The organism is Neobacillus niacini (assembly GCF_048572935.1).
GTDB lineage: Bacteria > Bacillota > Bacilli > Bacillales > Cytobacillaceae > Neobacillus > Neobacillus niacini.
The window spans coordinates 922,672-980,342 of record NZ_CP183883.1; the positions used below are offsets into that span (position 1 = coordinate 922,672).

Genomic DNA, 57,671 nt, shown 5'->3' on the forward strand with positions numbered 1-57,671 from the left:
GTAATCACGGATAAAATTGTCGGTGTTAGTGCACAAAATGAAAAAGGCCTAAAAATTAAGGAAATTGGCGATTTATTGAATGAAGACCGTGTAAGTGTAGCCGTTGCTGAAGGAAACAAAGAGCTTGCTGATCAAATCAACGAAGCCCTCCAATCTATGATTGATGATGGTACGTATGAAAAAATCAGTATGAAATGGTTTAATACAAACATTATGGAAAAGTAAGATTGAAAAAAATACTTTCGTGTAAGCACCTAATGTGGGTGCTTGCGCTTTTTTAAAGAAGGAGGTACACATTGTGGTTTTTATTGAAAATATCATGAGTATTTTTAGTGAACATGGAATTGCTTTTTTGAAAGCTTCTTGGATGACCATCTCCATAACGGCAATCTCGCTATTATTTGCGATGGTGATTGGCTTAATTTTCGCGGGCTTTAAGATTTCCTCTAGTAAAATACTAAATTGGATTGCGGATATCTACATTGGTATTATTCGTGGAACGCCTCTCATTGTTCAAATTATGTTCCTTTATTATGGACTTGCCAATATCGTGAACCTAGACAGCTTCACGGCAGGAGCTCTGGCATTAGGTGTTCATACTGGAGCTTACATTGCTGAAATTTTTAGAGGAGCTGTGCAATCCATTGACCGTGGACAGATGGAAGCGGCTAGGTCACTCGGAATGCCCTACTCTCTCGCGATGAGGAGAATTATTTTCCCGCAAGCTTTCAAAAGAGCAATTCCATCTTTAGCAAATCAGTTTATTATTGGCTTAAAAGATTCTTCCCTTGTTGCCTATATTGCCGTAACAGATCTATATAACACAGCTCTTAGTGTCCAAGGTGAAAACTATATGCCTTTTGAAACGTATTTTGTTGTAGGGGTCTATTATTTGATTATCGTCCTAATTTTCACATGGGTTGCGAATCGTATTGAAAAGAAAATGGATGTCAGCAAACCTAAGGAGGGCGTAATTGCATGATTGAAATTAGCAATCTTTCAAAATCCTTTGGGAAGCTTGAAGTATTAAAAAATATAAACTTAAGTGTACATGAGAAAGAAGTAGTTGTTCTAATCGGTGCAAGTGGCTCTGGTAAAAGTACGCTGCTTCGCTGCCTGAATTTTTTAGAAGTGGCAGAGCGCGGTGACATTATCATCGATTCTGAAAACATAGACCTGGCAAAAACAAACTTAAATAAAGTTAGAGAAAAGGTAGGAATGGTGTTTCAGCATTTCAATCTTTTCCCTCATAAAACCGTACTAGAAAATATTATCGAAGCACCGATTTTTGTCAGAAAAGAGACAAAGGATGCAGCAAGTTCAAAAGCAATGGCTCTTCTTAAAAAAGTTGGCTTAGAGGATAAAGCGAATTACTATCCTGAACAATTATCGGGCGGACAAAAACAGCGGGTAGCAATTGCGAGAGCATTAGCAATGGAACCAAAAGTAATGCTATTTGATGAGCCGACTTCAGCATTGGATCCTGAGCTTGTTGGTGAAGTGCTGCAGGTAATGAAGGATCTGGCACGTGACGGGATGACGATGGTGATTGTCACACATGAAATGGGATTTGCGAAAGAAGTGGCGGACAGAGTCATTATGCTTGCAGACGGAAATATTATTGAAGAAGGACATCCCAATGATATCTTTGCCAATCCCATACATGAACGTACGAAAAGGTTTTTAAACCAAATATTATAGAATGTAACAAAACCTGCCTTTGGAGTATGCAAGGCAGGTTTTTTATCTTTTTATTTAATAGGAAATTCCTATTTTAAGTCCACAAGAATAAAAGTTTCGTCATCGCTCTTAAAATCTACGTTTTTTTCATTATTTAGACACTGTAAAATTTCCTGTTTCAATTGATATAAAGGTAATGAGACTGTTCTCCTTACTAATGGAGCTAAATAGTTTGAAATAAGGGGATCAACACCATCTGTGTAAAGGAGCAGTCTGCCTCCCTTTTTATATGTAAAGGTATTTGTTTTAAATACAACACCCTCAAATGTTCCAAGCGGCGGGGCTGTAGAAGACAATTCATATTGTGTTCCATTAGGATCCTGCCATATAGCAGGAGGATGGCCTGCATTTACATAATCAATTTTTTGTCTTTCTGTATCGATTAATAAATAGATAGCGGTAGAATAATGCCTAGCCTCCTCATTGTTATGAAACAATTTGTGAAGGTGGCTATCCAATTCTCTCATTACAAGATCAACAGGAACTCCTGCTGAAATTAGTCTTTGAAACAGAGAATGAAGAGTCATTGTGATTAAAGCGGAAGAAATTCCATGGCCCATCACATCAAGCAAAATGATTCCATAGCGATATTGGTCAATTTGATAAATCCCGTAGATATCACCTGATAATTCACCAGAGGCATTATAGAATACTTCCATTTGAACCTTATAATTGTTAATCGGATCGGTTAATGATGTTTCTTGAATGATTCTAGCCAGCTCTAACTCTTTCTGTGTTTCTATTTTATAGTTTTGATTTTGTTGGTTCAGTTCAAGTAATTCTTGTTTTTGGATTTCCAGCTTCTTAAGGGTAGTCTCTAATTCAGTGATCGCTTTATGCTTTGCTTTTAACGCTTCTTCGGTTTCCTTTTTTGCTAAAAGCAATTCACTTTCAAACTCGTTTCTTTTACGCATTGGTATAATAATACATTCCAATACTGTTCTCTCATTTACTTTCCTTAGCAGAGCGTTGATAAGAACGGGAATTTCTTCTCCGTTACCGGCCTCGAGTGAAATATACATTTCCTCTACCCGTTGTTCAAGTTTAATAAGCGGGAAAAAGTAAAACTGTGAAAACAGACGGGCTGGGACAGTGAGGATAGAATTGACATGTTGTCCTATTAAGGAATCATGGCTGTAATTGAGTATCTTGAGAAAAGTTTGATTCATTTCTAAAATAAAACCATCTTCTGACAGGGTGAGAAATCCACAAGGTGCATGATTCAACTGTTCGTCCATTAAAGAGGAACTCCTCTACCCACTGGGCTGCCTTCTACAGATACAGAGGCTTCGATCAGATATTGGGTGATTAGGTGAATAGTCTCCTCGGGATGACTCATATGCGGGCAATGTCCAGTTGCCTCCATTATTTTTAACATACTATTAGGAAGTTGACGATGAATATACTCTCCTACTGCTAATGGAGCAATAATATCATTTGAACACTGTAAAATAAGTGCTGGTACTGTTACCTTTTTTAAATCGGCGCGGTTATCGGCAAAAAAAGCAGCCTCTGCAAATTCCCGTGCAATAATAGGGTCAGTGGTACAAAATCGTTCTTCCAGTTGAAGTTTAACCTCTGGCAGCTCAGGATTATTGGTTACCACCTGAGAAAAAACATTTGCCCAACCTATGTAATTTTTCTCCATCATATCAATTAAGCCTAAAAGTTCCTCTTTTTCAAAGCCGCCGTAGTAATTCGGAGGATCATTTAGGTAGCATGGAGAAGGGCCGATCATAACGAGATGAGAAAAGTACTCAGGATGACTCAATGATGCCAGCATACCAATCATGCTCCCAACAGAGTGGCCAACAAATACGGTGTCTTTTAAATCTAAGGCTGTGCAAACATCAAGTACATCTTGTGCGTAGCCAAGGAGACTACTATATCTTTTCGAATCATACGCATGTATGTCTGAACGACCCAAACCTACGTAATCAAATAAAATGACTTGGTAATCTTTTTCAAAAGCTTCGGCAACTGACTTCCAAACAGTTTGGTCACAGCCAAAGCCAGGGGCAAAAATGATTGATTGTTTACCTTTGCCTTTAATCTTCACATTATTCCGAAATATAATGTCCTGATCCATCCTGATGCTCCTTTCTATTATTATATCTATCTATCATATCACTTATATCCAAAAAATGGGGTTTTCTCTAATAGTACTTAAGACCTCACTTTAAAAAAGTGTTATATTGAACTATCTTCATCATAAGTAAATGAGGTATTTAGGAAGATACAAATAAAAAAACCTCAATTAGATTAGTCACGGTGAACCGTACTAAAAATAAATGAGGTTTATTTGATTCTTTTTCATCCCTTGTTTAGCAAAGGACGTTCTTGCAAGTATAGCGCTAAATCCGGACAGTTGCCTTCAAGTATTTCCGTCACAATAATCTTAGCCAACATTTGACTGTAAACCGTCCCATTATCGCCAAAGGCAAATAGAAAATAGCAATTAGGATATTCTTTATATTGACCAATAATCGGAATGCCGTCCGATGTACCTCCATAAAATGCAGATACGTAATAATCAGGCTGTACTTTAATAGTGGGAAACATTTTATTAAATTCTTCAATCAGTTTATTCTTCTTGTGAATCAGTTTACTATCACGGTCTTCAGGATAGGTAGTATTCTCATCAAGTCCGCCTATGATAATCCGGTTATCTCTGGTTGTACGCATGAATAAATAGGGACGAGCGGTTTCCCAAATGAGAGTTCTGTTATACCATTCAGAGAAATCTTCGACTGGATTGGTGGTCACCGTATAGGTACTGACAAAGGAGGCTTTTTTCTCCTTTTTGATGTCCATTCCTTCATAACCTGCTGCAAAAATGATATAACGGGCTTGTATAGAACATCCAGTCTTTGTAGAAACAATCATCCTTCCTAGTTCTTCATCATAATGGTGACCGTTCATTTCAGTATTTTCAAATATAGTGATTCCTCTTTGTGCTGCGTAATCCAATAGTGCATGGGTGAATCTGAACGGGTTAATTTCTGCATCATTGTATGAGTAAATAGCGGCATCCCTGCTAAACGGATATTTTCCTTCAATCTCTTCCTTTGTTAAAAAGGTAAGTTCACCGTTCTGCTGTTTTAAAAATTCATATTCCTTTTTTAGACTTTCAACGTCTTCTGGACAGCTGGCGGAATATAGGGTATCCCTCCTGTTGAATTCACAATCAATATTGACATTTTTTGAGGCTGTTTCTATTTCATTAATGGCTTCCTTTAGTAATTGTAAATGCCTTTTTATGTAATCTGCTCCAAAGGTGTTGATCAAATCTGTAAACATCTTTTCACCAGAGTATTGAATGAGAGCTGTATTCGTACTGGTACTGCCGCTTCCAATTCTTGACTTTTCAATTAGAACCACATCTAAATTAGAATTAGCAAGATAATATGCGCACTGTGCCCCGGAGCTTCCACCCCCAATAATTAATACATCACAAGATAAATCCTCATCCAAAGAGGAGTAGGATGGAGGATCAGGAAAAGTAGTGGGCCAATAATAGGTTCCAGATTGTAAATTCATTTATATCCCCCTGTTAAAAAGTATAATGATAATATATCCAACCTTATTTTATGCATGCAAAAAGCGGCATTTAGATTGGTCACTATATACATTTTTAAACAAGGAGGCTCTGTGTATTCGAATGAAAACAGTACAGGATTAAATTAGGTGGTAAAACTTTGGAAGGTTCCCCAATTTTCTTGCCTTGCCAACTGGGGATAAACGGACAGAAAGTTAATGATGATGGGTGCTTGATCTAAATGAGGATAGGTGTTGAATAGAAATCGATCGCCGTATCTTATAGCGGTTAATGCAAGTGGTAATTCACGTCTAAATATTTCATTGCGTTTTGCTGAGACAGATGGAGTAAATTGTCCTTGATCTACGTGTAAATAAACATAAAAACACAAAAAACTCCCGTGACTTTTCCATTCGCCTAAAACTTCATCTCTCATAGAGTTAATTTTTTCCCAAGCATACTTCATTCCGATATTTAAAAATAGTTGTCCAGTTATATCAGAATGAGTGAGTGTATAGCGCCTTGGGATGAATGGTTCCGTATAAGAAACTCCGTCCACGTATTCCACAGATAGTTTTTCAGGATAAAAAGTACTCAAGTAATCAACCCCCATTTTTATCACGATATTGGAAACTGACCGTTTGTAAATTTCTTATATATCTTAATAAAGGCAGCTCCACGACAGATCAGAGCTACCTCATTATTAATTTTCTCATGTTATTCCTTATCATTAAGGTATATTCTAGATTTTCCCCTCGTATACCATATGTTGTACCCTCGTATGATTCTCTAATGCTGTTGAAAGAACGCCATCTGTCATTTTATAAACTTTGTCACAATAGTCGACAAGCCGAATATCGTGAGTCACGACAATGGTCGTTGTTTTTTTCTGCTTCGTTACTTTTTTCAATAGTTCCATCACTTCATAGGCACGGTCTGAATCAAGGGAGGCTGTGGGCTCATCTGCCAAAATAATCGAGGGATTGCTATACAGAGCTTTAGCTATAGCTACGCGCTGGCGTTCTCCCCCGGATAAGTCGGAGGGATATTTCATAAGTAAGTCTGCAATCCCTAAGTCCTCGTATAGTTGATTTCGCTCCACTTTTGACATATTACCTTTTTTTACTTTATCTAATAGTTTCAGTTGATTGGCCACTGAGAGGAAAGGGATTAGGTTCGAAGCTTGTAATACAAATCCAATTTCTCTGAGCCGGATTTGGGAGCGTGCTTTTTCATTTAAAGTGGTTAGATTCTCCCCGTTAATGATAACATCACCTGAGGTGGGTGATAATAATCCCCCTACAATCGTGAGAAAGGTACTTTTTCCAGATCCCGATGGACCAATAATGGCAATCAATTCCCCTCGGTTGGCAAGAAAATCTGTTTCCTTTAAGGCTTCCACCTTCTTATGGCCGCTTCCAAAACTCTTCTTTACTTGATGTAACTCTAACACTGCCATGGTTTATCCTCCTATCGCTTTCAGTGGATCAATTCGAACAATTGTCAGGACTGAGAAAAAGGCACCAGCAGTTGCAACAGCCATTAGTATGAATCCATAAAGCACCATCACGGTCACATCAAAGGAAACAGGAACAGCTGCTGGTAAAAAAGCTCCTGAAACAAGTGCGAAGGCGAATCCTAACACTGTCCCAATGCACGCTAAAATAAAGGTTTGTGCCACAACAGACCAAGATAAATAATAACTGGAAATACCTTGGGCCTTCATCACGCCGAACATGCTGATCTTCTGCACAGTCAATACATACAAGAAAATAGCTACAATGATGGATGAAATTCCAAAGAGGAAATAAATCATGAAATTTAGAGTAAGTTTCTGTTCGGTATAACCGGGTAAATTTTGAATAAATTTTTCAATTTCAATGGAGGTTAGTTCATCATTTTGAGTGAGATTTGAGAGAGAATCATTTTGAACAACAATTCCATTGATTTGATCTTTATTCTGTTTTGCTGCGTCACCAAATTTAACTTGGTGAAAGGTTGCTAGGTTAGTATATAGTACAGGTGCAGCGTTAAATCGAGCTTGGCCGGTAAAACCGACAATCGTTAAAAGCTGGTCACTGGAGGACAAGGATAATTCATCACCTAGTTTGAATCCCTCTTCTTTAAGTGAATCGTCCGCAATAACCTCATTTGCTTTCTTAAAATCCCTTCCTTCTGTCACATCAGGCATTAGAAACTCTTCTCTGTTAATACCAAAGAGAGAGATGTTTTGCTTGGAGTCCCCATTGCTGGCAATCACGTTTAACTGACCGATGACAGCTGTTTCATCTGCTTTAATGTCGTTTAGTTGATCGATTGACATGAATGATTGATACAAGCTTTTATCTGACTCCTCGGTAAGGATAATAGCGGTTGCATTCCATTTGTCAACCGCTTCTCTATTCAAATTGGCGAGACCAGTTGCAAGCCCAGAGAGAAAGAACACTAGATAAGAAACAAGCATTAAAATTCCTGTAATTAAGGTGAAACGAAGTTTATTTTTTTTAATTTCCTGCCATGCTAAAAACACTATGTCACTCCCTTTCGAATGTAAGATATTAAATGTTTACTTGATTATTAATGCATTTAACCTGATTTGTTGATTGTTTGTATAATGTTATATAATAAACATTATGCAAATATTGATGGTTTTAATCAAACATAATGTTATTTGTACAACGTTTATACTGATAACATTGTACCAACTACAGGTATTCGTTATACTAATGATGTCTATGAGGTTGTGGAGAAGGTAGTAAGGGGATGAATTAAATGTTTCAATCCGATGAAAATGGATTATTTGCCATTCATCAAGTTGCAGATATAACCGGCTTATCGAAACAAGTGATTCGAAAATGGGAAGAACGTTATGGGATTATTCAGCCAAAGAGAATGGATAATGGTTATAGAATATATAGTCAACAGGATGTTAAAACGCTTTTAAAAATGAAATTACTCTCAGAACAAGGCCACTCACTTAAACAAGCTGCATTACTAGTAAAAGAGGTTAGGGAAGAGCCTGAAATTCTGCTACAAAAAGAAAAATCCCCTAACTATGAGCAGTGGAATGAATATGTCTTTCAGCTTCTTGAAAAAGGCATGCACTGTGATGAAATAGAATTAAATTTTATCTTAAAACAAGCCTATCATCATCTAGGGTTAGAGCGCTTTTTAACCGATATTGTTATTCCCTTTTTAAAAGAGGTAGGGAAAAAGTGGGAGAATCACGAGTGGGATGAATATCAGGAATCTGTATCGAGCTTGGTGGTAAGAGATTTCTTAGTCCAAATTCGACGGAATTATCAATATCGGGAACAAGCCCCATTCGTTCTGGGGGCATGTCTGCCATATGAACATCATGAAGTACCGCTGCACTTAATCTTATTACGTTTCATGATGAAAGGATGGAAAACCCAGTTGATGGGGCCTTCCCCTGCTCCAGGAGCGATAGAATCCTTGGTATGTAAATTAAAGCCAGATGTGGTTTTGTTGTCCGTTACAACTTCTATACCATTTGAAACGGATCCTCAACTGCTGCAGAGATTAGATCAATTTGCTGAAAAGCAAATGGACGTGGCCTTCTACCTTGGCGGTCAAGGGGCAGCTGCCTATCTCTCCGATTATAAACCACGGGCCATTCGTGTAACCAATTCCGTTGAAGACATTTTAAATAGTAATAACTAAGGCTATGATAGTAATAAATGGATAAATTCGGGGTGAGAAAATGCCTGAACATATCGAAGTAATATTAAGGTCCATTACTTCTTTCAGTTTATTACTAATTGGAGCAAGGATATTAGGTAAACAAACGATATCACAAATGACCATGTTTGATTTTGTGGCATCCATTTCGTTAGGCGCCATTTCAGCAAATTTAGCCTTTAATACTTCTGTTAAGGTGCATCATACGATTATTGCTTTTACGATATATGTAGCAATTATTTTTTTAATGGCAATTATCTCATTAAAAAACAGAAAAGGGAGAAAATTTCTAGCTGGAGATCCTACAATTGTAATTCAGAATGGAAAAGTATTAGAAGGTAACATGAATAAAATGCGTTATACACTGGATTATTTAAATCAACAACTAAGGGAAAAAGATGTTTTTAACATCGAAGAGGTACTCTTTGCAATCGTTGAGACGAATGGGATGTTAACGGTATTAAAAAAGCCGCAATTTAGAAATGTAACTAGACAGGACTTAATGATAGCCGTAACGCAAGAGCAGAGACTGCCTATTGAACTTATTATGGATGGAGAAATAATAAAAGAAAATCTAGAACAAAATAATCTATCGTATTCATGGCTAGAATCGGAGCTAAAAAAGCGTAATTTAACAAAACAAGAGGTTGTTTATGCAGTAATGGCTGCCAATGGGAATATGTATGTTGATACGTTTAAAGATCATATCCATTCCCCCATTGATACTGAATAATTCATTGGCTTACACGGTAGAAAAGCCCCCAAAATGTTGGGAGCTTTTCACATCATCTTAATACTTTAAACGCCTCTGCAACTTTCCGTGCAAAGTTTAATGGCGGTTCAACAGATTGAAAGTGAATATAAAGAATGTTTGGTTTTGTGTAAAGCCAATGATTATGAATGGCACTAATGAATATACCATTTCTAACTAGTATATTTATAAATCCCGGAATTTCCTCCTCGAGTACGACTGTTTCCCCAAGGTTAAGCGCGTTACCTTCGTAATCCAAGGACTCAAATGATACTTCTGCGTGAAGTTCACTTCGACTTGGACGACCTTGAATGGTAACATCTAGATTACGCTCAATTTCTACCGAGCAAACGCCATTTTTAACTTTTGGTTTTTTGTTTAGGATTTGGCCAAATTGCTGGCAAAGTGTATGGACATTATTCATAAAAAAAAATCCCCTTTATTACAATTTATCTAATTTATGCTTTGGCAAAAATTTAGTAACTTGTATGGTATGGGGATTTTTTTATCGTTTAGTAAGAGGGAACCACCCCTAAAAGTGCTAAAAATATAAACCAATCAAATTTGAAATAGCCACACAACGAACGGTCCTAAAAAGGAGCCAATAATTGCGCATAAGGTCATGGTTACAGAACTCATAGAAAAGGCAAGTTCGCCATATTCAGCAGCTTTTGAAGTTCCTATGGCATGTGAGGCACTTCCAAGCCCAATTCCTCTCCCAATGGGGCTATGCACCTGTGTGAATTTAAAGATCATGGGCGCTGCCATGACGCCAAATATGCCGGCAATCATTACGCTGATTACAGCTATTGAGGCGTTTCCTCCCAATCCTCTAGCCACTTCAATTGCAACAGGCGTTGTAATGGATTTAGGGATAATGGAAAGAACTAACGGGTGGGACATTCCAAATATCTTAGCTAAGATGCTGACACTCATCATCCCAGTGATAGCTCCGATCAAAACCCCGCCCAATATCGGAAACAAATGAGTCATTAAAAAGTGACGTTGTTTATACAAAGGATAAGCAAGTGCCACAACGGCCGGTTCCAAAAGAGAGTTAATCCAATGTCCTCCAATCATATAGCTTTTATAAGGAATATCAAGCACTACGAGGATGATGACAATCAGGACGGTAGCGGTTAAAACCGGAATGAAAAATGAATATGAGAAACGGTTGTATAATCGGGTCATTGCGAAGAAGGCAAGGACAGTCAATAAAATCATCCAGATTGGGAATAGTGCTTGTTGCATTCCTGTTCATCCTCTCTATTTTTCGCTTTCTTTTCAAAGAATTGGCTTGCCCTTCCTGCTATTGCGATGGTAATTATGGTGCTTAATAGAATGACTATAAAGAGCATTGCACCTTGAACCGAAAGCAAGGAAGGGTAATTCATGATACCAACAGTAGCCGGAATAAAAAACAAAGTTAATATACTTAATAGAAAACCTGCACCCTGCTCAATAAATTTTACCGGGATAATTTTCAAACACAAACAAACGAAAAGTAATATTAGTGCGATAATACTACCTGGAATCATCAGGTGAAAAAGGTTTTGAATCGCCTTTCCAATGAAGGAAAAAATATATAATATACCAATTTGCAAAACAATGATTAGGAATTTCATATGCTCCGGGTCCCTCAAATGAGAGACTGCAACTTACCTTCTTTCTATAAAGTCTACTATTAAAGAACTTTTTTCATTATACACCCATTGATTGCACAGGTGCTTTCTATATGTTTCCATTGACGGATATTGGTTTTATACTGTATTATATAAAAATAATTTAATAAGACCTCACTTTTTATACAGTGAGGTAGAGGCGCGATATTTAACAGTCTTTAGTGGAGCTTGAGAAGCCGTGATGCTAAGGAGAAGGAAATGTCGCCGAAGTTTGTAATATTCTCGTTATTACATGCTGGGTCTGTAGTTAAGAGCTGCAGGACTGTCTCAATAAACTCCCCAGTTTATTGAGTTGTGCTATCTCATTTGGGATAAAGAGAGGACTTAAGGGCAACTATGTATAGTGCGACCTGAGTATACCTCAGGTCGTTTTTTGTCGTAATTTAGAGGAAAAACAGGAGGAGAGACATTATGAAAAACAAGTTTTCATTATTCATAGTTTTATTGGTTTCAACTATTCTTCTATTAGCAGGTTGTGGGACAAGTAACAGTTCTGATTCTGGATCATCTGAAGATAATACATTTAAGGTTGGTCTTGAAGCGGGATATGCTCCTTTTAACTGGACTCAAAACGATGATTCCAATGGTGGCGTTAAAATCGCTGGTTCTTCAGAATATGCTGGTGGTTACGACGTAGAAATCGCCAAAAAAGTCGCTGAAGGCTTAGGAAAAGAATTAGTGATTGTCAAAACAGAGTGGGATGGCCTGGTACCAGCTTTAACATCCGGCAAAATTGACGCCATCATCGCTGGTATGTCACCGACTGCAGAACGTAAAGAATCAATTGACTTCTCGGATAATTATTATACATCCAACCTAGTAATGGTTGTGAAAAAAGGAAGCAAGTATGAAGGTGCTACGTCCATTCAAGATTTCAAAGGAGCAAAGGTTACAGCTCAATTAAATACATTCCATTATTCAGTGATTGACCAAATTAAAGGTGTAGAAAAGAAAACAGCAATGGATAACTTCCCAGCAATGAGGGTGGCTCTTGAATCAGGGATAATTGACGGATACGTTTCAGAGCGTCCTGAAGGTGTTAGTGCTTCAGCTGCTAATGATAACTATGTAATGGTTGAATTTGAGGATGGATTTAAAACATCACCAGATGATACAGCAATCGCTGTTGGTGTTAAAAAAGGAAGCAAGTCTACAGATAAAATCAATGAAATTTTAAAAGGTATCTCAGAAGAAGAACGCACAAGCATTATGGATAATGCTATTAAAAATCAACCAGCAGCACAGTAATAGTGAGAAACCGGCTGTATTAATCATACAGTCGGTTTTATACAGTAAAGGAGGATAAAAGATGAGTCTTGAGTGGGTCATTAAAATAATTTCAGAAAACTGGCCTATGTTCCTTCGTGGCGCTGGTTTAACACTTATGATTGCTCTTATAGGAACGGTTATTGGAGCAGTAATTGGATTATTAGCAGGGGTAATAAGAACAATACCAATGCCTGAACGAGGGGCAAAAAAATTACTTTTAAACGTAATTAACGCAATTCTATCTATCTATATTGAATTCTTCCGTGGAACACCAATGATTGTACAAGCAATGGTAATCTATTATGGTTCTGCGCTAGCATTTGGTATCGATATGAATGTTTTTGCTGCAGCTATTATTGTTGTATCCATCAATACAGGAGCCTATATGGCGGAAATTGTCCGTGGTGGAATTGTTTCGATTGATAAGGGACAGTTCGAGGCAGCACATGCGATCGGCATGACTCATGTCCAAACAATGTGGAATGTGGTATTACCCCAGGTGATTCGCAATATTCTGCCTGCAACAGGAAACCAATTTGTTATTAATATTAAAGATACATCGGTTCTGAATGTGATTTCCGTTACAGAATTATATTTCGTGACAAAATCGATTTCAGGAAATAACTTTAGATATTTTGAATCCTTTTTCGTAGCATGTATGATTTATTTTGTGATGACCTTTATTGTAACAAGAATATTGTTATATATTGAAAAGAAATTAGATGGTGCTGACAACTATACGATGATTAGTAACGATACTCTACAAAAATAAATGAGGAAGGAGGAGTGAATATGGAAAAGATCATTGACATTCAACATTTAAACAAATCCTTTGGAACACATGAAGTTTTAAAAGACATTGACTTTTCGGTGAGTAAGGGAGAAGTAGTCACCATTATCGGTTCTTCGGGTTCTGGTAAATCAACCCTTCTTCGTTGTATTAATCTTTTAGAAAAACCAAGCGGCGGACAAATTATTTATCACGGTGAAAATATATTAGACGAAAAGCATGATGTAGCAGACTACCGGAAGCATTTAGGGATGGTGTTCCAACAATTTAATTTATTTAACAATCATAATGTTCTTAACAACTGTGTGGTAGGACAAATAAAAGTATTAAAGCGCTCTAAGGAAGAAGCCGAAAAAGTAGCGATGAAGTACTTGAAGGTTGTTGGAATGGACAAATATATTAACGCAAAGCCAAAGCAGCTATCCGGCGGGCAAAAGCAGCGTGTGGCCATTGCTAGAGCACTTTCCATGGAACCTGATGTCATGTTATTTGATGAACCAACATCTGCACTTGACCCAGAAATGGTAGGAGAGGTTCTAAAAGTTATGAAGGAACTTGCAGAATCTGGTCTTACGATGTTAATCGTAACGCATGAAATGGAATTTGCAAGAGAAGTTTCTGATCGTGTGGTATTTATGGACAAGGGAGTTATTGCGGAAGAAGGAAGTCCAGAACAAATTTTCAATAACCCAACACAAGAGCGTACAAGAGAATTCCTGAAACGTACATTAAAATAATCACCATTATATTTTCTAATAAGTGAAACTCTGGATGAGATAAGCGCGGGTTCATTAACCGTTCATGAGGACATTTCTTGGTTTTGAATCTGATATTTGGGCCTCATGATACATTCATGAGGCTCATTTCTAATAATGGATCTACTAATTGGTCTTCATGAAACGTCTATGAGGACATTTTTTAGTTTTGAATCAGATTTTTGGGTCTCATGGTGCATTCATGAGACCCATTTCCATTAATGAATTTACTGATTGGGCTTCATAAAGCGTCCATGAGGCCCATTTCCACTTATGGATCTATCATTCAAATATACATGCACAAGAATGGAGCCAGTATTGAAACTGGCTCCATTTTTATGGCTTTATATATTTAAATAATACGAGCAGTTACCATGCCAGAGATTAGTTTGATTTTCTCCTCTAATGCCGGAATAACATCACCATTTACCTTATTATCGATGTCAATCATGGTATATGCATAGTTCCCTCGGCTTCTGTTAACCATATCCGCAATGTTTAATTGATAACTAGAAATAGCGGATGTAATCTGTCCGACCATATTTGGAACATTTTGATGGAATGCCAATACTCGCTGCTTTCCTGTATATGGAAGGGACGCATTTGGGAAATTTACTGAGTTTTTGATGTTTCCTGTTTCTAAAAATTCCTTCACCTGACGGGCAGCCATAATCGCACAATTCTCCTCAGATTCTTGTGAAGAGGCACCTAGGTGGGGAATCGGAACTGTATTTTTCATTTTCAGAACCTTTTCATTCGGGAAGTCTGTAATATATTTGCCAACTTTTCCGCTCTCGAGAGCAGCCGCCATGTGGGTTTCATTTACAAGCTCACCACGTGAGAAGTTTAAAATATGAACACCCGGCTTCATAATGCTGAAGGTTGCTTCGTTAAACATTTCCTTTGTATCCTCGGTATACGGTACGTGTACAGTGATGTAATCAGATTCTGAGAACAGCTGTTCAATTGTTATGGCCCGCTGTACATTGCGTGACAAATTCCAAGCTGTATCGACGGAGATAAACGGGTCAAACCCGATTACATCCATATCTAAATCGAGCGCGTCATTCGCTACAAGCGCACCAATTGCTCCTAAACCAATGACTCCTAACGTTTTTCCTTTAATTTCTTTTCCGACAAACTGTTTTTTTCCAGCCTCTACTAGCTTCGGAATTTGGTCGCCTTCAGCTTCCAATGCCTTTGCCCAAGCAATACCGTCAAAAAGATTGCGTGATGAAGAGATTAAAGAGGTTAGAACCATTTCTTTTACGGCATTGGCATTTGCACCAGGGGTATTAAACACAACGATTCCTTGCTCTGTGCATTTTTCTACCGGAATATTATTTACACCTGCACCAGCTCTTGCAATTGCTTTTAAATTATTGCCGATTTCTAATGAGTGCATATTAAAGCTGCGAACAAGGATGGCATCGGGATCTTCGCTGCCGTTGTCAATCTGAAAATTGCCTTTAGTGAATACCTTTAGTCCACTTTCTGCAATATTATTAAGTGTTTTGATTGTTTTTACCTTTTCTAAAGTGATAGTGCTCATAATATCCCTCCTATTAATACAGAAAGAGGTAAGGGATATAATCCCCTACCTCTGCCCAGGCGAACGGCTGCGACACCATATGCTCCCTCGCGGTTATCCGCGTTTCGCCAGTTACACATGGTCTTTTTATTTATTTTATATTATCATAATTGTCTGTAGATTTCTACTCTTTATGAGGTCATTTTTAAAATGGATGACGTTTCCAGTGAACTCAAGTATAATTTTAGAATAAAAGGCTAATAGGACGTGAGTATAGGTTGAAAAAGGTAACAATAGAAAGCTTGGTTCAAAGGTTTTCTTTAAAAGTACTGGCTGGGGAAAACCATCTGCAGAAGGTCATTACACAGCCCCGGGTGCATCGTCCGGGTTTGGAATTTGTGGGCCACTTTGACTTTTTTCCGACGGAACAAGTACAAATTTTAGGGAAAAAGGAAATTACCTACTTACATAAGTTGAGCAGAGAGGAACGTAAAATTCGGATTGGCAATATTGTTCACTACCATCCGCCATGTTTTATCGTAACGGCTGGTGAAGAAGGACTTACTTATCTAATTCACCATTGTACAGAACAGGGTATTCCCTTGTTAGTGACAAAACAGCCTGAGACAACTTCAGAGTTTATCCCTAAATTGGATGCGTTCTTGGTGAAGGAATTAGCACCAGAGATATCTGTTCACGGAGTTTGTATGAATGTATCAGGCATCGGTATCTTACTTCGCGGTAATTCGGGGGTCGGAAAAAGTGAGACGGCCCACACATTAATTCGCCGTGGCCACCGGCTGGTATCGGATGATATCGTGGTCCTAAAGAAACTGAGTACGCAAACTATTTTGGGTACCCATGATGGAAAATCAAAAGAGTTTTTGGCTCTGCGTAGTATAGGACTGCTTAATGTCGTCCGTTTATATGGTCGTAAGGCTTTCCAGGATGAAACACGGATATCCCTTGATATTCACTTAACGAAGTGGGAAAAGGACGCTTTATATAATGATTTAGAACAGGAGTATCATTATACCGACTATATGGGTGTTAAAATTCCTTGCATGGAAATCCAACTGCAGCCTGGACGTGATGTGGCTGGTTTAATAGAGGCTGCTGCAAATAATTGGTACTTAAAGCAGCAAGGATACAGCGCAGTCGAAGAATTCATGAGCCGGGTTGAGGCTGATATAAAGAATTCTGGCAGGGATTAACTATTGGATTTGTCTTTTAACGGTAAAAATAGTTTGACTTAAGTAGAAAGTGAATATAGACTGAATACTAAGTTAATAGGAAGACCACTAGGGGAGCCATTTTATGGCTGAGACAAGAGTTATCTTGGACCCTTTGAACCTGATCTAGTTCATACTAGCGTAGGAAAGTGGAGTCTGTGTATGAATATTTATCATAACTATTCTGCCGCTCCATTTTTGGAGCGGCTTTTTCGTGTTTATAAATGCAGCCGCTCCCTTCTAGTGTCTTCTAATAAATAATAAGGGAGAGAAATTTGATGAGTTTTTCAGCAGAATTGAGAAAAGAAGCAAATCCGATTTTTAATGCGATTTTTGAACATCCGTTCGTCCAAGGGATTGCAAAGGGGGATTTAAAAAGCGAACAATTAATTCATTATGTTAAACAGGACTTTGAATATTTGAATTCCTTTATACGAATCTATGGAATCGCGGTTTCCAAGTGTGAGAATCGTGAAGATATGGAAATGTTTAATAAGCAGATTTCATTTATATTAAACAGTGAAATTCATCCACATCATAACTTTTGTCAGGTAGCTGGTGTTCCCTATGAGGTATTACATGGATATCCGTTATCCCCATCAGCACATCAATATATACGTCATATGCTTACAGTTGCACACGAAGGAACATTAGGGGAAATTTTAGCTGTGTTATTGCCATGTCCGTGGACATACTGGGAGATTGGGAAGAAATTATTAACGGAAGTGGATCCCGATCGCTCTCATCCTTTTTATGATTGGATTCGTTTTTATGGCAGTATAACGGATTCAATTACGATTAAATTTTGTGCCCGCCTAGATGAATGGGCAAAAAATGCACCAGAGAGAGAAAAGGAAAAGATGAAGGAACATTTCTTAATTAGCTGTCAGCTTGAATATATGTTTTGGGATATGGCTTATAAACTTGAAGAATGGCCTGTGAAAATGGAGGCTGTGAAAGGCTAAATTAGAAAATAAAAGAGGTAACTACTACCTCCTTCCAATAAAAATTTGTTTAATAGGTAAAAGACGCTTCTAAAGGAGGCGTCTTTTTTGTGATGAATAAAATTTTTAAAGATATTTAATAAATTGGTTATTGTAATTTTTATAATATCTGATTATAATACAAGACATAACAAATAAAAAAGCGTTTTCAAAAAGGAGGGTTAATCAAATTAAACTGACAGGAATGCAAGAAAAAATCTTTTAAGAAAATAAAGGAATTAGGAATCTTACCATCTGACTTGGAGGAACTCTTTATGAGTAATGTGACTCTTACGCGAAAACTTGGATTTTGGGCAGCTCTTGCCATTGCGGTTGGAACGACTGTTGGTTCGGGAATTTTTGTATCTTCTGGTGATGTGGCAAAAGCTGCTGGTACACCCGCTATTTCTATTCTTGCATGGATTATTGGCGGAATCATTGCTATTCCACAGGTCATGGTGCTCGCGGAATTAGCGACAGCATATCCTCAAAACGGAAGCGGCTATGTGTACCTAAATAAAGCAGGTTGGAGACCTTTGGGCTTTCTATATGGTTGGGCCACGTTCTGGGCATTAGATCCACCATCGATTGCCATTATGGCATTGGCGATTGTTTCCTATGTAGCATCCTTTTTACCATTTTTCAATGGTATGGCTGGAAAATTACTTGCGATTGCAATCATTCTCATCATTACTTCCATTCATTATCGAAGTGTAAAAGAAGGCGGCAAGTTCCAAGTCATTATTACGGCCGTGAAAATCATTCCATTCCTAATTGTCATCGGATTGGGGCTTATGTATTTAAACCCTGGGAACTTTTCCTATGTACCGGCGTCCGGTGAAGTGAAAACAAGTTTAATAGGTGGTGTTTCTGCTACTACTTGGGCGTATACGGGAATGGCGGCAATTTGTTTTATGGCTGGGGAATTCAAAAATCCAGGAAAGGTCCTGCCGCGAGCTCTTATTAGCTCAGTTTTAATAGTCTTGGCGTTATATACATTGCTTGCTGTTTGTATTATAGGTTTAATGCCTTTTGAAAAATTAATTAATTCTAGTGCTGCGGTATCTGACGCTGTCAAGTATATCCCGGGACTCTCTGATGTTGCCTCCTCATTTGTTGCTGTTACAGCAATTATTGTCATATTGGGATCGTTGAGCTCGTGCATTATGTTCCAGCCTCGTCTGGAATATGCAATGGCAAAGGATGGTCTATTCTTTCAACGTTTTGCGAAGGTTCATCCGAAATATGAAACACCAAGTTTTTCTATTATTGTTCAGGTTGCATATGCCTGTATTCTTGTGATGTTTAGTAATTTAACAGCATTACTGGGATATTTTACGCTCATTCAATTGCTCATTAATATTATGGATTTTGCTGCAGTTTATAAATGCCGTAAACGTGAGGATTATAAGCCCGTTTATCGTATGCCGGTTTGGCGATTGACCACGATTTTAGCTATCCTTGGTGCAGCATGGCTTGCTTGGGGAACTTTCACTTGGGCCCCAATAGAAGGGATGATTGCTGCACTGATTGTCATTGCAACAGGTCTCCCTGTTTATTACTATTGGGAAAAGAAATATGGCTCGAAAAACAAAAGCAATCTAGTTGCATAATACAAGTGAAACTAGGAAGTTAGTTCGTTTTTTACTAAATTTATAAAATTATAAAGTAGTTATATAGTTAAGGAGGAAAATGTTGATGTTAAAATATGATGAAGAATTATTTCTAAGACTTGTAGAAAAAGAAGGCCTTGCTTTCCGCGGGCAAATCGAAGATATTGTTGATGGAATATGCAAAAAGGGCTACAGCAATATTTTCCTGATTGGTGCTGGCGGAACAATAGCGATGATGTATCCTTATGAATATATATTAAAATCGAATTCTACTATTGATGTTCATGCGGAAATTGCTGCTGAATTCATGGTGATGAATAATAGGCATTTTAGCAAGGATTCCGTTTGTATCTTTACATCTGTATCGGGAACAACGAAAGAAACAGTTGAAGCAGCAGAGTTTTGTAAGGCAGCAGGTGCAACTACCATTGCATTAGTAGCGGAGCCGAACACGCCGTTAACTCAAATTGTGGACCACTGTATCACAACTGGATCTGAAACACATTCTTTTGATACGTTCTTCATGCTTCTGTATATGTTCGTATTCCGTTTCATGTATAACAATAACGAGTTCCCGCAATATGAGCAGTTTACAAAAGAGGTGGCATTATTACCGCAGGCCATTTTAAATGCTGTGAAAGCTTTTGATAAAACCGCTGAGGAATTTGCAATTAAGCACAAGGACACGGACTATCACATGATGGTTGGCTCCGGCAATTTATGGGGGAATACATATTCCTATGCTATGTGTATTTTAGAAGAGATGCAATGGATTCATGCGAGGTCGATACATGCAGCAGAATTTTTCCACGGTACACTGGAATTGGTGGTCGAAGATACGAGTGTTATTTTACTAAAGGGTGAAGATGAAACACGACCACTAATGGACCGTGTGGAAAGATTCGCTGAAAAGATTACAAACCAGCTCACTGTAATTGATACAAAGGATTTTAAGATGGAAGGGATTAGTGAAGAGTTTAGAAAACACTTTGCTGTCAGTATCAATTGGTCTGTCTTAAGTCGAATCAGCGTATATCTTGAGCGGGAAAGAAATCATCCCTTAACGCTAAGAAGATATTACCGACAAATGGAGTATTAAAATGCCTGTGAGCACTACTTACTTAGTAGTGCTCGTTCCTTAATGTTTAAGAAAGAAGGGAATAAAGATGAGGATTGCAACAGTCGGAGATAATTGTATGGATGTCTACCAAACAAGCGGGAAGGCCTATCCTGGAGGGAACCCTGTCAATGTAGCCGTTTATTTAACAGAATTAGGTGCTGATTCCTCTTATATTGGCTGGGTTGGCAGCGATACTTATGGTGAATTAATGCAAAATGAGATTTCAAAAAAGGGTGTTGATATTTCTCATCTATCAAAGAAGAACGGAAAAACGGCTGTTACCTTTGTCGAACTGGTCAATAATGATCGTGTTTTTGGAGATTATGATGAAGGTGTGATGGCCGACTTCATCTTAACACAGAACGAACTTGACTTTATTGGAAAACATCATCAACTAGTACATGCTGGTGTTTGGGGGCATGTAGAAGAGTATTATTCTCATTTTAAAGAAATGGGATTACAGACATCCTTTGATTTTTCTAACCAATTAGATCATAGACTTGTCAAAACCCTGCCACAGTACGTGGATTATTCATTCTTTTCCTATACGCAGGATGATCCTTTTATTCGCCAATTTTTAAAGGATGTAAAGAATAATGGCTCAAAAATTACTATAGCGACTTTAGGTGAGAATGGATCACTTGCTTATGATGGTGAACAATTCTATAAAAGCGGTGTAGTAGAAGTAGATGTGGTAGATACAATGGGAGCGGGAGATTCTTTTATATCTGGGTTTATTTATGGAAAATTGAAGGGTTTTTCTACTGCCAAATGTTTAGAGTTGGGAGCCGAAACGGCAGCGAAGACGATTCAATACTTTGGTGCTTGGTGACTGTTGTAGTCAATCAATGTATAATGATTAGTATAATTGTCAAATGACGGATAAGGATGGATTTAGTATGAGTTTAAATCCTTCAACCCCACAGCCATTATACATGCAAGTTAGGCAAATGTTGAAGAATGATATCCAAACTGGAAAATATAAACCGGACGAGCAGATTCCAACTGAAGCAGAACTTTGTGAAATCTATAACGTAAGCCGTATTACGATACGTAAGGCCATTGAGGAATTGGTAAAGGAAGGAGCCCTGACACGAATTCCCCGTAGAGGCACCTTTGTTACATCAAAAAAGTTCCATAATGAATTACTATCTGTAAGCGGATTTTCAGAATTTAGCCATCAGTTGGGTATGATACCTAATTCTCGAATTTTACGAAGTGAGGTTATTCCTGCACCTGAAGATGTTGCGAAGCACCTATTAATTGATGAAGGTAGTCCTGTTCTAGCACTTGAACGGCTTATGTATGTAAATGACCGTCCTCTTTTCTACGATATCGCGCATTATTCATTAATTCGGTTTCCAGATTTAGAAAAGAAAATCGCAGGGAACGAATCAACTTATAAAGTCCTTTCTGAAGAGTATCAGACTGAAATAGTTAGTAATGATAAGATTATTGATGTTATTGGTGCGACAAATGACTATGCGAAATTACTAGAATGTGATATTGGAGCCAATCTTTTTAGAATCTTAAAAATTGCATTTAATGCTAATGACGAACCTGTACATCTCTCTACTTTTATGTGTGAGACAAGTAAAGTCAATTTGACGGTTCATCGGGCAAGATAATAAAATTTAATTAGATAAAAGAGAGGGAGAAATGCCAATTGACATTTCTCCCTCTTTTTTTATATCGTAAGGAGATTTTACTCTTCCCCTACATCTGCCCACTTATATTCGTATGTTGCACCAAATGGGTTCACGAACACTCCTTGGACTTTTGGAGAAACCAATTGTGCTCTAGAGGCCTGGTATACAGGAGCAATTACCGCATCTTCAAATAGCAATTTTTCAGCTTTTAAGAAGTTTTCATAACGTGCGTCATTATCCGTAGCAAATTTTGTAGCTGTTTCACTAACTAATTTGTCATATTCTGCGCTTGAATATCCAGTCATATTGTTTCCGCCATCTGTAATAAACAAGTTCATGTAAGTAAATGGATCAAGGAAGTCAGGGCCCCATCTTGTAAGCTGAAGTTGATATTCCATAGATTTATCTAAATCAAGACGCTGCTTTTTTGGAATTTGTTTGATGTTAATCTTTAATCCTTCTAAATTTGTTGAGAGTTGGTTTGCAACGTATTCAACTAAGTTTTTAGTTGTTTTGTCATCATCTGCAAGAAACTCGAGTTCAACGGAGTCAGTACCCAGCTCTTCTAATCCCTTTGCCCAGAACTCCTTTGCTTTCTCAAGATCATACGTGACAAGATCTCCACTTACTTTTCGGAAATCGTCACCTGTTTTAGGCATTGGTGTAAAGTCTTTTGGAACCAAGCCGTTTGCAGCGATAGAGCCGTTATTTAAAATTTCTCCTACTAAAGCTTCCTTGTCAAAAGCTCTGCTGAGTGCTGCACGAATATTTTTATTGGCTAATGCTTCAGATTTTGTTTGATTAAACTTTAAGAAATACACAAATGTATCAGCTGATACCACATAATCATCATTTGTTGAGTATTGGTCAACAAGATCAGAGGTTAAATCCATTCGATCAACAGTACCTTCTTCATATAAGTCTAGAGCTGTTTGTGGATCTTTAACAACTTTGAAGGTTAATTTATCCATTTTAACTGTTTTATTATCCCAATAATCTTTGTTCTTTACCAAATCCCATGAATCACTAGTACTAGTCCAGTTGTTCATAGTGTAAGGACCATTTGCCAATAAGTTTTCTGAACTAGTGGCAAAACTATCGCCTTTTTCTTCCACAAACTTTTTGTTTAATGGAAGGAATGTTCCAAATGTCGTTAATGTTTCAAAGTATGGTGTTGGATTTTCTAATTCAACAACTAGTGTATAATCGCCATCAGCTTTAACTCCTAATTGATCAACAGTTGCTTCACCTTTGTTAACTTTCTCAGCATTTTTGATTACTCCGTTCATCATATACGGCCCATATTCAGATGCTGTCTTTGGATCAACGGCACGCTGCCATGAGTATACAAAGTCATGGGCGGTTACTGGGTCACCATTGGACCATTTTGCATCCTCGCGTAAAGTAAAGGTCCAAGTTAGACCATCTTCACTTACCTTATGCTCGGTAGCGATCCCTGGTGTAGTTTGTGTTTTTTCATCTAGTCGATATAAACCTTCCATTGTTGCAGCTAAATAGATAAAGGAAGACTCATCTGTAGCTAATGATGGATCCATTGAAGGAATAGCTTCTGGGTTTAAAAAGTTAAGGACCTTTTCCCCTTTTTCCTCCTCTTTCACATCTGTCCCTGCAGGTTCCTTGGGCTCATCGCCGGAACACGCAGCTAGTACACTTAGTACCAAGCCAAATGTTAAAAGCAATAACCAATGTTTGACCTTCATTCGTTTTTCCCCCTAAATAGAATTTGAGTCTGAATATTATATATGTACTGAAAATTTAGACTCTAATATTAATTATACTTATTAACTTGTTTACTTGTAAAGTTTTGGGTGACTTTTGCTGCGTTTTTTACTAAGCTTTCTTTCTACTAACTTCAAAAATTGTTGAATTGTTATCGCTAATGTTTAATTTTTGGTATATGCAAAAATAGTGGAATTTTGTCAATAAAAGAAGAAAAGTATTTTGATAATTTTCAATTTTTAATCTTTAATTATCTCCATATAGTTAGTATGATGAATACGTCTACGAAGAATAAGGAGGAAAAAAACATGAATCAAGGCTTTAACTTTTATGAAATGTGGAAGGATTATTATTCACAAACCAGTAAATTGTTTGATGAAAAAATCAGCAAGGATTTCCCCTCTGAAGGGATGGGACAAGTTTTGGAGATGAATCTCCAATTTAAAAAAATGATTGATGAGTCAACATTGAAGTACCTAGAGTTTATGAACATACCCACTCGTAATGACATTGCTAACCTTTCATCTTTGATTGTGAATGTGGATGCAAAGGTTGATGATCTAGAAGAAAGATTAGAAGAGAAGTTAGATAATGAAGCCATTCAGGGTTCCTTTAGTAAGGAATTGTCGAATTTAAAAAAAGACATGAAGAATTTAGATAATAAGTTAAATCAAATTCTTATCTTATTAAAATCAAAAGAAGAAACAAAGTAGAATTACGCTATTCATTTACATGGAAAAAAGAAATCTAATCGATAAATAGAAAGGGTGGGCAAAATGGCAGATTTAAGAGATAAAGTAGCGATCGTAACAGGAGGCAGCAGGGGAATCGGTGCAGCGATTGCATTGGAACTGGCGAAAAATGGTGCAAAGGTTGTCATCAATTATAATATCCGTAAAGAGTTAGCGGATAAAGTTGTCGCTGAAATAAATGAATTTGGCGGAGAGGCCTATGCGGTTCAAGCGGATGTTTCCGAAAGCAATGAAGCTTCATACCTTGTACATGAAACGATTAAGCATTATGGCAAGTTAGATATTTTAATTAATAATGCAGGGATTACAAGGGACAGCACGTTTAAAAAGTTGAATGAAGAAGACTGGAGAAAAGTAATTGATGTAAATCTAAACAGTGTTTACAACAATACATCCGCAGCATTACCTTATCTTCTTGAATCAGATGCTGGCCGCATTATTAACATCTCATCCATTATTGGGCAAGCTGGAGGGTTTGGACAAACCAACTATGCTGCAGCAAAAGCAGGATTAATCGGGTACACAAAATCCCTTGCTCTTGAACTTGCTAAAAGTAATGTAACTGTTAATGCTATTTGCCCCGGATTTATTGGAACGGAAATGGTGCAAGCGATTCCTGAAAAAGTGCTTGCAGGAATTGTCGAAAAAGTTCCTCAAAAGCGCCTAGGTAAACCGGAAGAAATTGCTCGTGGGGTTGTTTTCCTATGTAAAGATGGTGACTATATAACTGGACAACAGTTAAATATTAACGGTGGTCTCTACATGTAAGTGTCATGAAGGGAAAATTTTTTAATATGTTAATAGAGTAATTAAATGATGTAAGGAGTGAACTGTCATTAGCGTTCTTATGCCAACAAATTGGAATGAGTTGATCGAATTTACACCGCAACAATATAAAGAGATGTTTCAACGTGCATTAAGGGCAAATCAAGTGTTAACGACCGATGCCCAGCCGGAGGTAGCACCTACACCGAAAGAACTTATTTGGACTAGAAATAAAACCAAGCTTTATCGGTATATATCGGAAAGCCCAAAAAAACATAAAATTCCTCTTCTTTTGGTTTATGCCCTAATTAATAAACCATATGTATTAGATTTAACAAAAGGCGGCAGTTTAGTAGAATATTTGGTTAATCGCGGGTTTGATGTCTATCTACTTGACTGGGGTGAACCGGGTTATGAAGATCGAAATATGAAGCTAGATGATTACATTATGGATTATATACCACGTGCAGTTCGTAAGGTACTGAGAAAGTCCAATGTGGATGAAGTCTCAATCCTTGGATACTGTATGGGGGGGACAATGACGTCTATATTTGCAGCTCTGCACCCAGAGTTGCCAATCCGCAATCTTATTTTTATGACGAGCCCTTTTGATTTTGAAAATACAGGGTCTTATGGTGCCATGTTAGATGAACGCTATTTTAACATTGATAAAGTAGTAGATACATTAGGTGTGATTCCGCCTGAAATGATTGACTTTGGAAACAAAATGATTAATCCGATGGCAACGAACTTTGGCCCATTTATTAGTCTTTATGAACGTGCCGATAATGAGAAATTTATAATGAGCTTTAAATTACTACAAAAATGGCTTAACGATGGCATTCAATTTCCAGGTGAAGCCTATCGTCAGTGGATTAGAGACTTTTATCAAAATAACAAATTGATAAAAGGAGAAATGGTGATTCGCGGGAAAAAGGTAAACCTTGAAAATATTAAGGCAAATGTCCTTAATTTAGCAGGTAAAAATGATCTTATCGCCCAGCCGCACCAAGTAGAAGCATTGATGAATGCCATTTCCAGCGATGATAAACAATATAAATGTTTACCAGTCGGGCATACATCCATAACATTTGGCAGCCAAGCTGTAAAAATAACCTATCCAACGATTGCAGACTGGTTAGAAGAACGGTCTAACTAATAAATTGCGGTAAATGAGCAGTGTCCCAGGATGTCCTTGGGGCACTCCTTTTATTTCCTTATTATAATAACAAGATAGAAATAGTGGTAAAGATAATTATATTAAATTTTCAGAAAGTAGACAAGAGTAATGATGAAAAATGTTTTTTTTTCTAGGCTCTGTTACAACCTAATGTTGATTTCATTGTGTTTGGAAAATAAGCGGAGAATTTCCATTTAAATTGGGAAATACCCATATTTCCTTAAAAATAAGCGGAGTTTTTCCACTTATTGCCTCCAAATCCTTGGAATTAGTCTTATTTAAAGCAATTAACCGGAGTATCTCCGCTATATCTGCTTCTAAAGGCTCCTCTATATAGAATATCCGGAAATTCTCCGCCTATGAATTTTCAACCCACGAAAATCAACAATGAATAATAACAGAGCCTTTTTCTAAAATGTTACGAACAAAGATCTTTGTTCGACGCCATGAGAGGAGAAGGTCACTTTCTTCCTTGTTATTGCATGGATTCTACTAACTCTTCGATCTTATCTGATATCAGCGGATAAAAAAAAGTCTTCGCGCTTGCGGTGGAATTGCCGCCAAAAAATCCAGTACCTGGACAGGATTTTACATTATAATTTGCTGTTGCATCTAGTACTCGTTCTTTCGTTTTTATATGCCACCAATGGTGGTAGGTGATACTGTCGATGGACGGTGTTAAACCAAATTTAATACAAAGCAATGCATTGATATAGACAATCGTATCCTGCTGTGCCTTTGTCATCACATCATGTCCTATATCAAAGTTTCCTACATGTTCGATAGCAATCCCCACAGAATTAGCTTTTGGACCAATAGTACCATCAGGAATCATGTTTAGCGGTCTCGAAACTGCCACTTTTCCATCAGGAAATGTTGTGATATTTTGGGCAATGTTTTTCCAACCCATTGTTTTCTTATGGTGATTCTCCATCCCTATCAACATTTGAAAATGGTTAGAACCATTGAAATGTTGATAGGAAGGCAGCCAAGTATGATGCTGCTGGATTAAACGGATCTCTCTGTTAACTTGAGTGTTAAAAAGCCAATCTTTAAATTCCTCTTTTGTCATAAGGATATGCTGACCTTGCATGTTCATTTTTTTAGGAGTTACTTTTAGTAGCTGCCCTGAATAAAGTTGCTCGGAGGTTAGTCCATTTATTGCTTTGATTGCCTCAACCGAGGAATGAAAAGAAGAGGAAATATCTAATAATGTATCCCCTGCCTTCACTTCATATATTATCGGTACCCATAACTTTTGCCCTGCAATCAAAACATCAGATTGCAAGCCATTGGCTGCTTTTAATTCTTCTATTGAAATACTATATTTGTCCGCAATATCAGGGAGGCTGTCCCCTGCTTTTACCACATGAATATGATTAGGATGAACGCTGACTGCTTGGGCAGGAGAAACAACTAGGAATAACATACTGGAAATGATTCCAAAAACAAGTACAAGTCTCTTCCTCATTTTTATTACCCCTTTATTACTTTTATGTATAGTGTGCAGAACAGCAATGAGAATATGCTACTTTTAATAGCTGAGATTTAAAAAGTCAGATATTTATTTATAATTGCCAACACTTGGCTTCTGTCGAACGTTATCTAGATGAGAACGAAATAAAGTAGGTAGCTATTACGTGAAAGAAGGAGGAATAAACAATGACCTTAACGATCTTCTTTTTCACCATCAGCATAAATAAACATGAGCCCACTCTTGAGGAGGCGATTCATAGCGAAGCGGTTAAAGATCGTATACAAGAGAGTAAGGATCGTTATCTTCAAATTATGGGAAGGTATTAAGTGGTGGCCTAAAAAATCGAAAGAGACCGTTACATTTGTCCGGTCTCTTTCGGTGCGTATCTAAACTTGAAATTCACTCATGAGCGCATGAGTATTATTTTCGCTATCCTTAAAAAATGCCATCCAGGTTTCAGTTTGTCCCATTTTTGCAATGAGATGTGGTTCGTCAATAAAGAGCACCTGTTTGCTAAGCAAATCCTCGTATGTCTCTTTAATATTTTCAACTTGAAAGTATATGACGGAGCTTGACGAAAATTCTTCGGTCTCAGGGACACTTAATAGAAGACGAATACCATTACAATTAAAAAATGCTAATCCGTTTGACGTAAATAATAGCGGCAGCCCAATCTTCTCTTTATAAAAATTTACTGCTCGGTCTAAATCTGTTACTGGAACCGCAATTTGTCCAACCTTTTCAATCTGACCTTTCCCCATTGCGCATTTCTCCCTTAGAAAAGATATACTTAATTTTCCGACAAGTTAAGTATAACCATATTTTACATCGTATAGTAAAGGACTAGTAAAATGATGAGAAGGACAAGCATGGAAGACGTTTGAAATTTAAGACGTTGATAGAGAGAAGCGTTAAACTTTTCTGACGGCAGTGGTTTATTACGCCAATCTTCTAAATAATCATTTCGTTTAAACATGAGTGTGTTAAATCTTCTAAAACCAAAAGTAACACCATCAAAAAAACCGCCTTTAGCCGTGTACATAAATAAAAAGACAATAAGATAAAAAAAGCTAAGATAGAAAACAGCATTAATAAAGTTCAGGAGATTATAGTCTTTTGAAAAAATAAAAAAGATTAAAAGGGTAATGAAAAGATTGAGTATAAAAAAATTCCATTTCTTTTTTAACATTTACTTTCACCTAATCTTTATAATATTATTTTACACATGTAATAAAGAATACAGGTATTTTAACCTAATACGCATAGAAAGTATACTTTAGCTGTTTTCTTCGTTTTTCGAAGAAAACGCATTCCAATTTTAGAATAATTTTTTTTATGGTGAATTAATGAAGAAGTATTGGTGTATCAACTGTAATGTTATTGTAATCTATAATGATATAATAATTTTTTGACTCTTTAATATATTTAGTCTTTACAAGAGTAGTGGAAAAATAGTATGATTTCTTTAGCTTCTTTTTTAAGAGCGAATTGACAGAAAAATAAAACAATAGGAGGTCATTTTTTTATGAAGAAAAAGTATGCATGGCTTTTAGCTCTAAGCCTTGTACTTAGCATGTTCTTAGCAGCATGTTCAGGCAACAAGGAAAAAACTGCTGACGATGATAAGAAACCAGCAGAAGATGCTCCAAAAGTAGAACAAACATTACACTTTATTAATGGTGACACTATTCCATCTATGGACCCTGGTATGGTAACAGATGAATACGGTATCCAATTCACGGCTGCTATTATGGAAGGTTTATACCGTCTTGATGAAAAAGGCCAGCCAACTGAAGGTATTGCTACTAAGCACGAAGTAAGTGAAGACGGTAAGACTTGGACTTTCACTTTACGTGAAGATGCAAAATGGGAAAATGGTGACCCTGTAACAGCTAACGACTTCGTATTTGCTTGGCGTCGTGCAGTAGACCCAAATCAAGGATCTGAATATGGTCCATACATGATGGGCGGCGTTATCAAAAACGCAAATGCTGTTAACAAAGGTGAAGTTCCTGTAGATCAATTAGGTGTTAAAGCTGATGGCGACTACAAACTAGTTGTTGAGCTTGAAAACCCAACTCCATATTTTGAATCATTAACAACTTTCCCAACTTTCTTCCCATTAAATGAGAAGTTTGTTACGGAAAAAGGCGACACATATGCAACTAGCGCTGATACATTATTATCTAACGGACCATTCAAGTTCTCTAACTGGACTAGTACTGCTCAACAGTGGGAATTAGTTAAGAACCCTACTTACTGGGATGCAAAAACTGTTAAGTTAGAAAAAATGACTTATGTAGTAGTTAAAGAAGCTCAAACAGCTGTTGACTTATATGAAAAAGGTGAAGTTGACCGTGCTGGTTTATCCTCTGACCTAGTTGACCAATACTCAACTCATGATGATTACACAGTAGAACCAGATAATTCTGTATTCTATATTAAGATGAACCAAACTAGAAACCCAGCTCTTAAGAACGTAAACGTACGTAATGCAATTGCTAGAGCATTTGATAAGCAAGCACTAGTAGATGAAATCTTAAACAACGGTTCTATCGTTGCGAATGGTTTAGTGCCAAAAGATTTCGTTCCAACTCCAGATGGTAAAGACTTCCGCGAAGTTAGTGGAGATCTTATGAAATTTGATAAAGCAGAAGCAAAGAAATACTGGGATAAAGCTTTAGCTGAACTAGGAACTGATACAGTAGAAATCGAATTCCTTGGCGGCGACAACGAAGTTTCTAAAATGATGAACCAATATCTTGCAAACCAATTATCAACTAACCTGCCTGGTTTAAAAGTTACTTTAAAAGAAGTACCATTTGAACAACGTCTAGAATTAGACACAGCTATGGATTATGACATGCAGTTTGCTGGATGGGGACCTGACTTCCTTGATCCATATACCTTCATGAATCTTTGGTTAACTGGTGGAGGAAACAACCAAATGGGCTACTCTAACCCAGAATATGATAAGCTAATTAATGAAACTGCAACAACTTTAGCTTTAGATCCAGAAAAGCGTTTTGAAAACTTCTTAAAAGCAGAAAAAATCTTATTTGAAGATGCAGCAATTGCTCCTGTATATCAAAGAGCTGGTGCTCTATTAGTTTCTCCGAAAGTTCAAGGTGTGTTTACAAACCAATTCGGAGCAACTTACGAATACAAATGGGCTAGCGTAGGTGCTGAAGAATAATAATCAGTAAAAAAATAGTTTAGGTTTTACTATAAAAATTGAAGGGAGTGTATGCATTTTATGCATATACTCTCTTTCGGCTTCTGAACATGAATATTCCGATTATAACAAAAATTTATAATCGAATCGATATAACATATAATAAAGAGAAATTTAGGAGGTGCAAACATGACTCGATATTTACTCCGTCGCGTATGGTATATGTTAATAACATTATTTATTATTGCGACTTTCTCGTTCTTCCTTATGAAAATATTGCCAGGTAGCCCTCTGCAGGCAGAAGATAAATTAAGTGAAGAACAAAAGGCGATTATTTTAGAAAAATATGGATTAAATGAACCTATTCCCGTTCAATATGCAAAATATCTTGGCGGACTTGTGAAAGGTGATTTGGGAGTTTCATTTAAATTTGATAATACACCTGTTACGACTATCTTAATCGATAGAATCGGGCCATCTGCACTATTGGGCTTTCAAGCATTGGTGGTAGGCTCTATTTTAGGAATAATCCTTGGATTATTAGCCTCTATATTCAGAAATAGTCCGATTGACTTTTCGTCTACTATTATTGCGGTAATAGGGACGTCGATACCTTCGTTTGTATTTGCAGGATTACTACAATATGTATTTGCTGTAAAATTAGGCTGGTTCCCTGTGGCTCTATGGGGCACATCTGCCCATACCATTTTGCCAACGATCGCTTTGGCTATTCATCCGATGGCAACAGCTGCACGTTTTACAAGAACTGAAATGGTAGAAGTGTTACATTCCAATTACATCATTACCGCTCGTGCGAAAGGTGTTTCTGAAACTGGAATTATTTTAAAGCATGGTTTACGTAATGCACTCATTCCGTTAATTACAGTATTGGGTCCAATGGCAGTTGGTTTGATGACGGGTTCAATGGTTATTGAACAAATTTTTGCGATTCCTGGTATTGGTGAGCAATTCGTTACTTCTGTTATGGTAAATGATTACCCAACGATTATGGGTACAACTTTATTATTTGCCTTTGGCTTTATTGTAATTATCTTAATCATTGACCTCCTTTACGGATTGATTGATCCTAGAATAAGACTTGCAGGAGGTAAATAAGTAAATGGATAAAAATAACCTAAATAATATACCAAAAGATTTATTTGTGCCTCTTGTACGTAAAGAGGATACGAGCGATAGAATTTCAACTCCTAGCAGAACGTTTTTTCAAGATGCAAAAAGAACACTTTTCAATAATAAACCTGCTGTTTTTAGTATGATTCTGATCCTGTTTATTATTATCATGAGTATTGTTGGTCCTTGGATGAACAGTTTTGGTTCGGATGAACAGGATTTAAAAAGGGCAAAAATGCCTCCGCGTGTACCAGTTTTAGAGAATGTCTCTTGGCTTGGTATGGACGGTACATTATCTGGAACCTTCCAAGGTAAAGATGTTCAGCAGGCTACTGCTAAAGCGAATGCAAGATTTGATAGGAAAGAAGAGTTTATTGATATTAAAGTCATTAATAAAGGTGACGGCACTAGAAATTCTGCCGAAGTAAAAGCAACCTATCATATTTATGAAGCGAAAGATATGAAAGACACATATTTTTGGTTTGGCAGTGATGCCTTAGGGCGTGACCAATGGACAAGGCTTTGGGAAGGTACACGGGTTTCTTTAATCATCGCTTTTGTTGCCGCAGTGCTTGACCTTGTTATTGGAGTCGCTTATGGCGGGATTTCCGGATTTTATGGCGGAAGAGTCGACAATGTCATGCAGCGTATTGCTGAAATCTTAGTTGGTATTCCTAACCTAGTTATTATCCTGTTGATGATGCTCGTTCTTAAGCCAGGTATCATATCGATTGTTATTGCTTTATCGATCACTGGCTGGATTGGTATGTCACGGATTGTCCGTGGTGAAGTATTAAAGCTGAAAAACCAAGAGTTTGTCCTAGCTTCAAGAACATTAGGTACATCTAATGGGACGATCATTAGAAAACATTTGGTTCCAAATATCAGTGGTATTATCATTATTAACACGATGTTCTCAGTTCCAGGAGCGATCTTTTTTGAGGCATTCCTAAGCTTTATTGGACTAGGTATTGTTCCTCCAGATGCTTCACTTGGATCTTTAATTGACCTTGGGTTTGATAACCTCAGACTTTATCCTTACATGCTTGTGTTCCCGGCAATTGTAATTTCTGTACTTATGATTGCATTTAATATTGTTGGTGATGGCTTGAGAGATGCATTTGATCCGAAAATGCATAAATAGAAAGGTAGGTGTTTAATAAATGAGTAAATTATTAGAAGTCAAAGATTTAAAAGTATCATTTAACACCTACAATGGTGAAGTGCATGCTGTTCGAGGTGTTACCTTTGATTTAAATAAGGGTGAAACATTGGCAATAGTAGGTGAGTCTGGGTCTGGAAAATCAGTAACCTCTAATGCAATTATGCGACTCCTTCCTGAGCCGCATGGTTTTATTAAAGAAGGTCAAATCCTGCTTGAAGGTGTAGACCTTGCCAAAAAAACAAGCAAGGAAATGCAAAAAATTCGCGGGAAAGATATTTCGATGGTTTTCCAAGATCCAATGTCGTCTCTAAATCCGACAATGAAAATTGGAAATCAGATCATGGAAGGTCTGATTAAACACCAAAATATGAACAAACAAGAAGCTAGAAAAACAGCTCTTGAGCTTCTAACGCTTGTAGGTATTCCAAGACCGGATGTACGTATTAATCAATATCCGCACCAATTCTCTGGCGGTATGCGTCAGCGTGTGGTTGTAGCGATTGCATTGGCATGTAATCCAAAAATTTTAATTGCAGATGAACCAACTACTGCACTTGACGTAACGATTCAAGCTCAAATCTTAGAGTTGATGAAGAGCATTCAACAAAAAACGGATAGTGCGATTATCTTTATTACCCATGACCTTGGTGTTGTAGCAAACGTTGCTGACCGTGTTGCGGTAATGTATGCAGGAAAAATCGTAGAAATTGGGACAGTAGATGATATTTTCTACAACCCTAAGCACCCATATACATGGGGATTGATAGGCTCCATGCCTACATTGGATAGCAGCGACGAAGAGTTATTTGCTATTCCTGGAAGCCCGCCTAACATGCTGACTCCTCCTGTTGGGGACGCGTTTGCAGCTAGAAATCAATTTGCTTTAGAAATTGATACAGTTATGGAACCGCCAATGTTTAAGGTTTCAGACACACATTATGCAGCTACTTGGCTGCTGCACCCAGATGCGCCTAAAATTGAGCCGCCTGATGCTGTTAAGCACAGGATGCAAGGATTTGCTCAAACAGGCACTAAAGGCGGTGGAAAATAGTGACAAGAGAAAAGTTGCTTGAAGTAAAAAACCTACAGAAACATTTTGCTGTAGGAAAAAAGAATACGATCAAGGCTGTTGATGGTGTTAGCTTTGATGTATACAAAGGTGAAACCTTTGGTCTAGTTGGGGAGTCCGGTTGTGGAAAGTCCACAACAGGCAGAACGATCATTCGACTATACGATGCAACAGGCGGCGAGGTTAAATTTGCTGGTGAAGATGTTCACGGTAAAAAAAATAAGTCCCAACTGCTTAAATTTAATCGTAAAATGCAGATGATTTTCCAAGATCCGTCTTCTTCTTTAAATCCTAGAATGACGGTATTGGATATCATTGCCGAGGGCCTAGACGTTCATAAATTAGTAAAGAATGATGCAGAACGTAAAGCGAAGGTTGAAGAATTACTAGAAGCTGTTGGTCTAAATAGAGAGCATGCTACTCGTTTTCCACATGAGTTTAGCGGCGGGCAAAGACAGAGAATCGGTATTGCGAGAGCGCTAGCCGTTGATCCTGAATTTATCATTGCCGATGAGCCTATCTCTGCATTGGATGTGTCTATTCAAGCACAGGTAGTCAACCTGCTTAAGAAGCTTCAAAAAGAACGTGGATTAACGTACTTGTTTATTGCTCATGACCTTTCAATGGTTAAGTATATTTCAGACCGAATCGGCGTTATGTATATGGGGAACTTAGTTGAATTAGCGGAAAGTGATGAATTATATAACAATCCAATTCATCCTTATACAAAATCTTTGTTATCTGCTATTCCTCTTCCAGATCCAAGATATGAGCGCACACGTAAACGTATCAGCTATGACCCGACTGTACATGATACGGATGGCGAGTTTGAGCTTAGAGAAGTTACACCAGGCCACTTTGTTCGTTGTACGGCAAAGGAATTTGAAAGATACCAAAATGAGCAAAAAAATAAATAAGTAACATTTAAAAGAGTGTTGACGAATCTAACGGGTTTCGTTAACAACAAATAAATATAATCAAAAGACCTCCAAATTGTATGTTTGGGGGTCTATTTTTGTTGATCTAAAGGGTATTTATGTTTTGCTCTGGTTATAATTAAATATTGATTCATTGCTAATGAAAAATAAACGGAGGAATTCCGGCTAAATTGGGAAATACCCATATTTCCTTAATAATAAGAGGAGTTTTTCCGCTTATATGGTTAAAACCTTTGGATTCTGTCTTATTTAAAGCAGTTAACCGGAAAATCTCCGCTTATATCCGTACTTTAGGCACCCTAGCATACATTAGCAGGAATATCTCCGCCTATTAATTCTTATACCAACACAAGTATCAATACAGAGAGAACTGAAATGTTTAATATTCCAAATATCAACACTCATGCTTATGACTAAAAATGGGTCATTTCAACACTAGCATTTTTCTCTTTTAAAACTTTATATAACATTTCAATGTGATCGTTATTTTTTGTTTCAACAGAAATTTCTAAGCCTGCATAGCCAGGGTAAATATCCTTGCCCATGCGGTTGAGATTAACGGATTGAATATTCGCATCTAGATCAGTTAGAGAGGTTAACACTTTTTGAAGTTCACCTGGTTTATCCTTTAAGGTGATTGTAAAGGTGGCAAATCGTCCCGACTCAACCAAACCGCGTTCAATGATTCTTGATATAAAATTCATATCAACATTTCCCCCGCTTAAAACAGCCACTACCTTCTTTTCTTTCAAATTTACCTTTTCATATAAAAGTGATGATAATGAACAAGCACCAGAGCCTTCTACTAACAGCTTATTTCTCTCTAGAAGCATGAGCATCGTTCTTGCTATTTCCATTTCATCAACACAATAAATATCATCCACATATTTTTGTACGATTTCAAAAGGTCTCAAGCCAGGTTTTTTTACTGCTATACCATCTGCCATTGTTGGTGTGGAGTCTACCATTACAGGTTTATTTTCGATTAATGACTGTTTCATGCTTGGACATGCCTGCGTCTGAACGCCATAAACGGCTATATTTGGTTTTTTCTCCTTAACTGCCATTGCAACTCCTGCGATTAGCCCACCGCCTCCTACAGGGCAAATAATGGCTTCTAGGTCTGGGAGTTGGTCCAGTATCTCTAATCCTACTGTACCTTGTCCGGCAATAATGGCTTCATCGTCAAAGGCATGTATAAAGGTTGCATTCCTCTGCTCTTTAAGTTCCAAAGCATAGGCAAGTGCATCATCAAATGTAGCTCCTTCTAAAAGGACCTCTGCTCCATATTGTTTTGTTGCCAGCACCTTGCTTAGGGGTGCACCCTTAGGCATTACAATCGTACAATCTACACCAAGCATTTGGCTTGAATAGGCAACACCCTGTGCGTGGTTTCCTGCTGAGGCAGCTACGACACCTTTTTGCAGCTCTTCCTGCGAAAGAGAAATGAGTTTATTATAAGATCCTCTTGCTTTAAAGGACCCCGTTTTTTGGAGGTTTTCCAGTTTTAGATACACTTCATTATGTGCTAACTTACTAAAGGTTTTAGAGTAATCCAGAGGCGTTGTATGGACAATCCCCTTCATCTTCTCTCTAGCAATGATAATATCGTCTACATTCACATCTCTTCCTCCTATTTACATACTTTTCCTTAGGTTGTGTTCCTAAAAGAAAACTATGAATTATTTCTGGGAAATAATTTTAGTATAGAATATTGGTGCTTTTGTCGGAGAAACAATCACTTTAACAACCAAATTTTAGGAGGAAGGTAATATTTGTAAATATAGTAAAATTGGTATTTTGGGCGCAGGTGTTTGTGTCTGATTGACTATATATTCCAAAAATTCTATATGTTACTATTATTTGGAAATCACATAGAGATATAAGGGAGGAATCAGAAGTTGAAAAAGAAAAAACTATTATCCATTCTTTCAACTAGTGCATTAGCTCTATCACTTTTTGCTCCATTATCAGTTAACGAATCGAAGGCAGAAGCTGCAACTACACCAAAATGGGATGTAGAGCGTTATGGAGATCGAGTAGATATTGATGGACAATTAAATCTATTAAGTAACGATTCTACATACTTAAAGCAAGCAGAGGCGAAAATTGCCGAGCAGGCTGCACAGATTAATTTTAATGAGGATCCATCGTCTACAAGTACAACTGCGAATAGTAATTTTACATACAATGGAGGAACGAAACAATTCTTAAATAGGAATTTGAAGTTCAAACCATTTACACTACGAAGTGTGGGTGAAAACGTAGAAATTTGGGTAGCAAATGACCTTGCATTTCCAGCAGGAGATCCGCGCCCAGCACATGTTGTAACACAGGAACAAGTGGATAAATTACGTAATGAATTTGATAATAATATTTACCCAAAAGCTACAGCTTTCTTTGGGACACCTGATGTTCATGATGGATCTAAATCTCCACTAGCTGGAAGAAATGTTCCGGCTGGATACTATGAGGGCAGCGATAAGGTTATCATGTTAGTAGATAATATCCAAGATGATAACTATACTGACCCGAGTTATCCCTTCTTTGTTGCTGGTTTCTACTGGCAAACACTAGAGAACTATATTGATAGAAATATTATTACGATTGATACAAACAGCTGGGAAACTCGTTTAGAGTCTACTTTCTTTGGTACGACTATCCATGAGTTACAGCATTTAATTCATGCTGATAACGATGGTGCAGAGGAAACGTGGCTAAATGAAGGTATGTCTACCTTCTCAGAATATCTTGGTGGATATGGCCATGATGATAGATCGATTAACTTTTACTTAGATCATCCTGAGAATTCATTGGTAAATTGGGATGAGCACCGTGTAACAAAAACAGGTCCTGAAACGATTGCTGACTATGGTCAAGTATACTTATTTACATTATATATGAATGATAAATTTGGTCGCGAATTTATTCGTGACTTAGCACTAAGTGAAACCCAAGGAATTAACAGTGTAAATGAAGTGTTAAAGGCGCATGGTTCTAGCCTTGACTTTACACAACTTTATCAAAACTTTATTACGGCATTAACCCTAGACTCTGATAGAATCGGCAACGGAGTTTATAATTTTGATAGTATTGACCTTCGTGACCTTACTGTTGATAGTAAAGGTACAAAGCGTGGAAAGACCGTTGACTTTGAAAAGGCTGTAACATTTGAAAAAGAGGGCGTTCCTGCCTGGGGCGGTGACTTTAAAGAATTAGATTTCCAAGATAAGATTAGAAGTATTTCCTTTGACGGTGTGGACTTCTTAGGAACTCCATGGACATCTGTGGCAGATCCTAACGATGCTGCGAATAAGGTATTATGGGGCGGACAGGGAGACGAAGCAGATAATGCAATCATCCTTGAAGCAGATTTATCAGAGGTTAATTCAGCAACACTAAATTTTGATCAGTACCTTGATATTGAAGAACAGTGGGATTTCGGGGTTGTTCAAGTATCTACAGATGGCGGAAAGACTTGGAAGAGCTTAGAAAATGAAAATACCCGCAGTGATGTAGTCGAAGAAGGCTATCCAAAAATTAAAGCAAACGTACCTGGCTTTACTGGAAATATAAAAGAATGGCAAAAAGAAACTTTTGATTTAAGTGAGTATGCTGGTAGTAAGATATTGGTTTCCTTCCGTTACTTAACAGATTGGGGTCACACTGATGGTGGCTGGTTTATTGATAAAATTGAAATTCCGGAAATTGGATATACCAATGATGGTAGCTCTACCGAAGACTTTAAGTCCCTCCAAGAATTAGCAGGTCAGTACGTAAACTACACCGTAACGTTTATCAACGAGAAGGAAGTTGGTAATAAAAAGGGTGCTAAAACAAATTACAAGGTAATTACAGTGGATCCATTCAATGTAACCGAACAGGACGCTTTAACATTGAGACAATTATTCAAAGATGGAAAGAACTATATGATTACGTCTTATGCAGCTCCTGCAGACGATAAAAATCCAGTAGATTTTTCATATGAAGTACATTTGAAAGAGAAGTCTGGAAAGAAAAAGTAAAGAAATGAAGATCGAGAATGATTTATTCTCGGTCTTTTTTTATGAAAAAAATGACTCCGGCAATTACCGGAGTCACGAATAGCGGTATTTGATTTTATTTGGCTGTGTTATTATTCATTGTTGAGTTTTCTGTAGGTATGAGAGTATACAAAGGCGGAGAAATTCCGCCTAATGTATAAAGAAGAAGCTTAAAAAGCAGTTTAAGCGGAGATATTCCGATTAGCTGCTCTAAATAGGACAAAACTCAAAGATTTCGATAATATAAGCGGAAAAACTCCCCCTATACTCAAGGAAAAATAGGTATTTCCAAATTTAAACGGAATTTTACCGTTTATTTTTCAAGCAAAGTCTTATTATTTAAAAATTAATACTTTACCAACCGTACCATCAGAACTTTCACCCACAACACGGAACTTTAATCCGTATTTTGGTACATTACGTCCGGCGTCAACTAGTCCAGGGTTGCTGTAGTCTGCACTGTCGTCGAATAGTGGGTTACGCTGTGTAAAGTTGTCTGTCATTGTGAATAGACCTGGATAATTTAAGAACATTTTCTGAGACTTATTTAAACCGAATGCTGCATCATGCATTTGGTAGCGAGTAGAACCAAGGGCTTTATCACTCCAAGAATTCACATGCTGATCAGCGTCCACAACTCCAAGGAATCCTTCACCAGGGTGTATTCCAGTCCAGTTATCTCCATAAGTTTCATCAACATACCAAACAACTAAACCTGGATCATAGCTCATTAAGCTAGCTCCTCGGCGGATATTTTTTAAGCCTTGGTCAACGCCATTCTGGGATCTCCACTCTAATAGGTAATAGTGTACAGCTTCTGTTTTACCATTATGCTGAGCAAACCCATTAAGATCAAATGTTGATTCTCCTTCAGCACCATCAGAGAATACCTCATTCCCATCGGCTGTTACTTTGATGTTGTCAACGAAGAAGCCTTCTAAGTTAGCGGCCCAATCAGACATAGAACGGAACTGAAGCTTGATTTCCTTTCCTGCATAGGAAGATAAATCAATATGTTCATGTATCCAGCTATTACTTGAACCAGTGTAGCCAGGAAGATTATCCGCAATATCAGAATATCCACCTTCCACTAATGTAGATTTAGTATTTGGTGTGGATAAGGATGTCCAAGTAGATCCACCATCAGTAGATACTTGAACCATAGCAAAATCCCAATCTTCTTCAATGTTATACCATGCATCAAAGTCAAGCGCAGCTGTACTAGCACCTGTTAAGTCAACCGTTCTAACCATTGTGTGATCGGCTTCATCACCTTTTCCACCATGGTATTCATAATCACCTGCTGGCGGGGTGTTAATCACTGTAACTTTTTTAGGTAAATCAATACGTACAGCATCATTATTTGTACCTTTAGAGTTTGCTTGATCGAGTAGGACTTCAGTACCTTTGCTACTCACATCCGCTTGATTTATAGTTTTTCCCGTTAACCAGTTACTACCTGGCATGGATGCGTGTAAAAATTCCCTAGCATAAGGACTAAACCCAGTTGGTTCAGTGCCAGGGACCTTACCTGCCCAGCTGCCCCCAGACATAATTGACCAATACTCAACGGGCTCCCCAGCGCCGGAATAGATGGTATCATATTCATCAGGAAGACCTAAGTCATGCCCATATTCATGAGCAAACACACCAGCTGCGCCATCGGCAGGTTCAATGGTGTAGTCATAAGCTGCTAACTCACCACCCCAGTAAGGTACTTTAGCTGTAGTACCTGGAAGAGTTGTAACATCTTCTAAGCTAGAACGATGTGACCAAATGGCATCTGCCCCTAAGGAGCCACCACCGGCTTCCTCACCGACGCTAGAGTGAACAACCATCAAGTGGTCAATTAAACCATCTGGCTCACGGAGATTTCCGTCTCTATCAAGGTCATAACGATCTTCTTGGTCATACTTGCTTAGGTCCACGTTTTTATCCCCAGCAACAGCGTGTAATGCTTCCGTTACTAGACCACGAGGGTCTTTGTCATTATCACTAGAATTATTTCCACCATAAGCCGCAGCAGGTTTAGAGGCCATGTACCATTCCGTTACTTCTCCATCAATGGTATAACTTCCTCCAGACTGTTGTTCATAGTATTGTTTAACAGAGATAAGCTTTTCACCATTTGGCCCTGTATAACCATTTTCACCAAATACCATGTCGGTATAATGTTGTTTTGTGTAATCTTTATAATACATATCCGTTTCGTCTTTAGAGATACTATTATGAGGGAAATCAGGATATTCTATAAGTAATACTAGGACATTATCTTTTCGCTGACCGCCAGTCCAAGATTCCTCTTTAACTGAGTCAACAGTATTTTTCTTCGCTTGCCCAAGTTTATTTCCTTTGCCGCTTGTTAATCCGGTCTTAGCCATATTATCTTTTAAAGTACTTTGTAATTTCTTTTCGTGCTGATAAACCTCTCCGGTTTCTTTTGTTGCACCAGCTGCTTTATTTTTCAAGAATTTTTGTAAGGCCTTCTCCGCCTCAGCCGGGGTAGCATTCTTAGCAATTGTGCCGTTTTTCTTGAGCATTTCTATTAATCTCTCATCATTTGCAATTCCTAAGTCAATTGGAGCGCCATTAGAAGCGCCTTTTTTTGTGAAATCTGTAGCCTTTGCAGTAGGGGGGACTGAGGCAACGTTAAACAACCCTAGTCCTAAAGATACTGTTAGTGCAGTGGATAGTATTTTTCTCTTCTTCATGTAGAACCTCCCTTTTCTATTTTTACCCCTTTTAACCCACCAGTCAGTATGTATAGATCCCTCCTTAATTAATTGAATCTACTATTACTAAAAAGGTTCGAGTCCCTAAGAAAATAGTAGTGTAATATGATGATAGTACTTTGAGTGAATATTGTAAATATTTAATTTATTTATTACAAAAAAAGAATAAATACCTAATAAAACGACAACAGTCTTCGGTAATAAATGATCTAACTTTACAAAAAAAGTAAATTTTTAATTGTAATCAGACAAAAAACCTGAGCCGAAGGGGACTCAGGTTTCCTATATCTTTTACTTTTTTGTACCTTCATTAAAATTATAATAGAATTTAGCTGTGATGGATCCATCGGCATTTTCTTTAATATCCGTTACATGAATTCCTGAGTCTGCTGGAGTAGCGCTGTAGCCCTTCCAGAAGTAGTAGGAACCAGTATGAACATTAGAAGAGGTTGGAGTGATCTTCGCACCTGTCTTGAAGAAGTCTCCAGCGTTACCGCGGTTTACATTCTTTTCTAATTCATATAATCCATCTGCCTGAAGAAGAGATAATCCGTAATGTGTAACAACAGTGCCGTCACTTGCTGTTTGTGACTGGTTATACTGGAAGCGCTTGTTCATCCAGTTTTCAACGTTATTAGGACGGAAACCGGCAGTTTGATATAAGTTGATGATGTTTTCATCGACATGCCATGCTAATAAACCATGGGAATCGGTGCCTTGACGGATTAACCCTTTATTAAAGCCATCCTGCTGTACATTTTCGAATAAGAAATACTCTGTTCCATTAGATCCAGGAACATCCATCTTTACGATACCGTTTGTAGCATTGGCTTTATTAATAGCGGGTAAGGTAATTTCTTGGACTCCATCTGTCGGCTTAACTTCTTTTGGTTCAGCCCATCCAAGGAAAACCTTTGAGAATGGATCAAAATGAGTTGGGGAGTTACCAGAGTAAGCACCATTATCAGGATAACGCATCCAAGAGCCGCCAGCCATCATGGAGTAGTTTCCAACACCTTCAGAGGTGTAAACAGTATCATAGAAATCAGGAAGACCTAATGCATGTCCAAATTCATGTGCATAAACCCCAGCTTGTGCAGGGAATGGGCCGGTTTTCAAGGCGTCATTATATCCGCCAGTTGTTAAGTCAAACCCAGCTACGTTACCGCCAATTGCAGGCTGAATATTATAGTTATTTACGATAACACCATCATAAGTCATATCCTCGGCAACAGTCTTATTGATCCAAGCACTTTGACTCATTCCAGCATGAACATCTGCTGGTTTACCAGTTTCATAGTATTTCCCATAGTATAAAGCACTTAATAAACTCCATTTATGAGACCAGAATTGTGCAGGGTCTTGACTCCACTCAGCTCCTGTTCCTTCATGAATAACGAAAACGTTTGGAACTTCGCCGTCTTCAGCATAATTTGAAAAGTCAATTTGGTCATCTGCTGCTTTTAATAAATCACGAACAAATTCTCCTGTGTGAGCGTCTCCGTTTACGTTTCCAAGTACATATTTCCCGTTTTCAGCATATTTCCCCTCTTGGTCTAAGTAATATGAAGCACCATGAGGAAGTTCTACCCAAACAAACTCAGTATTTTCTTTGCGGACTAAATTTACTCTCCCATTACTAGACTCCTTATAAGCATTTTGCATAGTCCGATCTGTTGGAGCCTTCACACCGTTATATTCAGCATATTGTTTAAATGCGTCTAATTCATATGGATTATATTCTGTACCAAAAATTAAGTCTTCATAGTAATGTGCAGGGACTTGTCCTTTTAAGTCGCCAACTGGCTCATCGCCTTCCTTATATTTTGCGAGGATGACTAGGACTGGTACATCGCCTGTTGCTTTTTTATATGCTACATGATTGTCGCCAGGCTTCTGGAATTTAGTTCCTATATTAGCCTTTTCTGCAGGGTCAACCTTTGACAAATCGACTCCTAGTTCCTTTGCCTTTGCAGCTAGCTCTGGGGCTGCCCCGACATAGTCTGCAAGACTTAGATTGTATGTATCCTTTGTGGACGAAGGGCTCTCAGTAGATTGAAAACCTGCTGCCACAATACTTCCAGCTAAAGCTAGAGATAGACCCGTTTTTGATAGAACCTTTAACATGACCGTCACTCCTAACGTTATTTAAGAATTAAAATATATCAGAATTATCAGACATAATATAGAAACAAAATACCTAATTTTGACATATATTTAGGGAGACGAAATACCTAATTTCTCGTATTTTTAAATAGTGCGATAGAATAGCAGACTGTGTGATGAAAGTTAAAGATACAATAATAATGTCCTGAAAAAATGTCTATGCTAAGATAAAAAGTATATAGAATGGAGGAAAGTTAACATGTCAGAAGCAGCTTCTACATTAAAAAAGTTGAATTTTAAGGATCAAGGGCAGCCTGTTTTAGTTATCAATGCACCAAAGTCTTATAATAGTATTAAGGCGGCATTTGAAGGGGAGGTCCATGAACAGGCCGAACAAGAGAAGTATGACTTTGTTCAAGTATTTGGAACAAGTAATCAAGATCTTCAATCACACGCTAAACACGCTGTATCTTATGTAAAAGAGGATGGCTTACTTTGGCTTTGTTATCCTAAGAAATCTTCGAAGGTCTACAAAGGATCAGATTGCAGCCGTGAAACAGTTATGTATATGCTCTCTGATGAGGGCTTTGAGCCAGTACGACAAGTCGCTATTGACGAAGATTGGTCTGCATTGAGATTCCGGAGCACTGAAAAAATTAAGAAAATGGTTCGAACCTTTGCTGTAACGGAGGAAGGTAAAAAACGGACGGAGCAGTAATAGACTCTCTTAAATGAGGGTCTTTTCTTTGTTTACAAAAAGTGTTTACGTGTTTACGATATTTGTACACATGTTTACATTATTGTATACACGGTGTTTACAATAATGTTTACAAGTATACAAACCTGTAAACATGGCTTAAATACAGGATGTGTACAGGTTTGTAATCGTTGTATACAAAAAGTGTATACAACGATTACGTATTGTTTACAATTTTACACTTTCATTTCTTTTATACTTCCTGATTGAAGAATCTATCAATCTCCTATAATCTTATAATAGAGAACTAGATACATATCTTCATTAACAACTAAAATTAGAGAATGAAAGGATGACAATTTTGAATAATACTAGAATTGCAGCCGTTGATGTTGGAAATGATTCCATTAAGGCGATTTTTGGAGAAATGGAATATGAACTTAATATTCCTAACATTATTGCCAGAGATACGGAAGACCGCCCTGTAATAGGAATAGAAGAATTAGATGATAAAAATCCTCTTGATGGCATTCATATCAGAGTCCACTCCCCTGCTTTGAAGGATAACAATGCTATTTACCGTGTAGGTAATCTCGCAACAAAAAGTCCTAATGGAACAGAACTAGATCCTGGAAGCAGCAAGTCTGAGGAAGACCAAACTTTAGTTCTACTTTTTACTACATTAGCATTGGACGCGGTAAAAGAAGGGAATAAGAATAATTTCCGCCAAACCAAAAACGTCATTGATGCGAACTACACACTTGGAACAGGCCTTCCTCTTCGCGAAGTTAAGGAAGGTAAGGATGCAGGCTACCGTTCGAAGTTAATCGGTTCGGTTCACCAAGTAGAGTTTCTTGTTACACCTAAATACCAAGGGTTAAAAGTAAACATTAAGTTTGATGAAATAAAAGTATACCCTGAAGGCTTTGCCGCTTATATTAATCTAGTGATGGATAATAATTCAAAAATCATTAATAAAGACTTAATAGATAAGCGTATATTGATTCAGGATATTGGTGGATTATCAACAGATATCGCAGTTATTAAGAATCGAAATGTAGATGATGATAAAGCGCAAGGCTTTAATCTAGGAGTATCAGAATCATTAGAACAAATCCGAGAAGAAATCAGGTCGAAGCATGGTGTCGAACTAGACAGCCGCCGTGATGTTGTTGAAATCATTACGAAGAAAAACGACCGAAATCATATCATGGTTAAAGGAAGCCGTACTAGTGTTCACGATATAACAGACCGTATCCTGCTAGATTTGGCAAAGAAACAATACCGTTTATTGCGAAATGTTTGGTCAAAGAACTCACAAACCGAAATTTGCTACTTTGTGGGCGGCGGTGCGACCGTATTAAAGGATTATCTTAAAACATTAAATAATAATCTCGATGGTTTTAATATTGACTTCTTTGAAGATGAAAAAGAGAGTATTTGGATGATGGCAAATGCCTATTACAAGCTCATTATGGATTATGCGAGAAAAGCAGAGAAACAAAAAGTAGACCAAACGCAAACGAAAAAACCTGTTACCAATTAATAAGGTGATGATATGAAAAAGGCTGGTTCAAATGAAATTCAGCGGGGACAGGCTATTTCCTTCCGTGTCCCTTCTGACACACCTGACCATTTAATTAAGCAGCTGCAAAAATTAAAGGAAACGGAAAGAAGAAATTTTTCAAGTAAAATTGCTGAGTTTGTGATGGAAGGTGTCGGGAACGTAAATGCAAGAGAACGTGAGATGATTACCGTTCCTCTGCCGAGAAAGCTGACAAAAGCGCAGCGTGACTGGCTAAAGCACGAGCATTCAGAAGCATTATTAGGAAGTATTATCTATCAATTGATAGTTGATCCAGTTCGTTCAAGTGCTCTCTTGGCAAGTTTAAATAGCAAATCAGTAGATATTGATGAAGCGTTATACCTTCAAGAAGATGTATTTCCTGAGAAACATGATATAAGTTCCTATCCAGAAAATGATCCTGTTGTAGAGGAAACTGCAGCTTCTATCGATTTATCCGATATGGATGATGATTTGGACGAGTTTGACTGGGAAAATGCAAAACCATTGATACAAGAAGAAAAGGTTGAGGAAGAGCTTGATTTAGATGACCTGCTGGGTGGATTTCTAGCTAGTATGAATAAATAAATGAAGATCAAAAAGGTAAGCAATATTTCTTGCTTACCTTTTTTCGTTGTAGTGAAATTTTATTAAATAATAAATACGTTCGGTAACCTATGATATAATTTTCTTAACAAAAAATTGAGGACAAACGTTTATTTTAGATAGATAGGAGTGCGCTAGTTGAAAAAAACGATTACGCTATTTGCGGTCATTCTTTCATTAATGATTGCAGGTTGCGCAAAAGGGAACAATGGTGAAATAAAAACTGAAAGAAGTTCGGCAAAAGAAGAACTCATTTTAGCAGTTGGAAATGAGCCGGAAACAGGGTTTGACCCGGTATTAGGCTGGGGACAATACGGTTCGCCTCTTTTTCAGAGTACATTATTAAAACGAGATCATGATTTAGCTATTACATATGACGCAGCAACAAATTATGAGGTTAGTGACGACGGTAAGGTGTGGACTGTCAACCTGCGGGATGATGTGATGTTCTCAGATGGCAAGCCCTTAACCGCAGAGGATGTTCAATTTACGTTTGAAAAGGCACTAACGAGTGGTTCAGTTTTAGATTTAAATATTCTTGAGACGGTAGTGGTGAAGGATCCAACAACAGTTGAGTTTCACCTTCGAAACGCCAATTCTACCTTTATTCATTCGTTATTAACATTAGGGATTATCCCAAAACATTCATATGGGGATGATTATTCAGAAAAACCAGTTGGTTCCGGTCCCTATCAGCTTGTGCAATGGGATAAAGGACAACAGATTATTATTGAAACGAACCCTAACTACTATGGTAAAAAGCCATTCTTTAAAAGAATCACTTTCTTATTTTTAAATGAAGATGCAGCCTTTGCCGCTGCAAAAGCAGGACAAGTGGATGTTGCTTATATACCTGCTTCGTTTAGTGAAAATAAAGTTCCGGGAATGCGTCTTGAAGCTGTTCAGAGTGTTGATAATCGCGGAATCATGTTCCCATATGTTCCTTCAGGGGAGAAAACAAAAGAAGGAAATCCGATTGGAAATGATGTAACAGCCGATATGGCTATTCGTAAAGCTATTAATGTGGCCATTGATCGAAAAGCTCTTGTTGATGGAGTTTTAGAGGGACATGGTACACCTGGCTACTCGGTGGCAGATGGTCTGCCTTGGTCAAATGGAGAATCAAAGATCGAAGATGGTGATCTAAAAAGGGCAAAGGAATTATTGTCTAAAGCGAATTGGAAAGATCAGAATGGCGATGGGATTCTCGAGAAGGATGGTCTTAAAGCGGAGTTTGATCTCCTATATCCTGCCAGTGATGTGACAAGACAATCATTAGCTATTGCGGTGGCTGATATGATGACACCATTAGGGATTAAGATCAACGTAGAAGGAAAAAGTTGGGATGAAATCGAAACATTAATGCATTCAAATGCAGTAATGATGGGCTGGGGAAGCCATGATCCGCTTGAAATTTATAATTTGTTTAGCGGAAAAATGGCAGGAATGGAGTATTACAACTCCGGTTTCTATTCTAATGATAAGGTAGATGAATACCTTGAAAAGGCGCTATTAGCTAGGACAGAGGCAGAAGCAATTGAATACTGGAAAAAAGCACAGTGGGACGGGGAAACAGGTTTTAGTACTCAAGGAGATGCGCCTTGGGCTTGGTTAGTTAATATTGATCACCTCTATTTAGTTAACGAAAAGCTAGATATTGCGGAGCAGAAAATTGAGCCTCATGCACATGGCTGGCCAATTACGGATAATCTTGTTGACTGGAAATGGGATGAGAAATAGATGATAGGTGTAACGCTAAAATGCAGAATATAGTTTTATTTATTATTAGGAAAATGACGAGACTCCTATCACTCCTGTGCGCGATTAGTATCATTACCTTTATACTTATCAGCCATTCACCCATTGACCCCATTCAGGCTTATATAGGTGCGGATATGATGAGGGTTGGTCCTGAGCAGCGAGAGAATATAGCTGAAAACTGGGGATTAAATAAACCACCAGCAGAACAGTTTTATCATTGGGGTTCTTCCCTGTTACAAGGAGATTTTGGAACCTCGATGATTTATCGCCAACCAGTTGCCGAAATTATCAGCGAAAAATTCTTGAACTCCCTTGCGCTTATGATTATTGCGTGGATTTTATCGGGCGTTATTGGATTTGTGCTGGGAATTGTAGCGGCGGTGAAAAGAGATAAATGGGCAGATCGGATTATCAAGTGGTACTGTTATACGTTGGCGTCAACGCCGACATTTTGGATGGGACTGGTATTATTAATGATTTTTGCCGTTTGGTTAGAATGGCTGCCAATTGGAATGGGGGTGCCAGCAGGTGTGCTGGCTGAAAATGTAACCCTTACGGACCGTATTGCACATTTAATCTTGCCTGCCCTCACACTAAGTATTGTAGGTGTCGCGAACATTGCTTTACATACAAGACAAAAACTGATTGAAATCCTCTCAAGTGAGTATATTTTATTTGCCAAAGCAAAGGGAGAAAAGGGCTTTACACTAATATGGAGACATGGTATTCGTAATGTTTCTCTGCCTGCTATTACCCTTCATTTTGCCGCTTTTAGCGAACTCTTTGGAGGAGCTGTATTAGCAGAACAGGTTTTTTCATACCCAGGATTAGGACAGGCAACCGTTGAAGCCGGTCTGCGTGGTGATGTTCCACTCCTTCTCGGTTTAGTGATTTTTAGTTCAATATTTGTCTTTGTGGGGAATTTAATGGCCGATCTTATTTCCTTTATTGTTGACCCCAGGATGAAGGAGAGAAGATCGCTATGAAATTAAATAAAAGACAGTCTGCAATTTTGGTATCAGCCATTACCTCCGTGGTAGTAGTGACTATTTTTGTTGGAGGCTTGCTGGTCAGCAATGATAGAATTGTAACCAACTTAGAATATCGTAATCTTCCACCCTCGCTCGCTCATCCATTTGGTACAGATTGGCTGGGGCGGGATATGCTTTTTCGAACGCTAAAAGGATTATCTATTAGTATAGGTGTTGGACTAATCGCTGCGACTGCCTCTGTCATAATAGCGGTGTGCCTGGGAATAATGGCTGCAACAATGGGTCGTATCGCCGACGCCGTCATTTCCTGGCTTGTCGACCTTTTTTTAAGTGTCCCTCATTTAGTGATGCTTATTTTAATTGCTTTTGTAGTCGGCGGTGGTATGAAGGGTGTCATTATTGGCTTAGCACTCACCCACTGGCCAAGCTTAACTCGGGTTATTCGTGCAGAGGTCATGCAGATTAAAGCAGCAGACTTTGTCCAAACATCAAGAAGACTGGGGAAATCAAGGTGGTTTATTGCGATTAAGCATATATTTCCTCACCTTGTCCCGCAGTTCTTAGTGGGCTTATTTTTACTATTCCCTCACGCAATCCTTCATGAAGCGGCGGTAACGTTCTTAGGCATGGGGTTATCACCGCACCAGCCTGCAATTGGTATCATTCTATCAGAATCAATGCGTTACTTATCTACTGGTATGTGGTGGCTGGCATTTTTCCCTGGTCTGCTCTTACTATTGGTAGTCCGTGCCTTTGATTTAATAGGGGATCGTCTGCGGTCACTTGTGGACCCTTATCGTGCCAATGAATAAGATGGGGGTTGAAAGTTATGTCTATCCTAGAAGTGCAAAATTTATCTATATCCTTTAAAAAATATTCCAAAGGGCTAAGGCAGGAACAAAATCAAGTCATACATAATCTAAATGTGTCAATCAACAGAGGGGAAATTGTGGCAGTTGTCGGTTCAAGCGGGTCTGGTAAAAGCCTGTTGGCTCACGCGATTCTTGGAATATTACCGGGAAATGCTACGTTAACAGGGAATATTTTTTATGAAGGTCAACTGCTTACCGAACAGCGTAAAGAGGAACTAAGAGGAACAGAAATTGTAATCATTCCGCAATCCGTTAAGTTTTTAGATCCATTGATGAAAATAGGCTCACAGGTACAAACTTCTGTTAGAAAAAGAAATGCTGTTACAGCACAAAAGGAAATTTTTGAGAAATATAAGTTACATCCAACTGTTGAAAAATTATTTCCTTTTCAATTATCTGGCGGTATGGCAAGACGTGTTCTTGTTTCGATGGCAGTCGTAAGTGAAGCCAGTGTGATTATTGCAGATGAACCAACACCGGGACTTGATATGGAGGTTATCAAGGAAGCGGAGAACTCTTTTCGGGAGTTGGCTGGTAATGGCAGTGGAGTTATGATTATTACACACGATATTGAATTTGCCTTAAAAGTTGCAGATAAAATTGCCGTTTTTTATGCAGGTACAACCGTTGAGACTGCACCAGTGTCAGACTTCTCTGGTAAGGGTGAGAATCTCAGACACCCTTATACAAAAGCATTATGGAGAGCCCTTCCTCAAAATGAATTTATTCCAATTAAGGGGTCACAGCCGCTAGCGAATGATTTGCCTGCGGGGTGTCCTTTTGCCCCTAGATGTGAACATGCCACATCAGAGTGTTCAAAAGGGCTGCCGGAGGAAAGGTATATTCGTGATGGAATGGTAAGGTGTATATATGCAACTTGAAGCAATAAATGTTGGATTTGGTTATCGGAAAAATAATTGGACATTTCGTCATATTGATTTAAGCCTTAGAAAGGGAGAAATTGTCGGTCTTGTTGGCCCTAGTGGAGCTGGGAAGACAACACTTGGACGAATCCTTGCGGGGTATGAACAGCCATTGGAAGGTACTGTAAAGCTGAATGACGCTCCATTGCCAAAGACGGGCTATCACCCTGTTCAGCTAGTATTTCAGCACCCGGAAAAAGCTGTAAATCCAAAATGGAGAATGAAGGATATCCTTCATGAAGGGTGGAATCCTGATGATGAATTACTAGAAAGATTAGGAATTGATCGGGATTGGCTGCAACGTTGGCCTAATGAGTTATCAGGCGGGGAATTGCAGCGCTTTTGTGTAGCTAGAGCACTTGGTCCAATGACACAATTTCTAATTGCTGATGAGATGACAACCATGCTGGATGCGATTACCCAAGCACAAATATGGCAGGTTGTTTTAGATATGGCAAAAAAGCAAAATATGGGGATACTTGTAATCAGCCATGAAGCGCCGCTTTTGGATAGACTTTGCAGCAGAATTATTGATATTTCATCTAATGTAATGAGAGAAGGATAAAAGACAATGAAAACTTTCAAGAATTATCGTTTTCCTATCATCCTATTACTTTCAATATTGATTGGCGCAATTTTAGGTTTAGTCATGAAGGAAGACGCAGTCATCTTTCAGCCGATTGGGGATATCTTTTTAAATCTATTATTCACGATTATTGTTCCGCTTATTTTCTTTACGATTTCCTCTTCGATTGCAAATATGAATGGAGCCAAGAGATTAGGAAAAATTCTAGGCTGGATGTTTGGAACCTTCCTCTTTACAGGTCTTGTTTCAGCCATTTATATGTACTTTATTGTAAAATTCGTTAATCCTGGTGAAGGTGTAAACTTAAAGTTAGTAAAGCCGGAAACCGCGGAGGAGTTAAATACAGTCGCACAAATTGTTAAGACATTTACTGTACCTGACTTTGTAGAATTGTTTTCACGCAGTAATATGCTGGCGTTAATTGTGATTTCCATTCTGGTTGGATTCGCAGCACAATCAGTTGGAGAACGCGGCAAGCCTTTTGCTAGCTTTTTAAGTTCAGGTTCAGAAGTAATGATGAAAGTTATATCATTGATTATGTATTTAGCACCAGTGGGTCTGGGAGCCTATTTTGCGACCTTGGTTGGTCAGTACGGTCCCATCCTATTAGGCTCCTATATTAAAGCCGGTATCACGTATTATGCAGCTTCAATCGTCTATTTCTTTGTGGCTTTCACCATGTATGCATTTATGGCTGGCAGGGGTAAGGGAATTAGAGTGCTTTGGAGCAATATGCTGGCACCTTCTATTACGGCGCTGGCAACTTGTTCTAGTGCCGCTTCAATCCCTGTTAATCTCGAAGCTTCAAAAAGGATGGGAATCAAAGAAGATATCCGCGATACAACCATTCCATTAGGGGCTGCTTTACACAAAGATGGTTCTGTTCTTGGCGGTGTGCTAAAAATTGTGTTCTTGTTTGGTATCTTTGATATGAATAACACAGGGATTGGCACCTTTTTCTTGATTATCAGTGTTTCTCTTTTAGTTGGAGCGGTTATGGGAGCTATTCCAAGCGGAGGTATGATAGGGGAAATGTTAATCCTTAGTTTATTTGGATTCCCGCCTGAGGCATTGCCGATTATTGCGGCAATTTCAACGTTAATTGATCCTCCAGCAACCATGCTGAACGCAAGTGGAGATAATGTTGCAGGAATGATGGTTTCAAGAATGGTTGAAGGCAAGAATTGGCTACAGAAGACTACATAAAAGAAGGGTGCTCTCCAAGGAAGAGCACCCTTACTTTTTATTTAGATTACACCTTGTGCAATCATTGCATCTGCTACTTTTATGAAGCCAGCAATATTCGCGCCGACAACGAGGTTGCCTGGATAGCCATATTCCTCAGCTGCATTCATACTGTTACGATAGATGTTAATCATAATTTGGTGCAATTTCGCATCAACTTCTTCAAATGTCCAAGAAAGTCTTTGGCTATTTTGAGCCATTTCAAGCGCAGATACGGCTACACCGCCAGCATTTGCTGCCTTCCCAGGAGCAAATAAAATATCACTTGCTAAAAATACCTCAACAGCTTCAAGCGTAGATGGCATATTAGCACCCTCTCCAACAGCTTTTACACCATTAGAAACGAGGACTTTTGCTGATGCCTCATCAATTTCATTTTGAGTTGCACATGGTAAAGCAATATCACAAGGAATCGACCAAATGCCTGAACAACCTTCGTAGTATTGAGCTTCTGGGTGCTCAAGGACATATTCACTGATTCTCTTACGTTCCACTTCTTTAATTCGCTTAACAGTCTCAAGCTTAATACCGGATGGATCATAAACATAACCATTGGAATCACTGCAGGCTACAACTTTTGCACCTAATTGAGTAGCTTTTTCGATCGCATAGATGGAAACATTGCCTGAACCGGAAACGACAACTGTGCTTCCTTCAAAGCTATAACCTTTGTCAGCAAGCATTTCGTTTACAAAGTAAACCGTACCATAACCAGTTGCTTCTGTACGTGCTAAACTACCGCCATAACCTAGGCCTTTACCAGTTAGTACACCAGCTTCATAGGCACCGCGAAGTTTCTTGTATTGTCCAAACATATAACCGATTTCACGGGCGCCTACGCCGATATCCCCTGCTGGTACATCGACATCAGGTCCAATATGTCTGTATAGCTCAGACATAAAGCTTTGTGTAAAGCGCATGACTTCGCCATCTGATTTACCTTTCGGGTCGAAGTCAGATCCGCCTTTTCCTCCGCCAATCGGCTGACCAGTTAATGAATTCTTAAAGATTTGTTCAAAACCTAAGAATTTAATAATGCTCGCATTAACGGACGGGTGGAAACGTAATCCGCCTTTATAAGGACCGATTGCACTGCTGAACTGGACACGGAAACCGCGGTTTACTTGAACTTTACCCTTATCATCAACCCAAGGAACACGGAAAGAAATAACTCTATCAGGCTCTACGATTCTTTCAAGGATATTGTGCTCGATATATTTTGGATGTTTCGCAAAAACAGGAATTAGGGAGTCAAAGATTTCCTTGACTGCTTGGTGAAATTCGGATTCATAAGCATTTCTGCATACAACTTTATTAAACACTTCATCCACATATTGAAGTGCTGTGCCTTGCGCATCATGTTTTAATTGTTCAATTGTTTTCAAGTTATCCACCTCTTAATGGGAAGTTATTTTTTTAAATAGTTAGATTATTAATATAAAGTATTTTATAATTAAATAATAATCTTAACAATATTAATAATAGATGATATTCATCTCATAATGAGATGAATCGAGGTGAGCCCTTTGGAGTTACGTCAAATTCAATACTTTATGGAAGTAGCTAAGCGTGAACATGTGACCGAGGCGGCAACCGCGCTGCACGTGGCTCAATCTGCTGTAAGCCGGCAAATCTTTAATCTCGAAAAGGAACTCGGCGTTAATTTATTTATCCGCGAGGGGCGGAATGTCAAATTGACGATGATTGGTCAGATGTTTCTAGCTCATATGGAACAGGCGATGAAAGTAATTGGTGAGGCACAGCGAGAGATTGAGGAATACATTGATCCAATGAGAGGGACGATTCGTATAGGTTTTCCCAGCAGTCTGGCTGCGTATACCCTTCCAACCTCTATTTCCGCCTTTCGTGAACACTATCCTCAAGTGAAATTTCAACTAAAGCAGAGTACCTACAAAGAGTTAATTGAGGGTGTTATGAACGGTGATTTTGATATGGCATTAATTGGACCTGTTCCTAAAAACGAGAAGAAATTACAGGGGACAACATTATTTACAGATAATATTGTGGCCTTATTACCGTCTAGTCATCCATTAGCCAAACAGCCAGCGATAAAATTAAGCCAGCTGCGTGAGGAAGACTTTGTCTTGTTTCCAAAGGAATATATATTACGGGAAATTATCGTTCAAGCTTGTGAACAGTTGGGTTTCCAGCCGAAGGTATCTTTCGAGGGAGTTGATATTGATTCAATAAAAGGACTGGTTTCAGCTGGTCTTGGAATTACATTAATTCCGGAAATCACGCTGGTGGAAGGATTTCCCCGTTCAACAGTAAAGGTACCCATTATTGAGCCTGAGGTCACCCGTACGGTCGGGGTTATCATTCCAAGAGAACGCAAAATGCTCCCTACAGTCAAACTTTTCTATGACTTTTTAAAGGATTTCTATTCCATTCTGGACAGATATCAAAGGTAAGAGCCCAACTATGTTCAGTTGGGCTTTTGATTGTCGATAAGTTTTTCTCGCCATTTCTATATTTCCAGCACCTTTGGATTAACACAGAATTCTTTTCCATGTCAGGCTTCGGTCACTCCGGCACTTCTGCATTGACCCAAATTTGTTTTCATGTCAGGCTTCGGTCACTGCAGCACCTCTGCATTGAAAAATAATGGCTGTCGAGACTTTCTCGACAGCCTGAAGCCCAACGATGTTCAGTTGGGCTTTATTTTATGCTTTTTGTTCGAAAAGTTTCGTAATTTCAATGACGGTTTTGGTGGATTTAATCATATTATCAACAGAGATAAATTCATACTTCCCATGGAAGTTTTCGCCGCCTGTGAAAATATTGGGAGTTGGCAGACCCATGTAAGATAGCTGTGAACCATCTGTACCACCGCGGATTGGTTTAATGAGTGGTTTAATATCCAGGCTCTCCATTGCCTGTTGGGCGATGTCGACGATTTCCATAACCGGTTTGATTTTTTCACCCATATTGTAATATTGGTCTTTTAATTCTAGAAGGATGGTATCTTTTCCATATCTTTCATTAAGCGAGTCGACAATGCTTTCGAATCTATTTTTTCTCGCTGCAAAGATTTCTTTGTCGTGATCACGGATAATATAGTACATTTTCGTTTGCTCGACATCGCCGTTAAAAGAAATCAGGTGGTAGAAACCTTCATACCCCTCAGTATGTTCAGGTGCCTCTAATGCTGGCAGCTGACTATGTAGTTCCATGGCAATCTTCATTGAATTCACCATTTTATCTTTTGCAGAGCCTGGGTGAATATTGGTGCCCTTAATGGTGATCTTTGCAGCCGCAGCATTAAAGCTTTCGTATTCTAGCTCTCCTAGCGGTCCGCCGTCGACAGTGTATGCATACTTGGCATTGAAGGCATTCACGTCAAACTTATGTGGCCCTCTGCCAATTTCCTCATCCGGAGTGAATGCAACGCGGACCTTACCGTGCTTAATTTCCGGATGTTGAATCAAGTAAGCCATTGCGGTCATGATTTCAGCAATCCCAGCCTTGTTATCGGCTCCAAGCAGTGTAGTACCGTCCGTGGTAATCAGCGTATGACCTTTATAGCTTGGCAGGCTTGGGAAATCCTTCGTTGTCATGATGACGTTTTGGTTTAGAGGAATATCTTTACCATCATAGTCTTCAATGATTTGCGGGTTTACGTTCTTCCCTGTGAAATCGGTTGCAGTATCAACATGAGCTAAGAAGCCGATTGTCGGCACATCCTTATCCGTATTCGACGGAAGGGTCGCCATCACATATCCATTCTCATCAATGGTTACCTCTTGCATTCCGATTTGCTTTAATTCTTCAACAAG

General features: G+C 38.3%; 53 protein-coding genes and 3 riboswitches (2 of these 56 only partly in view). Of the genes, 34 read left to right on the plus strand and 19 right to left on the minus strand.

All coding sequences use genetic code 11. The features are described from left to right. The 3 genes from ACN6MT_RS04395 to ACN6MT_RS04405 all read left to right on the plus strand — a co-directional run. Positions 1-225: the end of an ABC transporter substrate-binding protein gene (locus tag ACN6MT_RS04395; RefSeq protein ID WP_419954874.1), read on the plus strand. 570 nt of this gene lie to the left of the window's left edge; 225 of the gene's 795 nt are visible here — the last part of the coding sequence; its start codon lies beyond the left edge, outside the window; the stop codon is at positions 223-225. A 94-nt stretch (positions 226-319) separates the two neighbouring features. Further along, positions 320-982 (plus strand): amino acid ABC transporter permease, encoded by a 663-nt coding sequence (locus ACN6MT_RS04400; protein WP_063254045.1) that lies wholly within the window; start codon positions 320-322, stop codon positions 980-982. Beyond that, a complete protein-coding gene (locus ACN6MT_RS04405; protein ID WP_419954875.1) occupies positions 979-1,701 on the plus strand; it encodes an amino acid ABC transporter ATP-binding protein in 723 nt (240 codons plus the stop codon). The genes ACN6MT_RS04400 and ACN6MT_RS04405 overlap by 4 nt, the downstream gene beginning before the upstream one ends. Positions 1,702-1,769: 68 nt before the next feature. On the opposite strand, the gene ACN6MT_RS04410 is transcribed toward ACN6MT_RS04405, so the two are convergent. From ACN6MT_RS04410 to ACN6MT_RS04435, 6 genes are all read right to left on the minus strand, one after another. After that, positions 1,770-2,978, minus strand: a complete 1,209-nt coding sequence (locus ACN6MT_RS04410; protein WP_419954876.1) for a SpoIIE family protein phosphatase — start codon at positions 2,976-2,978, stop codon at positions 1,770-1,772. After that, on the minus strand, positions 2,978-3,829 hold the full coding sequence (locus ACN6MT_RS04415) for an alpha/beta fold hydrolase (protein ID WP_419954877.1): 852 nt from the start codon (positions 3,827-3,829) through the stop codon (positions 2,978-2,980). The genes ACN6MT_RS04410 and ACN6MT_RS04415 overlap by 1 nt, the downstream gene beginning before the upstream one ends. Positions 3,830-4,053: 224 nt before the next feature. Further along, the gene (locus ACN6MT_RS04420; protein WP_419954878.1) at positions 4,054-5,280 is read right to left on the minus strand and encodes an NAD(P)/FAD-dependent oxidoreductase; all 1,227 of its coding nucleotides are present in this window, start codon (positions 5,278-5,280) and stop codon (positions 4,054-4,056) included. A gap of 143 nt (positions 5,281-5,423) precedes the next feature. After that, entirely contained in the window at positions 5,424-5,876 is a 453-nt protein-coding gene (locus ACN6MT_RS04425) for a staygreen family protein (protein WP_419954879.1), read from the minus strand. A gap of 144 nt (positions 5,877-6,020) precedes the next feature. Then, positions 6,021-6,737, minus strand: a complete 717-nt coding sequence (locus tag ACN6MT_RS04430; RefSeq protein WP_419954880.1) for an ABC transporter ATP-binding protein — start codon at positions 6,735-6,737, stop codon at positions 6,021-6,023. A 3-nt stretch (positions 6,738-6,740) separates the two neighbouring features. Continuing rightward, positions 6,741-7,808 carry an ABC transporter permease gene (locus ACN6MT_RS04435; RefSeq protein ID WP_419954881.1) on the minus strand — a complete coding sequence of 356 codons (1,068 nt, stop codon included), beginning with the start codon at positions 7,806-7,808 and terminating at the stop codon, positions 6,741-6,743. A 242-nt stretch (positions 7,809-8,050) separates the two neighbouring features. Between ACN6MT_RS04435 and ACN6MT_RS04440 the strand changes: the two genes are divergently transcribed. Both ACN6MT_RS04440 and ACN6MT_RS04445 read left to right on the plus strand, forming a co-directional pair. Further along, positions 8,051-8,962: a MerR family transcriptional regulator gene (locus ACN6MT_RS04440; protein WP_419954882.1), complete on the plus strand. Its 912-nt coding sequence runs from the start codon at positions 8,051-8,053 to the stop codon at positions 8,960-8,962. A gap of 40 nt (positions 8,963-9,002) precedes the next feature. Next, positions 9,003-9,713 (plus strand): DUF421 domain-containing protein, encoded by a 711-nt coding sequence (locus tag ACN6MT_RS04445; protein ID WP_419954883.1) that lies wholly within the window; start codon positions 9,003-9,005, stop codon positions 9,711-9,713. A 52-nt stretch (positions 9,714-9,765) separates the two neighbouring features. Here the strand turns inward: ACN6MT_RS04445 and ACN6MT_RS04450 are convergent, their stop codons facing one another. From ACN6MT_RS04450 to ACN6MT_RS04460, 3 genes are all read right to left on the minus strand, one after another. Continuing rightward, positions 9,766-10,155, minus strand: a complete 390-nt coding sequence (locus tag ACN6MT_RS04450) for a DUF1259 domain-containing protein (RefSeq protein WP_419954884.1) — start codon at positions 10,153-10,155, stop codon at positions 9,766-9,768. Positions 10,156-10,289: 134 nt separating this feature from the next. After that, complete coding sequence (locus ACN6MT_RS04455) at positions 10,290-10,982, minus strand: LrgB family protein (protein WP_419954885.1); 693 nt, start codon at positions 10,980-10,982, stop codon at positions 10,290-10,292. Continuing rightward, positions 10,952-11,356, minus strand: coding sequence for a CidA/LrgA family protein (locus ACN6MT_RS04460; protein ID WP_419954886.1), 405 nt, complete (start codon positions 11,354-11,356; stop codon positions 10,952-10,954). Before ACN6MT_RS04460 ends, ACN6MT_RS04455 begins: the two co-directional genes overlap by 31 nt. A 183-nt stretch (positions 11,357-11,539) precedes the next feature. Further along, positions 11,540-11,721: riboswitch (Lysine riboswitch) on the plus strand. A gap of 103 nt (positions 11,722-11,824) precedes the next feature. On the opposite strand from ACN6MT_RS04460, the gene ACN6MT_RS04465 reads away from it, so the two are divergent. The 3 genes from ACN6MT_RS04465 to ACN6MT_RS04475 all read left to right on the plus strand — a co-directional run bounded on the left by ACN6MT_RS04465 (position 11,825) and on the right by ACN6MT_RS04475 (position 14,209). After that, the gene (locus ACN6MT_RS04465) at positions 11,825-12,661 is read left to right on the plus strand and encodes a transporter substrate-binding domain-containing protein (RefSeq protein ID WP_419954887.1); all 837 of its coding nucleotides are present in this window, start codon (positions 11,825-11,827) and stop codon (positions 12,659-12,661) included. Between the two features lie 61 nt (positions 12,662-12,722). Continuing rightward, positions 12,723-13,454 (plus strand): amino acid ABC transporter permease, encoded by a 732-nt coding sequence (locus ACN6MT_RS04470; RefSeq protein WP_419954888.1) that lies wholly within the window; start codon positions 12,723-12,725, stop codon positions 13,452-13,454. A gap of 20 nt (positions 13,455-13,474) precedes the next feature. Then, positions 13,475-14,209 (plus strand): amino acid ABC transporter ATP-binding protein, encoded by a 735-nt coding sequence (locus ACN6MT_RS04475; RefSeq protein ID WP_419954889.1) that lies wholly within the window; start codon positions 13,475-13,477, stop codon positions 14,207-14,209. Positions 14,210-14,579: 370 nt separating this feature from the next. Here the strand turns inward: ACN6MT_RS04475 and ACN6MT_RS04480 are convergent, their stop codons facing one another. Next, positions 14,580-15,779: a phosphoglycerate dehydrogenase gene (locus ACN6MT_RS04480; protein WP_419954890.1), complete on the minus strand. Its 1,200-nt coding sequence runs from the start codon at positions 15,777-15,779 to the stop codon at positions 14,580-14,582. A 46-nt stretch (positions 15,780-15,825) separates the two neighbouring features. Further along, positions 15,826-15,904, minus strand: a riboswitch (ZMP/ZTP riboswitch). A gap of 132 nt (positions 15,905-16,036) precedes the next feature. Between ACN6MT_RS04480 and hprK the strand changes: the two genes are divergently transcribed. From hprK to ACN6MT_RS04510, 6 genes are all read left to right on the plus strand, one after another. Continuing rightward, positions 16,037-16,972 carry an HPr(Ser) kinase/phosphatase gene (gene hprK, locus ACN6MT_RS04485; protein ID WP_063253987.1) on the plus strand — a complete coding sequence of 312 codons (936 nt, stop codon included), beginning with the start codon at positions 16,037-16,039 and terminating at the stop codon, positions 16,970-16,972. Between the two features lie 79 nt (positions 16,973-17,051). Next, a riboswitch (TPP riboswitch) is annotated at positions 17,052-17,155 on the plus strand. Between the two features lie 113 nt (positions 17,156-17,268). Beyond that, positions 17,269-17,955, plus strand: coding sequence for a thiaminase II (gene tenA, locus ACN6MT_RS04490; RefSeq protein ID WP_419954891.1), 687 nt, complete (start codon positions 17,269-17,271; stop codon positions 17,953-17,955). A gap of 293 nt (positions 17,956-18,248) precedes the next feature. Then, positions 18,249-19,586: an amino acid permease gene (locus tag ACN6MT_RS04495; RefSeq protein ID WP_419954892.1), complete on the plus strand. Its 1,338-nt coding sequence runs from the start codon at positions 18,249-18,251 to the stop codon at positions 19,584-19,586. A gap of 85 nt (positions 19,587-19,671) precedes the next feature. Next, on the plus strand, positions 19,672-20,685 hold the full coding sequence (locus tag ACN6MT_RS04500) for an SIS domain-containing protein (protein ID WP_419954893.1): 1,014 nt from the start codon (positions 19,672-19,674) through the stop codon (positions 20,683-20,685). 67 nt (positions 20,686-20,752) lie between these two features. Continuing rightward, positions 20,753-21,538 (plus strand): fructoselysine 6-kinase, encoded by a 786-nt coding sequence (gene frlD, locus ACN6MT_RS04505; protein ID WP_419954894.1) that lies wholly within the window; start codon positions 20,753-20,755, stop codon positions 21,536-21,538. Positions 21,539-21,605: 67 nt separating this feature from the next. Continuing rightward, positions 21,606-22,334: a GntR family transcriptional regulator gene (locus tag ACN6MT_RS04510; protein ID WP_419954895.1), complete on the plus strand. Its 729-nt coding sequence runs from the start codon at positions 21,606-21,608 to the stop codon at positions 22,332-22,334. A 77-nt stretch (positions 22,335-22,411) separates the two neighbouring features. Here the strand turns inward: ACN6MT_RS04510 and ACN6MT_RS04515 are convergent, their stop codons facing one another. Then, positions 22,412-24,076 carry a peptide ABC transporter substrate-binding protein gene (locus tag ACN6MT_RS04515; protein WP_419954896.1) on the minus strand — a complete coding sequence of 555 codons (1,665 nt, stop codon included), beginning with the start codon at positions 24,074-24,076 and terminating at the stop codon, positions 22,412-22,414. Between the two features lie 327 nt (positions 24,077-24,403). On the opposite strand from ACN6MT_RS04515, the gene ACN6MT_RS04520 reads away from it, so the two are divergent. From ACN6MT_RS04520 to phaC, 3 genes are all read left to right on the plus strand, one after another. Further along, positions 24,404-24,808 carry a hypothetical protein gene (locus tag ACN6MT_RS04520; RefSeq protein WP_063253998.1) on the plus strand — a complete coding sequence of 135 codons (405 nt, stop codon included), beginning with the start codon at positions 24,404-24,406 and terminating at the stop codon, positions 24,806-24,808. A 63-nt stretch (positions 24,809-24,871) separates the two neighbouring features. Continuing rightward, a complete protein-coding gene (locus ACN6MT_RS04525; RefSeq protein ID WP_063254000.1) occupies positions 24,872-25,615 on the plus strand; it encodes a 3-oxoacyl-ACP reductase in 744 nt (247 codons plus the stop codon). A gap of 79 nt (positions 25,616-25,694) precedes the next feature. Beyond that, positions 25,695-26,771 (plus strand): class III poly(R)-hydroxyalkanoic acid synthase subunit PhaC, encoded by a 1,077-nt coding sequence (gene phaC, locus ACN6MT_RS04530; RefSeq protein WP_419954897.1) that lies wholly within the window; start codon positions 25,695-25,697, stop codon positions 26,769-26,771. A gap of 496 nt (positions 26,772-27,267) precedes the next feature. Here the strand turns inward: phaC and ACN6MT_RS04535 are convergent, their stop codons facing one another. Then, the gene (locus tag ACN6MT_RS04535) at positions 27,268-28,263 is read right to left on the minus strand and encodes a LysM peptidoglycan-binding domain-containing protein (RefSeq protein WP_419954898.1); all 996 of its coding nucleotides are present in this window, start codon (positions 28,261-28,263) and stop codon (positions 27,268-27,270) included. Between the two features lie 191 nt (positions 28,264-28,454). On the opposite strand from ACN6MT_RS04535, the gene ACN6MT_RS04540 reads away from it, so the two are divergent. Continuing rightward, positions 28,455-28,595 (plus strand): YrzI family small protein, encoded by a 141-nt coding sequence (locus tag ACN6MT_RS04540; protein WP_082799562.1) that lies wholly within the window; start codon positions 28,455-28,457, stop codon positions 28,593-28,595. 60 nt (positions 28,596-28,655) lie between these two features. On the opposite strand, the gene ACN6MT_RS04545 is transcribed toward ACN6MT_RS04540, so the two are convergent. Further along, a complete protein-coding gene (locus tag ACN6MT_RS04545) occupies positions 28,656-29,030 on the minus strand; it encodes a VOC family protein (RefSeq protein ID WP_419954899.1) in 375 nt (124 codons plus the stop codon). 62 nt (positions 29,031-29,092) lie between these two features. Further along, a complete protein-coding gene (locus ACN6MT_RS04550) occupies positions 29,093-29,458 on the minus strand; it encodes a DUF3899 domain-containing protein (protein ID WP_419954900.1) in 366 nt (121 codons plus the stop codon). A 336-nt stretch (positions 29,459-29,794) separates the two neighbouring features. Here ACN6MT_RS04550 and ACN6MT_RS04555 point away from each other — a divergent pair, with 336 nt between their 5' ends. The 5 genes from ACN6MT_RS04555 to ACN6MT_RS04575 all read left to right on the plus strand — a co-directional run bounded on the left by ACN6MT_RS04555 (position 29,795) and on the right by ACN6MT_RS04575 (position 35,726). After that, positions 29,795-31,465, plus strand: coding sequence for a peptide ABC transporter substrate-binding protein (locus ACN6MT_RS04555; protein ID WP_419954901.1), 1,671 nt, complete (start codon positions 29,795-29,797; stop codon positions 31,463-31,465). A gap of 168 nt (positions 31,466-31,633) precedes the next feature. Further along, on the plus strand, positions 31,634-32,560 hold the full coding sequence (opp3b, locus tag ACN6MT_RS04560) for an oligopeptide ABC transporter permease (RefSeq protein ID WP_063254009.1): 927 nt from the start codon (positions 31,634-31,636) through the stop codon (positions 32,558-32,560). Positions 32,561-32,564: 4 nt separating this feature from the next. Continuing rightward, a complete protein-coding gene (gene opp3C, locus ACN6MT_RS04565; RefSeq protein ID WP_063254011.1) occupies positions 32,565-33,719 on the plus strand; it encodes an oligopeptide ABC transporter permease in 1,155 nt (384 codons plus the stop codon). Between the two features lie 19 nt (positions 33,720-33,738). Continuing rightward, on the plus strand, positions 33,739-34,791 hold the full coding sequence (locus ACN6MT_RS04570) for an ABC transporter ATP-binding protein (protein WP_419954902.1): 1,053 nt from the start codon (positions 33,739-33,741) through the stop codon (positions 34,789-34,791). After that, positions 34,791-35,726 (plus strand): ABC transporter ATP-binding protein, encoded by a 936-nt coding sequence (locus ACN6MT_RS04575; protein ID WP_419954903.1) that lies wholly within the window; start codon positions 34,791-34,793, stop codon positions 35,724-35,726. Before ACN6MT_RS04570 ends, ACN6MT_RS04575 begins: the two co-directional genes overlap by 1 nt. Positions 35,727-36,160: 434 nt before the next feature. Here the strand turns inward: ACN6MT_RS04575 and ilvA are convergent, their stop codons facing one another. After that, a complete protein-coding gene (ilvA, locus tag ACN6MT_RS04580; RefSeq protein ID WP_419956377.1) occupies positions 36,161-37,333 on the minus strand; it encodes a threonine ammonia-lyase in 1,173 nt (390 codons plus the stop codon). A gap of 315 nt (positions 37,334-37,648) precedes the next feature. Between ilvA and ACN6MT_RS04585 the strand changes: the two genes are divergently transcribed. After that, positions 37,649-39,772 (plus strand): peptidase M6, encoded by a 2,124-nt coding sequence (locus ACN6MT_RS04585; RefSeq protein ID WP_419954904.1) that lies wholly within the window; start codon positions 37,649-37,651, stop codon positions 39,770-39,772. 353 nt (positions 39,773-40,125) lie between these two features. Here ACN6MT_RS04585 and ACN6MT_RS04590 read toward each other — a convergent pair whose 3' ends face one another. Continuing rightward, positions 40,126-42,501, minus strand: coding sequence for an immune inhibitor A domain-containing protein (locus tag ACN6MT_RS04590; protein ID WP_419954905.1), 2,376 nt, complete (start codon positions 42,499-42,501; stop codon positions 40,126-40,128). Between the two features lie 312 nt (positions 42,502-42,813). Continuing rightward, the gene (locus ACN6MT_RS04595; protein WP_419954906.1) at positions 42,814-44,649 is read right to left on the minus strand and encodes a M6 family metalloprotease domain-containing protein; all 1,836 of its coding nucleotides are present in this window, start codon (positions 44,647-44,649) and stop codon (positions 42,814-42,816) included. Positions 44,650-44,887: 238 nt separating this feature from the next. On the opposite strand from ACN6MT_RS04595, the gene ACN6MT_RS04600 reads away from it, so the two are divergent. The 9 genes from ACN6MT_RS04600 to ACN6MT_RS04640 all read left to right on the plus strand — a co-directional run bounded on the left by ACN6MT_RS04600 (position 44,888) and on the right by ACN6MT_RS04640 (position 53,835). Then, the gene (locus tag ACN6MT_RS04600; protein ID WP_419954907.1) at positions 44,888-45,346 is read left to right on the plus strand and encodes a DUF3052 domain-containing protein; all 459 of its coding nucleotides are present in this window, start codon (positions 44,888-44,890) and stop codon (positions 45,344-45,346) included. Between the two features lie 340 nt (positions 45,347-45,686). Continuing rightward, complete coding sequence (locus ACN6MT_RS04605) at positions 45,687-46,871, plus strand: ParM/StbA family protein (protein WP_157411816.1); 1,185 nt, start codon at positions 45,687-45,689, stop codon at positions 46,869-46,871. A gap of 12 nt (positions 46,872-46,883) precedes the next feature. After that, positions 46,884-47,477 (plus strand): hypothetical protein, encoded by a 594-nt coding sequence (locus tag ACN6MT_RS04610; protein ID WP_419954908.1) that lies wholly within the window; start codon positions 46,884-46,886, stop codon positions 47,475-47,477. A gap of 198 nt (positions 47,478-47,675) precedes the next feature. Beyond that, entirely contained in the window at positions 47,676-49,235 is a 1,560-nt protein-coding gene (locus ACN6MT_RS04615; RefSeq protein ID WP_419956378.1) for an ABC transporter substrate-binding protein, read from the plus strand. Between the two features lie 20 nt (positions 49,236-49,255). After that, positions 49,256-50,242: an ABC transporter permease gene (locus ACN6MT_RS04620; RefSeq protein WP_419954909.1), complete on the plus strand. Its 987-nt coding sequence runs from the start codon at positions 49,256-49,258 to the stop codon at positions 50,240-50,242. Then, positions 50,239-51,060: an ABC transporter permease gene (locus tag ACN6MT_RS04625; protein ID WP_419954910.1), complete on the plus strand. Its 822-nt coding sequence runs from the start codon at positions 50,239-50,241 to the stop codon at positions 51,058-51,060. The genes ACN6MT_RS04620 and ACN6MT_RS04625 overlap by 4 nt, the downstream gene beginning before the upstream one ends. Before the next feature lie 17 nt (positions 51,061-51,077). Next, positions 51,078-52,001, plus strand: a complete 924-nt coding sequence (locus ACN6MT_RS04630; protein ID WP_419954911.1) for an ABC transporter ATP-binding protein — start codon at positions 51,078-51,080, stop codon at positions 51,999-52,001. Next, on the plus strand, positions 51,991-52,608 hold the full coding sequence (locus tag ACN6MT_RS04635; RefSeq protein WP_419954912.1) for an ABC transporter ATP-binding protein: 618 nt from the start codon (positions 51,991-51,993) through the stop codon (positions 52,606-52,608). Before ACN6MT_RS04630 ends, ACN6MT_RS04635 begins: the two co-directional genes overlap by 11 nt. A 6-nt stretch (positions 52,609-52,614) precedes the next feature. Further along, on the plus strand, positions 52,615-53,835 hold the full coding sequence (locus tag ACN6MT_RS04640; protein WP_419954913.1) for a dicarboxylate/amino acid:cation symporter: 1,221 nt from the start codon (positions 52,615-52,617) through the stop codon (positions 53,833-53,835). Positions 53,836-53,876: 41 nt separating this feature from the next. On the opposite strand, the gene gdhA is transcribed toward ACN6MT_RS04640, so the two are convergent. Continuing rightward, on the minus strand, positions 53,877-55,259 hold the full coding sequence (gene gdhA / locus ACN6MT_RS04645; RefSeq protein ID WP_082799563.1) for an NADP-specific glutamate dehydrogenase: 1,383 nt from the start codon (positions 55,257-55,259) through the stop codon (positions 53,877-53,879). Between the two features lie 141 nt (positions 55,260-55,400). On the opposite strand from gdhA, the gene ACN6MT_RS04650 reads away from it, so the two are divergent. Then, complete coding sequence (locus ACN6MT_RS04650) at positions 55,401-56,306, plus strand: LysR family transcriptional regulator (RefSeq protein ID WP_419954914.1); 906 nt, start codon at positions 55,401-55,403, stop codon at positions 56,304-56,306. Between the two features lie 252 nt (positions 56,307-56,558). Here ACN6MT_RS04650 and pepT read toward each other — a convergent pair whose 3' ends face one another. Further along, positions 56,559-57,671, minus strand: the 3' portion of a protein-coding gene (gene pepT / locus ACN6MT_RS04655) for a peptidase T (RefSeq protein ID WP_419954915.1). 114 nt of this gene lie beyond the right edge of the window; the window shows 1,113 of its 1,227 coding nt (coding positions 115-1,227); its start codon lies beyond the right edge, outside the window; its stop codon occupies positions 56,559-56,561.

Bases quoted from the DNA above. Each gene is read 5' to 3' on its own strand.
- ACN6MT_RS04420 (WP_419954878.1), bottom strand. From the start codon at position 5,280: ATGAATTTACAATCTGGAACCTATTATTGGCCCACTACTTTTCCTGAT.
- ACN6MT_RS04595 (WP_419954906.1), bottom strand. From the start codon at position 44,649: ATGTTAAAGGTTCTATCAAAAACGGGTCTATCTCTAGCTTTAGCTGGA.
- ACN6MT_RS04640 (WP_419954913.1), top strand. From the start codon at position 52,615: ATGAAAACTTTCAAGAATTATCGTTTTCCTATCATCCTATTACTTTCA.
- ACN6MT_RS04570 (WP_419954902.1), top strand. From the start codon at position 33,739: ATGAGTAAATTATTAGAAGTCAAAGATTTAAAAGTATCATTTAACACC.
- ACN6MT_RS04495 (WP_419954892.1), top strand. From the start codon at position 18,249: ATGAGTAATGTGACTCTTACGCGAAAACTTGGATTTTGGGCAGCTCTT.
- ACN6MT_RS04545 (WP_419954899.1), bottom strand. From the start codon at position 29,030: ATGGGGAAAGGTCAGATTGAAAAGGTTGGACAAATTGCGGTTCCAGTA.
- ACN6MT_RS04630 (WP_419954911.1), top strand. From the start codon at position 51,078: ATGTCTATCCTAGAAGTGCAAAATTTATCTATATCCTTTAAAAAATAT.
- ACN6MT_RS04430 (WP_419954880.1), bottom strand. From the start codon at position 6,737: ATGGCAGTGTTAGAGTTACATCAAGTAAAGAAGAGTTTTGGAAGCGGC.
- ACN6MT_RS04590 (WP_419954905.1), bottom strand. From the start codon at position 42,501: ATGAAGAAGAGAAAAATACTATCCACTGCACTAACAGTATCTTTAGGA.
- ACN6MT_RS04515 (WP_419954896.1), bottom strand. From the start codon at position 24,076: ATGAAGGTCAAACATTGGTTATTGCTTTTAACATTTGGCTTGGTACTA.
- ACN6MT_RS04475 (WP_419954889.1), top strand. From the start codon at position 13,475: ATGGAAAAGATCATTGACATTCAACATTTAAACAAATCCTTTGGAACA.
- ACN6MT_RS04410 (WP_419954876.1), bottom strand. From the start codon at position 2,978: ATGGACGAACAGTTGAATCATGCACCTTGTGGATTTCTCACCCTGTCA.
- ACN6MT_RS04415 (WP_419954877.1), bottom strand. From the start codon at position 3,829: ATGGATCAGGACATTATATTTCGGAATAATGTGAAGATTAAAGGCAAA.
- ACN6MT_RS04525 (WP_063254000.1), top strand. From the start codon at position 24,872: ATGGCAGATTTAAGAGATAAAGTAGCGATCGTAACAGGAGGCAGCAGG.
- ACN6MT_RS04440 (WP_419954882.1), top strand. From the start codon at position 8,051: ATGTTTCAATCCGATGAAAATGGATTATTTGCCATTCATCAAGTTGCA.
- ACN6MT_RS04400 (WP_063254045.1), top strand. From the start codon at position 320: ATGAGTATTTTTAGTGAACATGGAATTGCTTTTTTGAAAGCTTCTTGG.
- ACN6MT_RS04555 (WP_419954901.1), top strand. From the start codon at position 29,795: ATGAAGAAAAAGTATGCATGGCTTTTAGCTCTAAGCCTTGTACTTAGC.
- ACN6MT_RS04520 (WP_063253998.1), top strand. From the start codon at position 24,404: ATGAATCAAGGCTTTAACTTTTATGAAATGTGGAAGGATTATTATTCA.
- ACN6MT_RS04610 (WP_419954908.1), top strand. From the start codon at position 46,884: ATGAAAAAGGCTGGTTCAAATGAAATTCAGCGGGGACAGGCTATTTCC.
- tenA (WP_419954891.1), top strand. From the start codon at position 17,269: ATGAGTTTTTCAGCAGAATTGAGAAAAGAAGCAAATCCGATTTTTAAT.
- ACN6MT_RS04470 (WP_419954888.1), top strand. From the start codon at position 12,723: ATGAGTCTTGAGTGGGTCATTAAAATAATTTCAGAAAACTGGCCTATG.
- ACN6MT_RS04460 (WP_419954886.1), bottom strand. From the start codon at position 11,356: ATGAAATTCCTAATCATTGTTTTGCAAATTGGTATATTATATATTTTT.
- ACN6MT_RS04535 (WP_419954898.1), bottom strand. From the start codon at position 28,263: ATGAGGAAGAGACTTGTACTTGTTTTTGGAATCATTTCCAGTATGTTA.
- ACN6MT_RS04615 (WP_419956378.1), top strand. From the start codon at position 47,676: ATGATTGCAGGTTGCGCAAAAGGGAACAATGGTGAAATAAAAACTGAA.
- ACN6MT_RS04465 (WP_419954887.1), top strand. From the start codon at position 11,825: ATGAAAAACAAGTTTTCATTATTCATAGTTTTATTGGTTTCAACTATT.
- ACN6MT_RS04510 (WP_419954895.1), top strand. From the start codon at position 21,606: ATGAGTTTAAATCCTTCAACCCCACAGCCATTATACATGCAAGTTAGG.
- ACN6MT_RS04600 (WP_419954907.1), top strand. From the start codon at position 44,888: ATGTCAGAAGCAGCTTCTACATTAAAAAAGTTGAATTTTAAGGATCAA.
- ACN6MT_RS04550 (WP_419954900.1), bottom strand. From the start codon at position 29,458: ATGTTAAAAAAGAAATGGAATTTTTTTATACTCAATCTTTTCATTACC.
- frlD (WP_419954894.1), top strand. From the start codon at position 20,753: ATGAGGATTGCAACAGTCGGAGATAATTGTATGGATGTCTACCAAACA.
- ACN6MT_RS04480 (WP_419954890.1), bottom strand. From the start codon at position 15,779: ATGAGCACTATCACTTTAGAAAAGGTAAAAACAATCAAAACACTTAAT.
- ACN6MT_RS04635 (WP_419954912.1), top strand. From the start codon at position 51,991: ATGCAACTTGAAGCAATAAATGTTGGATTTGGTTATCGGAAAAATAAT.
- opp3C (WP_063254011.1), top strand. From the start codon at position 32,565: ATGGATAAAAATAACCTAAATAATATACCAAAAGATTTATTTGTGCCT.
- phaC (WP_419954897.1), top strand. From the start codon at position 25,695: ATGCCAACAAATTGGAATGAGTTGATCGAATTTACACCGCAACAATAT.
- ACN6MT_RS04455 (WP_419954885.1), bottom strand. From the start codon at position 10,982: ATGCAACAAGCACTATTCCCAATCTGGATGATTTTATTGACTGTCCTT.
- ACN6MT_RS04500 (WP_419954893.1), top strand. From the start codon at position 19,672: ATGTTAAAATATGATGAAGAATTATTTCTAAGACTTGTAGAAAAAGAA.
- ACN6MT_RS04405 (WP_419954875.1), top strand. From the start codon at position 979: ATGATTGAAATTAGCAATCTTTCAAAATCCTTTGGGAAGCTTGAAGTA.
- opp3b (WP_063254009.1), top strand. From the start codon at position 31,634: ATGACTCGATATTTACTCCGTCGCGTATGGTATATGTTAATAACATTA.
- ACN6MT_RS04450 (WP_419954884.1), bottom strand. From the start codon at position 10,155: ATGAATAATGTCCATACACTTTGCCAGCAATTTGGCCAAATCCTAAAC.
- ilvA (WP_419956377.1), bottom strand. From the start codon at position 37,333: ATGAAGGGGATTGTCCATACAACGCCTCTGGATTACTCTAAAACCTTT.
- ACN6MT_RS04540 (WP_082799562.1), top strand. From the start codon at position 28,455: ATGACCTTAACGATCTTCTTTTTCACCATCAGCATAAATAAACATGAG.
- ACN6MT_RS04620 (WP_419954909.1), top strand. From the start codon at position 49,256: ATGCAGAATATAGTTTTATTTATTATTAGGAAAATGACGAGACTCCTA.
- ACN6MT_RS04625 (WP_419954910.1), top strand. From the start codon at position 50,239: ATGAAATTAAATAAAAGACAGTCTGCAATTTTGGTATCAGCCATTACC.
- ACN6MT_RS04445 (WP_419954883.1), top strand. From the start codon at position 9,003: ATGCCTGAACATATCGAAGTAATATTAAGGTCCATTACTTCTTTCAGT.